Source organism: Rhodococcus sp. CH91, assembly GCF_022554085.1.
Classification (GTDB): Bacteria; Actinomycetota; Actinomycetes; order Mycobacteriales; family Mycobacteriaceae; genus Rhodococcus.
The window spans coordinates 230,687-287,328 of the sequence record NZ_JAKFYR010000003.1 but is presented as its reverse complement, the minus strand read 5'-3'; the positions used below and the strand labels follow the sequence as shown (position 1 = coordinate 287,328).

The window sequence follows — 56,642 nt, the reverse complement described above, 5'->3', positions numbered from 1 at the left end:
CTGACCGACCCGCTTCTCGCGATGCTGCGCGCCTCGCCGCGGTGGAGCGTCGACGTGGTCGCCACGGAGCAGTGCCTGACCATCGACCTCGCCACCGGGCAGGGAGCGGAGTCGCTGCGCGGCAGGCGAACACTCAAGACGCTGTCCCGGCTCGAGCGAGCACTGGAACGGGCGGGAACCCCCGCCACCGTCGAAGTGGTGTGCGAGCCGGACCATCTCGCGCAGCGGTGGCCCGACATCGTCGCGGTCGCCGCGGCGGCCGACGAACACAGCGGACGCGACGACTTCTGCGCTCCGCCCCTGGCGTCCTTCAGCAGACCACTGCTCGACGCCGAAGCGCGCGCCGGCAGATTGCTCGTCGTCGGCCTGCTCGTCGGCGGCCGATGGTCCGCGCACGAGATCATGTTCCGTACCGGCTCGACCGCCGAGATGTGGATGGCCCGATTCCATCCCGACGTGCGCCGCTTCCAGCCGGGGCAGTTGCTGCAACGCCGCCTCGCCGACCGGCACGACCATCTCGGCGTCGAACGGTTCGACTATCTCTTCGGCACATCGGAATTCAAGTCGCAGTGGGCGAACGGCGGATACCGGGTGGGTTCGGTCGTCGCCGTTCCCGCCTCGAGGCCGCACCACCGCTGGACCCTGCGTGCCGCCGACTGCGCCGCCGATCTCGTGCGTCCCCTTCGTACTGCGGCACTCGGCGCACTCACGCCGGGCCGTTCGTGATCAGAGGCAGCCGGGGGTGCTCGCGGCCGTGCGCAGCACGTCCCAGGCGGGTTTCTGCGACCCGTCGTACGTGGCGACCCCGAAGTTCTGCTCGCGATCGGACACGTCGGTTCCCCGGTCGAGGAGGCTGTAGACGAACAGCTTGTCGACGAATCCGAGCGCACGCTGTTCGGTGATGCCGTCGCGCAGGATGTCCGCCTGGTCGGTGAACCCCACCGCGTCTGCGCCCGTCCCGGTCGGTGCCCCGAACTCCGTTGCCCAGATCGGCTTGTCGGAGTCGCCCCCGTCGACCATGACGGTCCGCATCTCACGCATGCGGTAGAAGGAGTTCCAGTCGGAGGTCGACTCGTCGGACGGCAGCGCCGGGTAGCTGTAGGGGTGCATGCCGACGACGTCGAAGGTCGACGAGACCCCCTGTGCGTACAACTCGGTGAGGAAGGTCGTGGGCGCGATGTCCGAGCCGTCGTCGACCGCGGGGGACAGACCGCCGGTCACGATCACGGCTGCCGGGTCCACGTTGCGGATCGCGTCCGACGCCGCGACGAGCAGGTCGGCGTAGGCGCGGACGTCGGGGCGTGGAGTGAAGAAGACGGTCGAATTCGGTTCGTTCCAGATCTCCCAGTGCGCGATGCTTCCGGAATAGCGTTCGGCGACGTCGCCGGCGAAGCGGCCGAATTCGCCCGGGTCCGCCGGCATGCCGTGGGTGTCGTCGATATCGGCGTCCGCCGTCCGTGCCCACCGGGGCGTGTGGGTGAGCAAGCCCAGTATCTGCAGGTCGTGCGAGTCCGCCGCGGAGATCACGCGGTCGGTTCCACTCCAGTCGAAGCGTCCCCGGGCGGGCTCGACGATGGACCAGTCGATGTCGAACCGGACCCAGCCGGCACCGCTCTCGGCGACCGCCGACATGTAGGTGTCGAGCTCGGAGTCGGCGAGGCCGTCCAGACCGGAGCCGGTCGCGATCCCCAGACTGCTGCCGGTCAGATCGGTGCGGCACTCGGGGGGTTCGGCGCTCTGCGTGCACGACAGGGCGAACACACCGACAAGGGCAAGGACGGCACGCAACGGCATGGACCGCGAGACACGGCGCGGCACCGACCGCGAAAAGAACACTGCAACCTCAACGGGACTTGACCAGACCGACGAGGCCGAGCCCGCCGGTGATGGGAAGGATATGGGTTCCGGCCAGAACACAGACGGCTGCGAGGACGGCAGTGACGGGCCAGGGAAGATCGTAGCGGTCGGCGAACAGCGACATCCACACGGCCACCGCAACACCGAGCATCGCGATGGCGACGGTCTGGGCGAAGGGGAACAGGCGGCCGATCCGCACTGTCCGAGCGACCACGATCCAGATCGCGACGAGCAGCACCGCCTCGGTCAGCACGGTCGCCAGCGCCGCGCCCTGGAACGACATGCGCGGGATGAGTACGAGATTCGCCCCGACATTCGCGGCGAGAGCGGCGAGAGCGACCCACGGATACACCCGGTGCCGTCCCGTCGCGATGAGCACCATCAGACCGAGTTCGGTGAGCATCGACAGTGCACTGCCGAGCACCAGCAGACGGGACGCGTCGGCCGCCTCGGCGAATCGCTCACCGTAGAGCAGCGACAGCACTCCGTCCGCGGAGGTCCAGAACGCCGCGGCGGCGGTCGCGCCGAGCACCGCGAGCAGCATGGCCGCCTCGCGGGTGCGACGGCGGAACTCGTCGCTCCGGGCCGGCCAGGTCGCGACCAGCAGGGTGGTCACGGGCCCGACAACGGTCGAGGAGACCATCGACAGCAGGTCGGCGAACTTGTATCCGACGGTGTACAGACCCACCGAGTCGAAGGTGTCCATCCGTCCGAGCATCAGCACGTCGATCTTCGACAACACGGTGAGCAGCGCGAATCCGATACTGAGCGGAATCGCCTCGACGAGCATCTCCCGCCAGCGCCACAACTGGGCGCGCGCGGCGGGCAAAGGGCCGGCCTTGCCTGCGCGGACCCCGCGGATCAGGATGCCCGCCCCGACGATCTCGTTGATCACGGCCGGCACGACGAGGACGAGCAGAACCGGATTCCACAGCACCGCTGCGATGGTGGCGATCAACTGCGCGAGCTGCCCGAACGTTTCCGCTACCGCCACCGACGCCATGCGCAGCCGGCTCTGGTACATCACCGCCAGGGCATTGTTGGGGGTCGCGATCACCACCACGAGTCCGGCGATCATCGTCGCGCGGACGACGTCGGAGGAGTACCCGAGCAGCAGCACGTACCCCACGGCGAGCGCGTAACCGAGCAGGCCGAGGAATCCGCGCAGCGCGATGAACGCGGTGGTGACGTACGAGACCTCCCACGGATTGCATTCGACGAGTTTGGCGAGCACCACGCGTCCCACGCCGAGATCGGTCACGACGGACAGCAATCCGAGCAGACCGAAGACGAAGGAGAACTTCCCGAAGTCGTCGGGAGCCAGTGCCCGGGCGACGATCATCGATCCGGCCCAGCCCATGGACGCGACGGCCAGGCGGCTGCCGAGCATCACCACGGTGTTCCGCCGCGCGGCGCGTCCGTCGAGTTCGGGGGCCCGGGGTTCGTGCAGGGTGCCGCCGGGATCGTGTGCCTTCGCGACGATCCGTTCCATCACGACGGTCTCGGCCATGCGGTCGGCCAGCGAATGCCTACCCATCCGGCGTCCTTGTCACAGGAGTAGGCCCGCGGTGCGGTAGGCGTCCACTGTGAGCTGCGCGGTGCGTGTCCACGTGTACCCGGCCACGACCGCCCGCCCATGTGCGCGCAGCGCTTCGGCGGTATCGGTGTCGTGGACGACCACCCGCAGGGCTGCGCTCCACGAATTCTCGTTGTGGTCGGTGACGAGCAACGCGCCGTCGTCGACCACGTCGGGTAGTGCGCCGACGGCACTCGTCACCACGGCGCCGCCGCAGGCCATCGCCTCGAGCGGCGGCAACCCGAATCCTTCGTAACGCGACGCGTAGGCCACGGCGCTCGCGGCGGCGTACAGCGCCGGCAGATGCGCGGTGGGCACGTAGCCGAGGCCGATCGCACCGGCCGGAGCGTCGGGGCCCGTGGATCCGGCGCCGGCGAGCACGAGCGGTATGTCGAGAGCACGACACGCGTTCGCGACGAGCGCGACGTCCTTGCGGGGTTCGACGGTGCCGACCTGCAGGACGAACCGATCGGGAAGCCGGTAGGCCTCACGGATGTCGCGCACCTCGTCGGCGGTCGGCGGCGTGGCCCAGCTCGCGGGGGCGAGCGGGGTGACCACGGCGTCGCGTCCGCACAGTGCATGGATCCGTTCGGCGGTGAAGTCGGAGACCGCGACGAGTACGTCCGCCCGGCGCATGGCATCCCGCAGCAGCAACCGTTCTCCTGCCGCGCGGCGGCGGTCGAAGGCCCACGGGGTGTCGAACACCGCCAGATCGTGGAATGTCGACACGGTGGGTCCGGAACAGAGGACGGGAAGATCGACGTCGAGACTGTGGAACAGGTCGACTCCGAAGACGGGTGCCTTGGCGTGGAGCATGCGGCGTATCCCGTCGGCAACGGGGCGTACGAGTGGGGTGATGCCGTCGGGGAGCTCGCCGGCGGCGTCGCGCTGGACCGTCGCGCTCAGCGCGGAGTCGTGCAGCAGGGGATCGAGGGCGTTCAGCAGTTCGCGGACATAGGTCTGGACGCCGCTGCCGGACGGTCGGAGTGCGAGGGCGCCGAATCCGATGCGGTGACCGAGCTTCGTCGAGGTGACCAATGTTGCGTCAGTGCGCATCCGACAGTTCCTAACAGTAACCAGAAATAGACGTCGAGCGGGAAGATCTCGAGGTAGGTCGCCACGGTGGACGCGACCGCCGCCGCGACGATCGTGCCGCTCACCCCGAGTGCGAGGGCGGCATCCTGCCCGTTCATGATCCGCGACGCGCGCAGCGTCGAGACCGCGGCGCACACGAGGACCAGGACGAACAACCACAGACCGATCGGCCCGAGTTCCACGGCGAGTTTCATGTAGTAGTTGTCCGGCTGGTACGGCATGAATCCGAACTGGACCGCCGCCTGCAACGACAGCTCCGACAGCATCGGATTGCCGTCGTCGACCGCCTTCGCGGCCGCCGAGCCGGTCGCACCCAGTCCCTGTCCGAAGGGGTGCACCCACAGCGACGACAGTGTCTGCGACCATCCGTCGCCACGCTCGCCGAGGCTCGACGACGAGAACAACGGGGCCAGCACCGAGCTCGGTATCGTCAGCAGGAGGACTGGCGCGAGCGCGAGGGCGGCACCGAATCCGAGGAACAGGGCGCGGTACCGGTGGATGGCGAGCCACAACAGTGCCACGACGAGCCCGATGTAGCTCGCGCGCACGATCGTCACACCCATCCCGAGCAGCATGATCGGTACAGCACACAGGAACAGTGTGTTGCGGAGCCGGCGCGGATCGGCGAACGCGACCGCACAGCCCACGATCAGGCTGATCATGACGAACAGACCGAACGCGAAGGGTGTGGTGAAGGTGCTGAAGCTGCGCAGGATTCCACCGGTGATGCGGAGATGCTCGTCCCAGCGGTAGCCGAGCTCGGCGAGTCGCTCACCGCCGATCGCCTGTTGCGCGAGTCCGATCAGTGCGGTGAGAACCCCCGTGCCCATGAGGATCGTCACCAGGTGGTCGCGGTCGCGCGCGCCGAACGGTGCGCGCCAGAGGATCACCGGTATGACGAGATAGAAGAAGGTGATCTTGACGGCGGTGATCCCTGCGAGTCCCGAGGTGACCGCGGCCGAGCCGACACCGATCGCGGCCCAGGCGACCACGGCCGGCCACCACGGATAGGACGGCGCCGGAAGTCTGTCCCGGTAGGGGCTGACGAAGGTCGCGGCGAGGGTGAGCAGGAGCACGCCCTCCTTCCACGGTGACAGCGCTTCACCCCCGGGGACGATCACCAGCAGTCCGTGCAGCGGTGTGAGCGCGGCGACGAGCAACAACCCGCGCTGGGGGCGACGATGGAGCGCGGCGAACAACGCGAGCGCCGCGGGCACGGCGAGCAGCAGCAAGAACGGGGTCACGAGATGCGCTCGCTCGTCGCCGGATCGGGGGCGCGGATACCGAACTCGGCGAGCACGGTGGACGTGATCGCCGCACGGAGGAATTCGCGCCCGTCGCGCTGGTAGCCGCCGTGGTCGCCGACCGTCCCGGCGAGGATGCGGCCGGTGAAACCGCGACGCCGCAATCGGTCGAGGCTCTCGCTGCCGCGCTGGTAGAGGAACGAGCGATGATCCTGGGCCGACAGCACGACCGTGGTCGACACCTCCGCCCGGCGCAATGCTTCGAGCACCACCTCGGGCACCTGGGTCGCCCCGACTCTGCCGAGCATCAGCCACAGGTTGTACGGAAGGTACTTCTGCGCCCACGGCTTGATGCGGGCACGTAGCGGGAGGTCTTCGGCCGGGGCGTCCCCGGCGTTTCCGGGAGCGCCGGGTACGGGGGGACCGAGCATGGCCCGCAGCGACTTCCGTCGATGGGTGGACCACAGGATCATGTTGACCAGCACCGCGACGCGCGCGTGTCCGCGGATACCGACCCAGGATGCGTACCACGCACCGGAACACAGGCCGATCACGGCGAGATTCCGCGGGTCGATACCGAGCGCGGCGACGGCGTCGGCGGCGTCGCGGTCGGAAGTGTCGGAGTACAGCGGGGTGAGCGGGGTCCCGAGTGCCGTGCCGGTGTCGCCCACCCCGGTCCGGTCGAAACGCACCGAGGAGATGCCGTGCGTGGCGAGGCTGCGCGCGAGTTCGACCCACAGGCGACTCGGCCCGAGCCGATGTTCGTACGCGGTCCCGAAGAACAGCACCGTGGGACCGGAGGTGCCGGCTGCGCGCGTGTGCAGGGAGAACATGTCGTTCGGGCCGAGATACTCGATGTGTTCGTGGATCGGGATCCCGGTGCCGGTCGTCGCGACGACGGCGCGCTCACGGACGGGGAACCGCACTTCGCGGGTGCAGTTCGGCGCGGCGTCGGCGATCCAGTCGGCGATGCGGGCGAGCTGCCCGGCCGGGATGGTGGGGTGGAGCGCACTGGGGGTGGTGAACGCCTCGTGCCCGGCGAGCGGGAGTTCGTCGCCGCGGAGTGCGGCGGCGAGTGCGGACACCGCGGCGGTCTCGCGCGCCGCGGGCCGGGTCGCGAGCAGGGTCCGTACGCCGGCCAGGGACTGGGCGTCGATCCTCAGCGCCCGGAGCGAGTCGGCGGCCTCGGCGGCGAGCACGCCGCCGATGATCGATACCCGCGGATCGGCGGGATCGTCGGTGCCCTGGGTGACGTTGTAGAGAGCACGCTGTTCGCGCAGCAACACCCGGCCGGAGACGATCGGATCCCACAGCACCGCGGCGTCGACCGGTCCGCAGTCCGGCAGTGCCGTCGCTGCGAGCAGGGCTCCGGCCCGTAAGCCCACCACGGTGATGTGCGCTGCTCCGCTCGCACGGACGGCGTCCACCGCGGTGACGATGCTGCGTTGCCAGGCGGCGACGGCGTCGGGTGAGTCCTGCTCGCCTGCGGAATCACCCGTCCCCGTGTAGTCGAACCGCATCGCGGCGAGCCCGCGTTCGGCGAGCTGCTCGGCGAGCACTGCGACCCCGCGGTAGGTGTCGAGATGTTCCTTGCCGAGAGGCGGGCACAGCACCACCGCTCCGCGGATCCTGGCGTCGTCGGGAAGATGGACGTGACCGAGGATCGGCGAGTCGGCGCAACCGAACCACGACGCGTGCCGCACACCCACTCCTTTACCTCCACTTCCGAGGGGGTGAAAAGGGGGGTGATTTCCCGGCCCTCCACTGTGCCCCGAATGTCCTTGTCTTCCGGCCGCATTCGTATCGAGGCATTCCCCTGCCCCGTTACCCCGGGCACCCCGCAGGCTCATAAGGTACATCCCGGTCGGCAGGGGGTCTTCGGAGGGATGGCTGTGCGTGGAGTGTTGGTGCACGAATGGATCGCGCGTGACGGAGGGTCGGAGAAGGTCCTCGACGAGTTCGTCCGCAGCTTTCCCGATGCCGACGTCCTGTGTCTGTGGGACGACGCTGGGCGATATCCCGGGCGCAGGGTGCACGAGAGCGGTCTGGCGCGCACGCCCTTGCGGCGGAACAAGGCGCTGGCGCTGGGCGCCATGCCGTACGTCTGGCGAGGCAGACCGGGCGCGTACGACTTCGCGCTGGTCAGCTCCCACTGCTTCGCCCACCATGTCACCTTCCGGGCTGCGGCCGGCGGTGCCGCACAGGGCGGTGTCGAGAAGTTCGTGTACGTGCACACCCCGGCTCGCTATCTGTGGAACCCCGAACTCGACGCCCGGGGAGCCTCGCTCGCGGTGCGGTTGGCTGCGCCACCGTTGCGGATCCTCGATCGGCGCCGTGCGCGGGAGGGAGCGCGATTCGCAGCGAACAGCGATTTCGTGCGCCGGCGCATCGAACGAGCCTGGGGGGTGGACGCGCGGGTGATCTTCCCGCCCGTGGAGACGGCGCGCATCGCGGCGGTACCGGACTGGCGTGACGAACTGTCCGCGGCCGAATCCGACCTGGTGGAAGGGCTTCCGGAGACCTTCGTACTGGGGGCCTCGCGGTTCGTGCCGTACAAGCGACTGGATTGGGTGATCCACGCTGCCGAGCGCGCCGGTGTGCCCGCGGTGATCGCGGGATCCGGCCCGGAGGAAGGCCGGCTGCGACAGCTCGCCGCGGCCGCAGCGGTGCCGGTCCGTGTGCTGGCGCGGCCGTCGGACGCGCTGCTCTACGCCCTGTACCAGCAGGCCTACGTCTACGTCTTCCCGGCGGTGGAGGACTTCGGGATCATGCCGGTGGAGGCACGTGCCGCAGGGGCGCGGGTGATCGTCAATTCTCTCGGCGGTGCCGGTGAGACCGTCGAGGAAGGGGTGGACGGCCTGCTCTTCCGTGAGGATTCGATCGAGGCCGTCGCCGAGTGCATCGCCGATATCGACACGGTGCCGCGAGGTGGTGCTGCTTCGGCCTCGATGCGGCGAGGCGGTGCTGCTTCCGTCTCGACGCTGTCCGCGGAGAGGTTCCGGCAGCACATCCGCGAGTGGGTCGACGGGGAAATCGGGCGAATGTGAGCCAGGGCACTCCTACTGTGGAGTAGGCGCCCCTTGTCGCCGGTTCGTCCGTGTTGTACCTTTCTCCCGGGTCGGGAGCCTGGTCATGGGGGATGATGGGGGATCGTCATGGCGACATGTCACCGGCCGAATATCGTCCGGCACCGCTCCGCGCGGTCCTGTCTGCCGAATTGATCTGGCGCACAAAATCTTCGAGATGTTCGTCGTGAAGCCTTGCGGGGCTTCCTCCTCGGAACCGTGATCCGTCGTACTGGAACGCGATCGTGACACAGCCGATGGAACGGACAACAGTTGGACAACAACCATCGGGCTGTCGGGGCCACCGCCGTGGTGGAGTAGGCAAGCAGGAGATGTATGGGGATCGGACCCGAGTTGGTGCGGCGCGGTGCGCCGGCACGTGACTCGAACGACGGCCGTGGAAGTGTGCCACGAAGGCAATGGCAACGAACCTATCGACGATCCCTGGCCGCCACCGACACTGCGATCGTCGTCGCGGTCGTCGCACTCGCGCAGAGCGCCAGGGAAGTCTTCGACGGTCTCGCCTACGAACCGGCCTCCCTCGTCCGTGCTGTCGCGTCTGCGATCGCGGTGGCGGGATTGTGGCTTGCGATGCTCGCTCTCAACGGAACTCGCAAGGAGCCGGTCGTGGGCAGCGGTGAGGAGGAATATCGCCTCGTCACCCGGGCCACCCTGCAGGCGTTCGGCCTGCTCGCGATCGCATCGTTCCTCGTCGAATCGTTCGCGACGGACCTCGACGCCGTCCGCGTCTACCTGCTGCTCGCCCTGCCGACGGGACTGATCGCGCTGCCGCTCGGCCGCCGCTGGCGCCGGCGCGCGATCGAACAGCGGCGCGCCCGCGGCGAGTTCCGGACCGCGGTACTCGTCGTGGGTTCCGAACGCGCGGTGGACGCGATGGCCGGCTCCTTCGCCCGCGACACCTCGGCCGGATACCGCATCGTCGGTGTGTGCACGACGGGGCACACCGGAGAATCCGGACGGACCATCACTGTCGCCGGTCAGGAGATCCCGGTGCTCGGTGCGGAGACCGACGTGCTCAACGCCGTCAAACTCTCCGGCGCCGACACCGTGGCCATCGCCGCCGGAACCCACTGGGGGAACGGTGACATCGGCGAGCTCGCATGGGAACTCGAACCCTATCGCGTCGACCTCGTGGTGGCTCCGGGCGTCACCGACATCGCCTTGCCGCGGTTGTCGATGCATCCCGTCGGAGGATTGCCCTTCGTGCACGTCGAGGAACCGCAGTACCGCGGATCGCATCGCCTCGCCAAGACGGTCTTCGACGTGGTGTGCGCTCTCGTCGCACTCTCGATCGCAGCGCCCGTCATGCTCGTGGTCGCGGCGCTCGTCAAGCTGCAGGACGGCGGCCCCGTCTTCTACCGGCAGGAGCGGGTCGGACTCAACGGTGCCGTCTTCCGCATGTGGAAGTTCCGGTCCATGATCGTCGATGCCGATCGTCTGGTCGACGAGGTTCGCGCCGGGGCAGGCCAGGCGGAGACGATCTTCTACAAGTCGGCCCGCGATCCGCGCATCACCCCCGTCGGCCGGTTCATCCGCCGCACGAGCATCGACGAACTGCCCCAGTTGTTCAACGTCCTCGCCCGCGACATGAGTCTCGTGGGACCCCGGCCCCTGGCGGCCGGGGAAGGGGAGATGATCCCGGGCTTCGTCGCGCGACGCATGCTCGTGCGACCCGGCATGACAGGTCTGTGGCAGGTCTCCGGCCGCTCCGATCTCTCCGAGGCCGACCGCATCCGGCTCGACCTCTTCTACGTCGCGAACTGGTCGATGGTGCAGGATCTGCTCATCATGGCGAAGACGGTGCGTGCGGTGCTGGCGAGCGACGGGGCCTACTGAACCTCCCGTGCGGGATGTTTCGCGCGCGAGGAGGCGGGAACCCTTCGATGCAGTCCTGGCTGTCGAAGGGAGGACTCGAAGGTGAGTACGTCCGTCCACAGGTTCCATCCCGACCCCGACGACATGCCACTGATCACCACCCTCGACCAGCTCGCTGAGCTCGCCACGGCTCCGCTGCTGTATCTGAGGTATTCGAAGGGCCCCGCAGCGGATGCCGAGGACGGCCCGAGCCGGGACGACGAGGCGAACGTGACCCTGCCCGGCCTGTCGGCAACCACGCTCTCGCCCGAGCCGTGGTGGCGCCGGCCCGTCAAGGACTGGGTCGCCCGGCGCCTCTGCACGTGCTCCGGACCCACCGAAGACGACGGTAGATTCGCGTGGCTGCTCACCGGCAGGATGGTGGGGCGCGGTCCCGGTCACGAGCCGTTGCTCGTCGACGTCCGGCCCCATGCGCGCGTGAGCCGGAGTGTCCTCGACGAGGCCGAACGGTGGTACGCCGAGCATTTCGACGTGGGTGACGATTCCCGGAGGAGTGCGTAGAACCCGCCGCGGATGTTCCCGCGGCGGGTTCCACCCTGTCCGGGCCGGATCCCGCTGATCAGACCAGATCGCGCGGAATCCGGCGCTGCCAGCTCTGCGAGTGCACCCGTCGATCTCCGTGGTCGTCGTCGAGTTCGAAGGCGTCGAGTTCGGCGTTGACCACGAATTCGTCGGGCGTGGAGGTGAGGACCGTGCGGGTACGCACCTCCGTGCGCCAGTCGTCCCGCTCGTAGCGGCGCAGGGTGCGGGTCTCACCTCGCACCGAATCGGGATCGTTTCCTCCGAAGCTGAACCACTCCTGCGTGCGGCGCCGGATGACCGTGCCGGTCTCGTCGATCCGGAAGGCGCCCTCGTCGTCGAGGATGTCGAGGGTCGACACGCCGGTCGCGAGATCACGGGTGGTCCGCCAGTGGTGCTCGCCGGGTTCGAGATCGGTGATCCCCAGCGGGGGAGCGCCCTCGGGCTCACCGAGATCCCGCAGCTGCGCATCGTCCTCCCGGGGGGACCGGACCGGCAGGACGAGTTCGCCGCCGGTGAAGACCGTCACCTCGGTGGGAGTCGGGGACGGCCATGCCAGCGGGAAGTAGGACGTCGAGATCGACAGCCGGATCCGGTGGCCGGCAGGGAAGACCTGGCCCATACCGTTGAGCTGGATCCGGACGCGGTACCGCTTCCCGGGTTCGAGCGGCTGCGGATTCTCACTGCCGTCGCGGTGCGTGAGGTTGAGCAGGCCGTAGGTCACGCGGGTCGCCTCACCGTTCGGTGCGATATCCGACAGGCGCGCGGCGAGCATCGCCACCGGTGTCGCCGAGGACACCTCGAGTTCCAGCTCCGGCTGCCCCAGGATCTCCATCGGTGCGTCGAGCGACTCCGTCTCGAAGACCAGGGCTCCGCCGTCTTCGTCCCGCTGGTCGGTCGGCAGGTCCGGGGTGGCGGCATAGGAGGCCCACTTTCCGGCGAACATGCCGACACTCAGCGGGGATTGGAGCGTCAACGGTCGCTCCTCGCGGGTGGTGGGATCCCCGTCGGCGTGCAGCGCGTGACGGTCGAAGATGTAGCGGCGGGACTCGATGTCCGGCGACGGCCACGACGGTTCGGCCACCCACCGGCCCGGCCGTTCGGCGTAGGACGGGTTCGGCTTCACGGGGTCCTGCATCCAGGCTCGTACCATCGGTTCGTCCATCACACCGGTGTCGATGCCCTTGAGCCAGTGGTCCCACCACCGCACGACCTCCTGCAGGAATCCGATCGCCGGGCCGGGCACGCCGAGATGGGGGTACTTGTGACCCCACGGTCCGATCAGCCCCTTGCGTGGCACGTCGAGGTGTTCCATCAGACGGAAGATCGCGTTGGTGTAGCCGTCCGCCCAGCCGCCCACCGCGAGGACCGGGCACCGGACGGCCGAGTAGTCCTCGTTGACGGATGCACGCTTCCAGTAGTCGTCCCGGTGCTGGTGTTCGAGCCACTTCTCGATCCACAGTCCGCTGCCTTCGAGACGTTCCTGCCACATCTCGCGCCAGCGATCGCCGACGATCGCCGGGTCGGGTGGCAGGCTGTTGAAGGCGAACATCACCGTGGCCTCGGACAGGTTGTCGGACAGAAGACAACCACCCATGTAGTGCATGTTGTCGACGTACAGGTCCTCCGTGGCCGACGCGCTGACGATGGCCTTGAGAGCGGGTGGCCGGCGTGCTGCGACCTGCAGGCTGTTGAAGCCACCCCACGAAATGCCCATCATGCCGACCGAACCGTCGCACCACGGCTGCGCGGCCAGCCATGCGATGACCTCGCAGGCGTCGTCGTGCTCGTCGGCGAGGTACTCGTCGCGCAGCACGCCGTCGGAGTCACCGCTGCCGCGCATGTCCACCCGCACACAGGCATAGCCGTGGCCGGCCATGTAGGGATGGTTCAGTGCGTCCCGCCCTCGCGTGGAGTCGCGCTTGCGGTAGGGGAGGTACTCGAGCACCGCGGGCACCGGATTCTTCTCGGCGTCGACGGGCAGCCAGATCCTTGCCGCGAGGCGCACTCCGTCGCGCATCGGGATGAAGACGTTCTCGATGACACGGACCTCGTGGGGGAGGTCTGTGATCGTGCGCATGCCGGCCTCCTCTCAGTTCTCCGGTGCCGGATCGAAGGTGAACGGCAGCGCCGCGAGCCCTCGGTGATACCGCTGCTCGAGCTGCTCGACACTGTCGGCGCCGATGTACATCGTGCCCAGTTCGTAGCGGTAGGCATCCTGGTTGGGAAGGTCTGCGAGCCGGTCGCCGGGGGCGACGTCGATGCACACCAGCGCGCCGGGGATCTCCTCGCGCAGGCGGGCGATGTCTGCTTCGGTGGGCACCGAGGTGACGATGCCGTCCTCGTAACGCGGGATGATGCACTTCGCCGCGACGGCGAACTCACCCTCGCGGTGCGGCATCCGCGGCGGCCGGCCGAGGGCGATGTCGATGGCCACCTCGTGGTTGGACCTCCCGTCGACCTTGGCGAACAGCTCGCTGTGCGACTGCGAGATCCGGGTGTTGACCTCGATCAGCCAGAGCTTGTCGTTCTCCTCGTCCCACATGAACTCGGAGTTGAAGCATCCGTTGTCGAAGCCGACGTGCCGCAGATAGCGCTCGGTGATGTCGATCATGCGCGCCTGTACCTCTTCGGGCACGGTGCTCGCCGGATAGTCGAGGCGTTCGAAGCTGCGTCCCGCGGCGTCCTTGCGCATATCGAACACGCCGTGCACATCGAATCGCCCTTGGAACATGGTTCCTTCGGGTGCGACCTGGATGCCGCTCACGATCTGCTCGGCGAGGCAGGTCGTGCCCGATTTCTCACCGATGGCATCGGGAAGATCGACGCGGCGCAGCACCTCGTCAAAGGCGTTGCCGACCAGCCCGATCTTCTCCCGGATCTCCACGAGGGCCTCGGCGAACTCCTGCTCGTTGCGGATCGCGAATCCGAGTTGCGAGGAGTGCGATTTGACGGGCTTGACCCAGAACGGGAAATCGAGCTCGATGTTGTCGAGGGCGTTGTCGTCGAAGGGGTCGAACGAGCTGAACTGCGGCACACATTCGGGTACCGACTCCCGCTGCGCGAGGCGGCTCCAGTACTTGTGCTCGGTGGCCACGATGCTGCGCAGTGACGGCGAGGGGATGTTCCGCTCGGCCGCGAGGATGGGAGCGAGCACGCTGGTAGGGAAGTCCCAGTGGGCGATGATCCCGTCGACGCTGCCGGGGAAGGCATCGAGTTCTCGCCGGCAGGCATCGAGAAGATCGTCGAAGACGTATTCGTCCGGCTCCACCAGCGTCTCATAGTCGAGTAGGCCGTGGAAGCTGAATTGCTCTGCTCCGCTGACAGTTTCGAGTTCCTTGCGTTGAATGTCGGTGAGTCCCGGGACGAAGATGTTGGTGCTCATGAAAGAAGCCTTCCCGCTTGAGTTCGATACGAAACGGGTTGTGTGAAAAGTGATTTCACGAACGATCGCCCCGGTTCCGAAGAACCGGGGCGATCGTAGGTGAGGAGTGGGTCAGGGTGTGTCGGGATCGAGGGCATCCTTCATCTTGCCCACGAGTCCCTTCTCCGTTCCCATTGCGGCAGAACGAGGTTTGCCCTGGGATCCGTCGTAGGTCGCGTACAGCTTCGGGTCCGGCGGCGGAGCGCTCGCCACGTCGCCCAGCGGGACCGGATCGGCGAGGAAGGACATCTGCGTCGTGCCGTCGGGTCCCGTGCCGTGTGCCCAGCGTCCCTGATCGGAGGCCGCACCGTCCGACAGATGCCACAGGCTCGAGGCGTGCTCGGAATGTTCCTCGTCGAACAGGGCATTCGGGGCGATGGGGCTCGGCTCGATACCGTCTGCCTTCAGTTCCTCGATGGCGGCGAGCCACAGGTTCTGATGGTAGGTGTCGCGTGCCAGGTTGAACCGGAGCATGTCCTTGACGCCCGGATCGTCGGTCATGTTGTAGAGCCTCGCGGTCTGCACCCTGCCTTGAGCTTCGGCTGCCACGTTGGCCTGGAAGTCGGCGAGGAGATTACCGCTGGCGACGATGAATCGTCCGTTCCACGGAACGCCGTTGCTGTCCGCGAGGGTCGGGCCGCCACCCGAGACGATGGCCTGCTGTGGATCCATGCCGCCGAGAACTGCTGCGACCACCGGATCGGCGGCGGCGTTCTTGGTGGACTCCGTGGCGGGGGCGCCTTCGAGGAGACGCGCCACCATGGTGGCGATCATCTCCACGTGCCCGATCTCCTCGGTGGCCACGTCCATGATCATGTCCTTGTACTTCCCGGGCATTCGGCAATTCCAGCCCTGGAAGAGGTACTGCATGGTCACGGTCATCTCGCCGTAGGCGCCACCGATCAGTTCCTGCAGCTTGCGTGCGTAGACGGGATCGGGCTTCTCCGGCTTGACGTCGAATTGCAGATGGTCTGTATGACGAAACATATGTTCCCCTCGAATGCCGATGTGTCGTGTGGGAAAGACCGGCGACGCCGTGGTCTCGACGCCGTATCGGTGAGCCCGTGGGGCTACGATCGGCTACCCGCCTCAGGGTGCACTAAACACGGGCGTGTCACCTCCGTGTATGCGTTTCCGTTTTGTGCCAACGTGGGGGATATGGAAGATCGGCCGGATTCGACAGTCGCAGATGTGGGGCGGCTGCCCGCAGTACCGCCGTGGGGCGGTTCCGTGCGTTCGCGGCCGTGGTGCTCACGGCCGTCCTCGTGGCGGGTGGTCTGGGGCTGCTGGGGGTCCGCAGCTCCACGGCGTCGGCTCAGGGAGGCGGTCACGACCTCGAGGTGACCTATCCGCGCGTCGCGTGCTCCGGTCTCGATGTTCCGTGGTCCGTGAAGCTCCGGCGCGAGGGAGGATTCGACGGGGAGATCGTCCTGGCGGTCGACACCTCCTATATCGAGATCCTCGAGATGCGAGGTCGTCTGCCCGAGCCGGCCTCGGAGACGGCCGGGGGCGGATCGGTGTACCTGACCTCCCGGAGAAGAGTTCACGTTCTCGCTGGACGTACGGATCCGTGCCGGCAAGCAGTGGGGCGAATCCGGATCCGTCTCGGTGATGGAAGGCGGAACACCTGCAGTGACAGTTTTTTACGAGACCTGGTTGGTGCCCTGATGGAAATCGTGGTTCGCGCTGTCGTCCTGTTCCTGTTCCTGTTCCTGTGGGGGATCACCCGGCTCGTCGGCCGCTCCAGCGTCGGAGAGCTGAGTACCTTCCAGCTCGTACTCTTCGTGGCCATGGGAGATCTCGTGCAACAAGGGATCACGCAGGACGACGTATCCATGACGAGTGCGGTTCTCACGATCGGGGTCTTCGCCGTCCCGACCTTGGTCCTGGCGACGATCAACGCCCGGTATCCGAGGCTGCGGGGGATCACACACGGAGTCCCGGTCGTCATCGTCAAGGACGGCGAGCCGGATATGCAGAACCTGAAGCGGGAGCGTCTGTCCCTCGACGATCTCCTCGCCGCGGCGAGACAGGAGGGCATCCGCCGATTCTCGGACATCGAACTCGCGGTGCTCGAGACCAACGGCCGCGTCTCGTTCTTCACCCGCACGCGCGCCCGGGACGGCGCACCGGAGGAACCCGACCCGGTGTGAGGCCGGGCGTCAGTCGGTGTGTCGCCCGGTCAGGGCGTCGCGCAGACGGTCGACCATGCCGATTCCCGGACCGACCGTCTTGTGGAAGAGTTCGGAATGGGGTGCGGACGGATGGGGGCGGGTGGGTGCGACCTTCTTCGCCGCCTGCACCTTGGCGCCCACCGCCACGAGATCCTCCTGGGACAGGTGCGTTCTCAGTGCCGGAAACTGATCGGACTCTTCGTCGTTCGCATGGTGACGCAGCAGATCTTCGAGCTTCTTCACGAGGGCCGTGAATTCGGCACTCGTCGCATCGGCGCCCTCGAGTTGCTTCATGACCCGCACGATCGTGTCGTGCTCTTCCTTGTCGTGACCGACGGCTTCCGTGCCCCCGGGGAGATGCTTCTCCATCTCGGGATAGACGAACATCTCCTCGGCGATCGCCAGTCTCATCACCTCGGCAATCGCCGCGTGCCTCCTTCGAAATATCAGGTTTGCCCGGTCTCGTCGGCGTCGTCCTCACCTTCCGCCTGGTCCGGCTGTCGCTGGGCCTTCGAGCGGAGGCTGTCGGGATCGGCGTCGGGGTCCTGGTCGGGGTCGTACGAACCGCTGGAACCTTCTGTGCTGCTCATGTATGAAGGGGTTCACCGATGCCGTAGCGGGCAAACACGCCGCGTGCCGCCGGCCCGTGCGGATCGGCGCCACGACCCTCCGGCAGGGTGGGTCCGGAGCAGGGATCGAGGTTGCCGTGTCCGAACCCGAGTCGATGAGAGCGTGGCGAGTGGTCCGGCCGGGCCCCGTCGCCGAACACCCCCTGATCTTCGAATCCGTCCTCCTACCCGAGATCGGCGCGAACGACCTGTTGGTCCGCGTGTCGGCGTGCGGTGTGTGCCGGACGGATCTGCACGTCGCGGAGGGTGATCTGCCCGTCCATCGCGCGGGCGTCGTTCCGGGACACGAAGTCGTCGGTGTGGTGCACCGGGTGGGTCCGGCCGTGGAGGGCTTCGTGCCCGGCGACCGTGTCGGCGTGCCATGGTTGCGTTCGACGTGCGGGCGGTGCCGCTACTGTCTCCGAGGAGACGAGAACCTCTGTCCGAATTCGAGGTACACCGGCTGGGACGACGACGGCGGCTATGCCGAATTCGTCGGTGTACCGGCGCCGTTCGCACTGCCCTTGCCCGACGGATACGACGACGTCGAACTCGCGCCTCTGCTGTGTGCGGGCATCATCGGATACCGCGCGCTGAAACGCGCGGCCGTCCCGGAGGGCGGGCGGCTCGGTATCTACGGTTTCGGCGGCAGCGCCCACATCGCGGCCCAGGTGGCCATGGCGAGAGGTGTGGAGGTCCATGTCATGACGCGGAGCGAGGAAGCACGCACCCTCGCGCGTGACCTCGGGGCCGCGTCCGTTCAGGGTGCCACCGATGCCCCTCCCGTCCCCCTCGACTCCGCGATCCTCTTCGCTCCCGTGGGTGAGTTGGTGCCCCCGGCACTCGAGGCGCTCGACCGCGGGGGCATCCTGTCGATCGCGGGCATCCATCTCACCGATGTCCCACCACTGAACTACGAACGAAACCTGTTCTACGAGCGCGAGATCCGGTCGGTGACCGCCAATACCCGTGAGGATGCACGGGAGTTCCTCGGTTTCGCCGGCAGGCACCGCATTCGGGTCGCGACGATGCGGTACGGCCTCGCCGAGGCGGACCGGGCCCTGAGCGACCTTGCGAACGACCGCGTTCGAGGCGCTGCCGTCCTCGTTCCCCGGCTGCACGGAAGCTGATGCCGCCGGGGCGGTGCTGCCGGCTGCAGTTCTGAACCGGCAGCACCTGACCGGTGGGCGGCGTCCGGACGCCGTTCTCCGGTTATCGAGGGCAGTACCCCGGCAGGGGAGGGTGCAACCCCGTGGAGATCGACTTCCTCGGAGTGGATCCGGACCACGAGATGTGCGTTCCGCGTGCAGCGTGCTATCGCAAAACGGGGCAAAAAAGTAAAAACGGACTAGAATGTGATCTTTCGTCACGCTTCGAAAAGATCTATGCACGCTGGTGAGCAAATTGTTCTATGCTGAGCGCAGCGCCGCAGAGACCGACATCACAGAGATCGGTGTGTTTCGTTCGGACGTAGGACGAGCGGGACGCTCCGGACCGATGACGATTCGGCTCTGCCCCTGTCGATGGGAGGCCGACAGGGAAGGGCCCCGCCAGCGTTTCGAGGGGAGGAGCCGGCGGGGCCTCGCGCTGTATCTCCTGTGTCGGGGAGGACTTAGGGAGACACGGCCACCTACGCGTGGCCGTCTTGGAGCTTAGGTGAATCTACCGGCGGCCGTCCAGAGTCGATACGCAAACGAGACCTGACAACTGTTCTCGGCCTCCAAAGGCGACCTTCATCCGGCTTTGCGGCGGATCGCATCGGTGCCTCCGTCGCTGCCGGCCGGAAAGACGGTAGTGGGCATCGCGCGGGAATCGTCGGGATGGCGGCGAGGGGATGCGGGTTTCCTGAGCCGCCGGCGCCGGCGCCGGTTGCGGGTGGTCAGGAACCCCCAGGCTGCGATGCAGACGCCCACGCCGGAGAGGAGGTCCGACTCCGTCAGTCCGTTCTCCGGGGTCACCGAGTACAGCACGCGGCCTTCGAGCGGGCCGTTCATCAGCACCCACAGCCCGGACGCCACCAGCGCGGCCAGGCTCGACAACAGGTGGGGCCGCGCCAGGCACCAGGTCGATGCGGCGAACAGCGAACACATGGCGACGAGCGAGTAGAAGACGGCATTCTGCACGGTGGCCTCCTCTCGTCCCTTCGGGTACCGGTCCACTGTACGGGCGGTCAGGGTGGCGCGAGGGTCCCGAGAGGCACATGTGGCGACCGTCGCAACACCGCTGTCAGTGCCCGGGTGGCCGCTGCATCGTCACCGTGGTGAGCGCGAGGACCTGCTCGTCGGCTCCCGCATCGACGAGTCGGACGTCGAGGACGGCGTGGTCGGTGGCTTCCCGGACGACGGAGACGTACGAGCGTGCCGGCCCCCGCTTCACCTGCGACAGGTAGTGGGCTTGGAAGTCGGTGGCCACCAGGTCGGGGCGGACGGTGTGTGCGGCGTGCTCGGCGAGCAGGGCCTGGGCACCACCCTGGATGGTGCCGATCATGTTCGCGACGAAAGGCGTGAGTTCCAGTTCGAGGACGCCGCGTCGAGCGTCGAGGATGCGCATGCCGAGACGGGTGTAGATGTCGTCGTCGATGTGCGCGAGGGTGTACTCGCGCACGGTGCCGATCCAGTCGCCGGGGTTGTAGTCCTCGGAATTCACTGCGGCAGAACGGGGCAGACGCGCGAACGTGACGAGGCTTCGGGCGGCTGCCCGGAGCCCGCCGGCTTCGCCGTCGTCGATTGCGGAGACCAGTCGTTCGAGATCGGTGATGCCTCGACCGTCGTAGACGTCGGCGCGCACGTGCACCGTCTTCTTCCCGATCCGTATCAGGTTCGCGTCGACGACCACGGGCCCTTCGGTCAGCCATCCGGATGCGTGCAGGGTCAGGTCCTGTGTGGCGGTCCAGTCCGGAGCGCAGGTGGCGAGGGCCGGGCTCGACGTGACGATGTCCACCACCGTTGTGAGCATCCCGAGCGAGGCGGCTCCGGAACGGTTGCACAGCTTGTCGTGCAGGTCGGCGCGCATCACCGCTCGTTCCTTGGACACCTGCAGCGATGTGAGGTGGAAGTCGCTGGTGAATGTTCGGGTGCCCTGAGACGCCGTGATCCTATCGGAAATGTCATTCTCGTTCACGAGAATCATACTGCCACGGAGGTGACCGGAGTGTGTGCCCACCCTATTCCGGGCTCGGCATCTCCTCGAACGACTCGCGCTGCTGCACCATCCAGGCCGGCGCGATGAACACGCCCTCGGCTTCCACGCAGACACCTTCGGCGTCGGTGACATGTCCGACGACGAATGCCTTTCGGCCCTCGACTCGGTCGAGCTCCGCCTCGATGCGAAGCGCGCCGAGCGGCGTGCGTTTGCGGTAGCGAATGGTGAGCGTGCCCGTCATGCCCGGATGCCCCGAAATGCGCGCGGCGTCGCCGAGGATCTGGTCGAGCAGCAGCGCGGAGACACCGCCGTGCACATGACCGGCCGGTCCTTCGTAGACCGGGCCGAGGTGGACGTCGGCCCACACGCGACCGTCGTCCTCCTGATGGAGGTCGCCGATGGGTGCGATCGCGTTGCGCAGGCCGATCGCGGCATTACCCCAGTTCCGGTAACGCCCGGAGTCGTTGAACCGGGTTCCGTACGGGCCGTCCTCCCGGTCGCGTTCGAGGATCTCGCGAGCGGCGGCCAGATGCTCCCGCGCCCGGGCGACGTCCTCGGCGCCGACGCGGGTCTGCAGCGCGAGCTGGATCAACTCCCGCACATCCTCGGCGAGGGGGCCGTAGACGGCCCTCTGCTGATCGATCTCCTCGTCGGACAATCCGTCGTTGACGTAGAGCTCGAGGATGGCGTCGGTCATGGTCGGTCTCCGGATCGTGAGCGTGGTGAAGGAAGTAGTCGACCGCGCGGGCGAGGGGCGCGTCAAACACAGGTGCCGCTCGGCGGGACAGCGTGGACGCGGCACGGACTGCCGGGACGTGGGAACGAGAAAAGCGAACCCCGTCGGCGGTACGAGGGGAGGGCCGACGGGGTCCGTCCGTGCCGGTCGTAAGGGGAGGAGACGCGGCACGCTTTGTTGCGAGGAGCAACAACGACTCCACGCTATAGAGCATTCTTTCATCTGCCAAGGCTGTACACGGGTGATCGGGCGGGTGATTCCGCCCGATATGTACTTGTGGCGGACGTCCTTCCGCGAGCGTACCCTTCGCTTCTGCGTGCGCGGAGATGCGCAGGACGGGAGTCGGTGGTCGTGGCCGTTACCTTGCACAAGGGCCGTGACGGAGTCACCAAGCGAGTATTGCTGGGAAGGCCGCTGCGCAGCGACACCCTCGGCCACACCTTGCTGCCCAAACGGATCGCTCTTCCGGTGTTCGCGTCCGATGCGCTGTCCTCCGTCGCCTACGCGCCGGAAGAGATCTTCCTCGTGTTGTCGGTCGCCGGTCTGTCCGCCTACGCGTTCTCCGGCTGGATCGGGCTCGCGGTCGCGGTGGTCCTTCTCGTGGTGGTCGCGAGTTACAGGCAGAACGTGCACGCCTACCCGTCCGGGGGCGGGGACTACGAAGTGGCGACGAAGAATCTCGGTGCCACAGCCGGCCTGACGGTGGGAAGCGCCCTGATCGTCGACTACGTGCTGACGGTCGCCGTGTCGATCTCGTCGGCGGCGCAGAACATCGGGTCGGCGATACCCTTCGTCGACCACCACAAGGTCCTGTTCGCCGTCACCGCGATCGCACTCCTCACCGCCGTCAACCTGCGTGGCCTCCGCGAGGCGGGGACAGCCTTCGCGATCCCGACCTATGCATTCATGTTCTGCATCGGGGTGATGCTCGTCTGGGGGTTCGTGCAGGTCGTCTTCCTCGACGCCGATCTGCAGGCCGAATCGTCGAACTACGAACTCGTCGCCGAAGACTCGCACCTGACAGGACTGGCCTTCGCGTTCCTGCTGGCCCGCGCGTTCTCCTCGGGATGTGCGGCACTGACCGGGGTCGAAGCCATCAGCAACGGGGTCCCCGCCTTCCGGAAACCGAAATCGCACAACGCCGCCACGACGCTGCTCCTGCTCGGTGCCATCGCGATCACGCTGCTGATGGGCATCATCGTCCTCGCCGAACGATTGGGAGTCGTCATCGCCGAGGACCCCGCGACCCAGCTGCGCGGAGCGCCCGAGGGCTACCACCAGAAGACGATGGTCGCGCAGATCGCCGAGACGGTCTTCGCAGGTTTTCCTCTCGGCTTCTATCTCGTCACCGCGGTGACCGCGCTGATCCTGGTCCTGGCCGCGAACACCGCCTTCAACGGTTTCCCGGTTCTGGCGTCGGTGCTCGCCCAGGACAAGCATCTACCGACACAGCTGCGCACCCGGGGCGACCGGCTCGCCTTCAGCAACGGCATCGTCTTCCTCGCTCTCGCGGCGATCGTGTTCGTCTGGGCGTTCGACGCCGAGGTCACGCACCTCATCCAGCTCTACATCGTCGGGGTGTTCGTCTCCTTCACGCTGAGCCAGACGGGCATGGTGCGGCACTGGACCCGGCTGCTGGCCACCGAGACGGACACCCGCCACCGACGCAGAATGCACCGTTCACGCATCATCAACGCCGTCGGCCTCGGGATGACGGGCAGCGTCCTGATCATCGTGCTCATCACGAAGTTCGTGGCCGGTGCATGGATCGCGATCCTCGCCATGGTGGCCGTCTTCGCGACGATGCGGGCCGTCAACCGGCACTACCGCCGCGTCGCGGAAGAGCTCGATCCCGGGCGCTGGGAAGGAGTGCTGCCCAGTCGTACGTACTCGATCGTGCTCGTCGCCAAATTGCATCATCCGACCCGGCGCGCGCTCGCCTACGCAGCAGCGACCCGCCCCGACACGCTCGAAGCGATCACCGTCGACGTCGACGAGGAGGACACCCGCGAGCTCGTGCGCGAGTGGGAGGCGAGCGACATCACCGTGCCCCTGAAGGTGCTGGAATCGCCCTATCGGGAGATCACCCGGCCGGTGCTCGACTACGTCAAGCGGGTACGGGGCACCTCGCCTCGCGACGTGGTCACCGTGTTCATTCCCGAATACGTCGTCGGACACTGGTGGGAGAACCTGCTCCACAACCAGAGCGCCCTGCGGCTCAAGAGCCGGTTGCTGTTCCAGCCCGGCGTGATGGTGACGAGCGTGCCGTGGCGGTTACGGTCGTCGGCAGGAAACGGCTAGGGCGCGTTTCACGAGTAGCTCCACCGAAGCGGATGGGAGCCGGCTGACCGACGGTATCCGGCCACCGTCCGGATCGCTGCGATCAGTCAGTGGTTATCAGGCAACGGTCTTCGAAACACGCCCTGGTCTGTCGTCGACTCATCGTGGCGGAGCAACCGAACGAAGTCACGCGGCGGCCTCCGATCGTACAGAGACCTGCCCACCGGGCATCACCTCGATTCGTTGTAGATCACTCGAACGTGCTGCGTTTTCTTTCCAGCGTCGGTCATGCGTGACGGTGAGCACTGCGCCGTGATAGTCCACCAGTGCGTTCTCCAGTTGCTCCACGAGCTCGGGAGCGAGGTGGTTCGTCGGCTCGTCCAGCAAGAGGACATCGCCCGGAACGGTGACCGCTACAGCGATTTCGAAACGGCGACGTTGCCCCACAGAGAGCTGAGAGAGCATCGGATCCAGGTCACGCGGAGCGAAGAGGCCGAGGGCGAGAAGCAGATCGGCAGCGTCGTCACGATGTGTGCCCGTTGCGCGAGCGAAAGAATCGAGAAGGCTGCCATCGACGCCGGTCTCGAGGTTCTGACGCAGCCACACCACGCGAAGTCCGGGACGCCGCCAGATCGTCCCTTCGTCCGGTGTGTATTCCCCGGCAAGAACTCGCAACAATGTCGTCTTTCCTGCACCACTGGGGCCTGAGATCAGCCATCGATCCTTCGTTCTCACGCTCAGGGCGTCCAGGGTGATTCGAGGCCCTCGTCCACCGCTTCCGGATGCGATGGAACCGGCAGTGAGAATCAGTTGCGATCCGAGAGACTCTTCGTGATTCACCGGCACCGCGTTCCCTGCGAACGGGGGTGCAAAATTCAGCGGCTCCGGCGGCCTGGGTGCCGGCCTCGCTTCGAGGCGCAGGACACGGTCCTTCGCTTGCTTGATTCGACTCGCCGCCCCATGGTCACGGCTACGAGCGCGAAAGGCGCCGTGCCCGAAGGAGGCCCGAACTTGTTTGCGTGGAATCGCATCGAGGCGGAACGAGTTCGCCGCGACAAGCGCTTCGTTCCGGGCCAAGTCTTGGCGCCATGCCTCGTGTTCATCGAGCAAGCGTTGTTTCTCCGCAGCGCGAGCCGAGAGGTATCCGGTGTATCCGTTACCGTAACGGCGCAGACCGCCGTCCTCGACGCACACGATGTCTGTCGCGAATCGTTCGAGGAAGGCACGATCGTGAGTTACCACGACGAGGGCTCCGTGATGATGAGCGAGTCGTTCCTCCAGCCACGCGATGCCGGCGTCGTCCAGATCGTTCGTCGGCTCGTCGAGCAGCAGTAACTCCGCTCGAGAAGACAACGCCGCGGCAAGTGCGAGCCGCGCACACTCTCCGCCGGAGAGCGAGCGCACCGGGCGGTTCCGGTCGAGATGCCCCAGCGACAACTGCTCGAGTGAGGCATCCACTCGTCGGTCGAGGTGGTACCCGTCTCGCGCTTCGAACCGATCCATCAAGCCGCTCAACCGGTCGAGTAGTCGAGGCTGATACTCGACGTCAGCGTCGGCCAGCTCCTCGGCGGCCTTCTGCACTTCGACTTCGAGCCGGCGAACGTCGGCCAGCAACAAGTCGAGAGCTCCCGTAACAGTCGTCCCTGCTGGAAACTCGGGCCGCTGTTCGGCTGACGCGAGTCCTCCGGGGAGTTGCACTATTCGTTCACCCGCGGACAGCGAAAGAGTTCCGGCGAGAACGCGCAGAAGTGTCGATTTCCCGGAACCGTTGTCGCCGATGACCGCGAGACGGTCAGCGGCCCCTACTACGAGGTCGACGTTGTCGAGCACAGTACGGTCGGCAAAACGGACGGTTCCACCGCGAATGATGCATTCACGATGCGGACGCCGTGCGGAGACGGTCGGGGGTTGCAGATTCTTCGGTGAACGGGTCATCACTGGCTTCCTCTCCGCGTCTCGTGGTGGCAACACCAACGGACTGCGGCAAGTACGTTGCCCAAAGGACACGTACAGCGGTACGGGGCCTCACGTCAGCAGCATCTCGTCGCCGAACGTGCCTGGGACCCGCCACGGAGAAGACTCGACGCGGCGTCCCGTACTAGAGGATCAGTGTACCCATGACGGGCAGTCTAGCAGGGCGGCAGCATGTTCGGTCTCTCCCCGGGCGAACAGCAGCTCCCTCTCGCATCTTCGAAGTGCGACGTCACCGTTTCGATCGTGAAGCGGTGCCGCAGGCGGCACGCAGAGTTCTGGTTCGCGAACAGGCCCGGAATGCGGAATGCGTCCTCCCTCGCAACGGTGTGCGTCCACTGCACCGGCACGATCCACTCCCGGTAGTCCTCGTGCGGGTCGGCGTCTACCTTCTCGTGCGCGTACGGCGCATTCAACTCGAGACTGCGGAAGGGGACCGTCCGCTCGCCGACGGTGAGCGTCGCATGGTCGGCCGGTGCCGCCGGGCCGGTCACGATGCCGATCCCGACGTGGCCGCTCTTCGGGATGTAGGCGAAGACGCGACCGCCTACGGGCAGTTCCTGCAAGGAATCCGAATACCACCTGCCACCGCCGGCCGCGACGAAACCGTAGCGGCGGCCGTCGTCCCAATTGCGCGAGCGGTTGCGCTCACCGAAGTTGACGTACCAGTCCCGCCCGTTCCATTCGGACTCGGGACCGTTCGACAGGGGTGACTCGGACACACCTACTCCTTCGTGGACATCGCCGATTCCGACGAAGGTACATCGGCGCCGGTCGCCCACGCCTACCCGGAGTATGCGGATCCGGTGCTCTACACGCGACTCGGCTCGAGCACCTCGCGGAGCGTGACCGCGAAGGCCTCGGGGTCGCCGGGCATACCCATCTCCTCACCCATGAAGCCACCGTGATCGCCCGGGAGGAGGACGAGGTCGGTGCCGAGCCGGGCGGCCAAGGCCGCCGCGGTGCGGCCGCACCACTGGCGGGTGGACTCGCGGCCGCCGGCGACAACGATACGTGTGGGCGCCTTCGCGAGCGCGTCGAAGTCGGGACGGTAGCCCGTGCACGACAACCAGTTCTGGCTCAGCAGTGCGTCGTCGCGGCTTCCGTCGTCCTCGGTGGGCAGGCCGAAGTCGGCCGGGTTCGGGGCGGGACGGTCGAGATAGTCGGCGGTCAACTCACCTTCGTAGCTGATCAGCGCGATGAACTTGGCCATGGCCGGCCCGGCGCCGCTGCGGTGATAGGTGTCGTGGATGTCGTCGCGCACTGCTTCGGCGTGAGCTCGATCGGGCAGCAGTTCGACGAGCGGCGGTTCGTGCGCGACGAGCGTGCGCACCTGCTCCGGGTACCGCGACACGAATTCGAGGGCGTTGACCGCGCCACCGCTGGTGGCGAACAGATCGACGGGCCCCATATCGAGTTCGGTGAGGAGCCGGTACAGATCGTCGGCGTGCAGTGTGGGGGTGGACTGCATCGAGGTGTCGATACGTGTGCCCCGGCCCGTTCCGCGCGGATCGTAGGTGACCACCGTCCGGTCGTCGAAAAGAGACGCCAACGTGGTGAAACCACTTGCGTCCATGGGAGACGCCGCGAGAACGAGGGGGATGGCATCTCCGGCGACCGGACGGACATCGTAGGCGAGTGTCGCTCCGGGGACGTCGAGCATGCTGGTCAGAGGTTCGGTCATGTCGGCTCCTGGGTGATTCGGGTGCTGACCGTATCGACCCGTGCCGACGGCGAAACTCATCGAGAAGCGCGCCGCGCCCGCACGTTCGGGTGCGGGCGCGGCGTCGCGCTGCCTCAGAGGATGATGCCGAGTGCCCCGAGCAGACCGCCGAGAGTGAGTGCGAGAGAACCGAGAAGCATGTGCATTCCTCCTGTGTAGTTCGGAATCGGACATGCGTCCGAGTTGGACGCTGGTCCGGGAGTACCCACTGTGTCGCCGTCGACACCCGCCGGTGCCGGAAAATCGGCGTTCGCTATCGGGTGGGGTCCTCGGCGAGCTTCTGCGCTGTGGGCCCGGGACGCGTCTGGGCCTCGGCCGGACGGAGCGGGCCGTGCCCGTGTGCGCACTGCACGACAGCCTCGACGGGAGCGCCGCACTCGCGGTGTTCGATGACCAGGGAGGGGCCGTCGGGGTCGGCGCAGTACTTGTCTCCCCACTGCAGGAGGGCGACGAGGATGGGGTAGAGATCGCGGCCCTTCTCGGTGAGACGGTATTCGTTGCGTGTGCGGCGGCCCTCTTCGCGATAGGGGACGGTATCGAGGATGCCGGCGTCGACGAGGGTACGGAGGCGGGCCGAGAGCACCGGATCGGAGATGCCGGTGTGACGGCGCATCTGCTCGAATCTGCGAACGCCGTTGAACACCTCGCGCAGGACGATCATCGTCCACTTCTCGCCGATGACGTCCATGGTGCGCTGGACCGAGCAGTTGTCGGTGCTGTAGTCGAGCCACTGCATGAACACATCGTAGCTGGCTTGATCATTGACAGTCAGCGGTCCGGGATGGCTAACTGTGGAAGTAGAAGTCAGACGAGTGAGGAGTTGTCATGACCGAAACTGCCGAGAACCGCATGTCGATCGAGGGTTACGGCCGCAAGGCGCCCAGCCGGTTCGTCGAGGCGAGCGGCTTCGTAGTCGAGGAGGCCACCGGGACGAAGGTGACCGGTTATGTCGATCTGGGGCCCGATCATCACACCCCGTGGGGTGTCGTGCACGGTGGCCTCTACGCGACCATCGTGGAAAGTGCCGGCAGTATCGGCGCGAGCGCGGCGGTGCTCGATCGCGGGCAGTTCGCGGTCGGTGTCAACAATTCGACCGATTTCCTGCGCTCGACGACGGGCTGCCGCGCGTCGGTGACGGCAGAACCGCTGCAGCAGGGCCGGACTCAGCAGTTGTGGCTGGTGATCATCGCCGATGAGGCGACGGGCACGGTGCTCGCGCGCGGTCAGTTGCGGCTGCAGAACGTTCCGTTGCCGCAGTAGCGGAGTGTGCGAACGGTTGTTTGCCCGGGCCCCGGCGGGGAATCCGCAGCCATGGCCGGCATGGAACCGTTTCTCCCTATCAAGAACACCGGCTCGAACGAGATCGACGCGGCAGACCCCGGCCCCGGTGCGCCCGGCACGGATCCCGGACCCATGCCCTCGGGCGAAGACGTCGACCCCGAGATGGCGGAGCGGGAGAAGCAGGAGTTCGAGAAGCGGATGGCGGAGAAGCGCGAGGAGGAACCGCTTTTCCGGACACCCGAGGTGGATCCGGAGTCATCCGAATAGGGGCGAACCCGCGCCCGCACGCAGGGGAGCGCGGGCGCGGGATCGACCTGTGCGGCTGTCAGAGAACGACGCCGAGGCCTGCGAGCAGGCCGAGAACCGGAGTGAGAAGACCGGCGAGGGCGGCACCGACGGTGGCGGCGAGAGAACCGAGCAGCATGGGAATACCTCCTGAATAGATGTGGACGGGCACGCCCGGCGGGCGTGCGGAGGTGAGCGATCCGGGGAGGATAAGTTCACTTCCGCCCCATACGTCGCACGTGTCGCGCGACCCGTTAACCACTTTCCCCAGCTGTGATCGCTTCGTGATCTTGATGTCCGATTGGCCCGGAATTCCGTTACGTATGGGCGTTTTGGGCTTTTCCGCGTTCGATCACCGCGGAACGTCGCTCGGCGACCCGGGAGGGAGAGAACTCCCGCATCCACGCCTCCGAGGTCTCCTGCTCCACGCGCAGAGCGGGTTCGGCGAGGTGCCCTTCGGCCCGTCGATACGACGACAGCAACGCGCGCACGCCCGGCTGGTCGTTGCCGGCGATCGTCCGGGCCACCTCCAGGGCGGTGTCGAGCAGTTCGTCGTGCGCGACGACCTGGGTCACGAGGCCCACATTCAGGGCCTCCTCGGCGCTCACGAAATTGCCGGACAGGCTCATGCGCCGGGCGAAGCCCGGACCCACCGCGGCGGGAAGACGGTAGGTCAGCCCCCAGCCCGGCAGGACGCCGACGCGGGCATGGGTGTCGGCGAAGCGCGCGCGTTCGGATGCGATGAGGAAGTCACAGGCCAGTGCCATCTCCAGGCCCCCGGTGATCGCAGCGCCGTTCACCGCGCCGATCACCGGCTTGGCCAGTGGCGTCCACGGGTGGCCGACGGGGATCTCCGGATCCGAGATCAGCGAGAGATTGCCCCCGTTCGCACCGAGTTCCTGCAGGTCGAGTCCGGCGCAGAAAGCCGGATCTGTGCCGGTGAGGACGACGACACTCGTCTCGTCGTCGGCGTCCGCCGCGGCCAGCTCGGCACGCAACCGATCGATGAGCCGGGAACTCAGAGCATTTCGTGCGTCCGGCCGGTTGAAGGTGAGAATGCGCACGGCGTCGCGCTGCTCGACGAGCAGGATCTCTTCAGAGGTCATGGCCCGACAGTATGCGCTGTTCGATCCACGAGCGCATCGAGTCGACGCTCTGCTGCAGAGCCTCTGCGGTGAGTCCGTCGGAGGTCGGAACGGATGCGGCCACCTCGTCGAGCACGTCGAGCGCCCGTCCACTGCCGTAGATCTGCTCGAACAGGTCGCGGTAGGCGTCCTCGTACAGGGATGCGAAGGCGTCCGAGGCGAGGAATCGGGTCTTCAGGGTGTTGCCTCCCCGGGGGCCGCCGCTTTCGCCGTCCCCACCGCCCGGCATCCCTCCCGGTCCCATCGTGAGAGTGTCGTGTGGGCCGACGGTCGCGTCGCCCTGCATGGCGAGATTCAGATCCCACGAGATCACCGACAGCTTCTCGGTTCCGAGGTCGTACCAGAGGTAGTAGTTCTGGCCCGGGCCGCTCATGTCGTCCGTGTTGACGAGCAGATTCTGGGTGGCGACGTAACGGGCGAACGAGTCGACGTCCACCCGGTCGGCCAGGTGCGCGTCGAACTCGGCGGCGTCGGCCGAGTCCAGCCACTTCAGGAAGTCGATGATCGGCTGCAGGGTGCCCGAATCGGTGGCGTTGATCTGCGTGAACTGGTCGGCGTAGTCCGACTGGTCGTCGCCGATGTACTCGAACCGCGAGGACGCGTCCGCCTTGTAGAGATAACCGTCCGAATCGAACAGCGAGTCGGCGTAGCCGGCATCGGGGTGTTCGAGTACCAGCCGCGTCGTACTCGAGCTGTCGTTGACGGAGTACACCGTGTACGCGTAACGCTGGGTGGGCTGGCCGGTTTCGGCAGTGAGCGACAAGGCCATCGCCTCGTTGAGCACCGGAGAACCGGGACGGACCGACAGTTCGGTCATGCCCTGATAGGCGCGACCCTCGACGTTCTCGTCGAAACTGATGAGCAGCGGAAGAGAGGTCGGGTCGTCGGGTATCACCTGAGTCGTTCCACCCATGCCGGGTGGACCCTGGCCGGGGTCGAACCCGCCGGGAACCTCGAATCCTGCGGGTGGCTGCATGCCCTCGGGTGGTTGCATGCCCTCGGGCGGCTCCATGCCCGGGGGTGGTTGCATGCCCCCGGGAGGTTCCATGCCGTCGGGAGGTGCGAACCCTTCGGACGGCGACTCTCCGCGCAGACCCATGAGCGTCGAGTTGCCTTTCAGCCGTACCGCGGCATCGTCGATCCGCGTGCCGTCGATGACGACGGAAGCGTTGATCCACTTCTTGTCACCGTTCTTCCGGAACGCGGAGATCATGTCGTCGTACTCGGCGTCGCCGATCTCGATCGACAACTCGTGGGTGACGGAGGCATCGAACAGATCGACTGTGCCCGTGACGTTCCGGGTGATCTCGGAGGCGATGATCGTTGCATCACCGGTGATGTAGGGACGCACCCTCGTCGAACCGAACACCGTCGCGACGACCGCGACGAACGCGATGAACGCCACGGGCAGCTTCCAGTGCTGCCGCAGGGATGTGGGTATCCGGTGCCGTAACCGGCGCCGGGGTGGGACAGGCGTGCTCATCACAGATCCGTCTGGTCGTATCCGGTCAGCACGGTCACCCGCTGTCCGGTGTTCACCGCGCTCAGAGCGGAGACGAGTCGGCCGGAGGTGATCCCCTTCTTCAGCCGGGCCGTGTAGTACAACTCGGTCAGGGCGCCGCCCCGGACGGATTCGGTGGACACGAGTTCGTATTCGCTGCAGTGCTCGATGAGCACGTCCTCGACCATCGAGCTGTACTCCGGCTCCGGAGGTACCTGCACCTTGACCACCTGACGGCGGATATCGAGCTTGAACCAGTCGAACTTGTTCATGATCAGCAGCACCAGGCAGATGGCGATGGTCGCCGCGACGGCGAGGACGTAGAAGCGGGTACCGGTGGTCATGCCGACGGCCATCACCAGGAAGATGAACCCGACGTCGCGGGTTTCCTTGATGGCGTTGCGGAAACGGATCACCGACAGGGCGCCGACGAGGGCGAAGGCGCGGGCGATGTTGGAGCCGACCACCAGCATGATGAGACTGATGATCATGCCGCACAGCACCAGCGTCTGCACGTAGGACTGGCTGTAGGAGACGTTCTTGTGGGTGTAGCGGTATACCCAGGCGATCACGCTCGAGAGCACGAAGGCCAACGTCAGCGAAACGACGATGTCGAAGGTCGTGAACGTGCCGCTGAGATCCTGGAAATCGAAATTCATCACTGTCCTCGGAGAGAGAGCTCGGGAGAGCCGAAACGTGAACGCGGAGCGAGGCCGAACGCCTCGACCGATTGGCAGTACTTCGACACCCGCACCACCGACATGTCGAGCCGGGCCGTGAGATCGGTGGCCCAGTAGGGCACGCGTTCGTTGGCCTTGAGTTCGACGATCGCCAGCTTCGGCGGGATGATGAAACGGTTCTCCGCGCCCGACGCGAAGTGGAAGTCGCGGTCGCGGCCGTGCACCTTGTGGTCGATCGTCACGCGCAGGCCGAGGTCGGCGTCGCGTCCGACGAATGCCTCCCGAAGGTAACCCGTGGTGACGATCGGCCGCAGGTCCAGATTGCCCACCAGAGTGCTCACCTCGTGGACGAAGGGCCGCTGCAGGTCGTCGCAGTCGATCTCCTCGCGTCCGTCGAGCCAGCGCCGAGCGTCGCGGTAGGGCAGAGCGATGCGCCGTTTCTGCGTGACACGGTTGACGCGCTGCTTGATTTCGACCTGCACGGGCGTGCCGTCCGTGCATTCGGCCGGGTCCCCGTACAGGCGCATCCGGACCTTGCGCCGGAACTTCAGACCCTCGATCTTCTCCCAGTAGAAGCGCAGATCGGCGGTGTCGTAATAGAGCGACGTCACGGGGTAGCCCCCGTGCGGCGAGTGTGGATCGGAATCCATGCGCGCGGCGAGTTCGCGTCGCAGTTCCGGCACCCTCATCTCGTCGACGAAGTACTTGATCTCGTACCTGTTGAACGCGTGCAGCCTGCTCGCGGTCTGCTGATAGCCGTGGTTCACGCGTCCAGCACACACTCGCCGTCTCGAGGTTCCGTGGAGGTTTGCTGGCAGTTTCCTGTCAACCGGCGACGGCCGGCGAGCGGGGGCCACTCACAGGAACTTGCCAGGAAACCTCGAGCGGTACACCAGTTCGACCCGTGACAATCGAGGTATGGCCGACCGAACTCCCGAGGCGCGCGTGCTCGTCGTCGACGACGAACCGAGCATCGTCGAGCTGCTGTCCGTGAGCCTGAAATTCCAGGGATTCGAGGTCGAGACCGCGAGCGACGGAGCCCAAGGACTCGACAAGGCCCGCCGTTTCCGGCCCGACGCGGTGATCCTCGACGTGATGATGCCCGGCATGGACGGTATGGGGATGTTGCGCCGCCTGCGGGCGGACGGTTCGGATGCGCCCGTGCTGTTCCTGACCGCGAAGGACGCCGTCGAGGACAAGGTCGCGGGACTGACCCTCGGTGCCGACGACTACGTCACCAAACCGTTCAGCCTCGAGGAGGTCGTCGCCCGGTTGCGCACGATCCTGCGCCGGGCGGGAAAGGGGAGTGAGACCGAACGCAGCTCCCGCATCACCTTCGCCGATCTGGTGCTCGACGAGGACACCCACGAGGTGTTCAAGGCGGGCAAGGCGGTGTCGTTGTCGCCCACCGAGTTCACGTTGCTGCGCTATCTCATGGTCAATGCCGGCACGGTGCTGAGCAAACCCCGCATCCTCGAGCACGTGTGGAACTACGACTTCGGAGGTGAGGTCGGCGTGGTCGAGTCGTATGTGTCGTATCTGCGCCGCAAGGTGGACACCGGCGAGGTGCCTCTCATCCACACCGTCCGCGGCGTCGGTTACGTGATGCGGGAACCACGCACGTGACCCGGCTGCGGGCGCTTCCACTGCGGTGGACGCTGGTGGCGGCGCTGGTGGTGCTGTCGGCCGTCGGACTGCTCGCATCGGGTGTGGCCGTCACGTCCGCGCTGCAGAACTCGCTGCTGTCGCGCGTCGACCGGGATCTCGAGGAGGCGGCCCGCACGTGGGCGCGTCCCGAGGGCCCGCCCCCGCCGCCGGTGTCCACACCGGGCACCCCGAGTTCGCAGCGTCCGCCGAGCCCGTTCTACGTCCGGGTCACCGCTGCGGACGGACAGGTGCTCGCGGTGGTCAACGACCAGTCCACGGCACCCGACGTTCCGGAGGGCGCGACCGCGGGTCCGGTCACGGTCGGCTCCGCCGATGGTGGTGACCACGACTGGCGTGTGCTGAACACGGAGGGTGCCGGTGGGGTCGTGACCACCGTGGGGATGAGTCTCGCGGAGACCGAGGACACCGTGAACCGTCTCGTGGTGCTGCAGGCCGGCATCGGCGCCGGGGTGCTCGTCGCGCTCGCCCTGGCCGGTGGCTTCGTCGTGCGCCGAAGTCTTCGTCCGCTCGACGAGGTGGAACGCACCGCCGCGGCCATCGCGGACGGCGACTTGAGCGAGCGTGTCCCCGAACGGGATCCGCGCACCGAGATCGGCCGGTTGTCGGTGACCCTCAACGCGATGCTCGGCAAGATCGAAACGGCATTCGCGGCGACCGCGGCCTCGGAGGAGTCGGCGCGCCGCTCCGAGGAGAAGATGCGCCGCTTCGTCGCCGATGCCGGACACGAACTGCGCACCCCGCTCACCACCATCCGAGGTTTCGCGGAGCTGTACCGGCAGGGTGCGAGCACCGACACCGGCATGCTGCTCGACCGCATCGAACGCGAGGCCCGGCGCATGAGCCTGCTCGTCGAAGACCTGCTCCTGCTCGCGCGGCTCGACGAACAGCGGCCGCTCGAGCGCGCCCCGGTGGATCTGCTCGCGGTGGCCGCCGACGCGGTGCACGGCGCGCGGGCCGTCGCACCGGATCGCCGGATCGAACTCGAGGTCACCGACGGTCCGGGAACCCCCGAGGTGCTCGGCGACGACGCGCGTCTGCGTCAGGTGCTCGGCAACCTCGTCACCAACGCGCTCACCCACACCCCGCCCGATGCGGACGTCACGGTGCGGGTCGGGACGACCGAATCGGATGTGATCCTCGAGGTGGCGGACACCGGGCCGGGCCTCGCACCGGAGGACCGGGAGCGCGTGTTCGAACGCTTCTACCGGGCCGACTCCTCGCGGACCCGGGCGTCGGGCGGCAGCGGCCTGGGGTTGTCGATCGTCGCTGCACTGGTCGCCGCGCACGACGGAAAGGTGGAGGTGGAATCGGACCCGGGAGCCGGCTCGACCTTCCGGGTCCGGCTGCCGCGCCACGAGCCGGATCCGCGCGTTGTTCCGCTGGGCTGAAAAACTGTGTTGCCGGACACATCACGGACCTAGTCTCGGGCCATCCGAGGAAGGGAACCGGCAACAATGCAGTCGCTCGCCTGTCACACCTGTGACGCTCGCGTGCTCGTCGCGAAGTACAGCCCCGCTCACACCAGCATCCAGTGGTCCGAGGAGGCCCGGCAGTCGTGCCGCGAGATCGCGGCCGCCGCTGCCGTCGACAACGGCTCCTACGTGATGCGCTGCGAGGCTCTCGACCGCACCGTGGACGAGGCTGTCTCCGACGGGCTGATCCGACCCAGCCATCGAGTCGATCCGGCAATCGCGCCTCTCGCTTCCACGGAGGCTGTCACCTCAGCCCGGTGACTGCCGTTCGCGTTCACCCCTCTTCAGCCCCAGCCTCTATGGAGAAACCATGACCGTCCCCCAGGAGCGGATCGAGATCCGCAACATCGACGCCGGCACGAACCCCACCCGTTTCGCGCGTGGATGGCACTGCATCGGCCTTGCCAAGGATTTCCGTGACGGAAAGCCGCACCAGGTCAAGGTGTTCGGCACCGACCTGGTGGTCTTCGCCGATACGGCCGGAAAGCTGCACGTGCTCGACGCCTTCTGCCGGCACATGGGCGGCAACCTCGCGCGCGGCGAGATCAAGGGCGACACCATCGCCTGCCCGTTCCACGACTGGCGCTGGAACGGCCAGGGTCGTTGCGAGGCCGTTCCCTACGCCCGCCGTACCCCGAAGCTCGGCCGCACCAAGGCATGGACGACGATGGAGCGCAACGGCGTTCTGTTCGTCTGGCACTGCCCGCAGGGCAGCGAGCCCACCCCGGAACTCGCGATCCCCGAGATCGAAGGTTACGAGGACGGTCAGTGGAGCGACTGGACGTGGACGACCATCCACGTCGAGGGTTCGCACTGCCGCGAGATCGTCGACAACGTCGTCGACATGGCGCACTTCTTCTACGTGCACTTCCAGATGCCCGAGTACTTCAAGAACGTCTTCGACGGGCACATCGCCGGACAGCACATGCGCTCCTACGGGCGTGACGACATCAAGACCGGTGTGCAGATGGATCTGCCCGAGGCGCAGACGATCTCGGATGCCTTCTACTACGGTCCGTCCTTCATGCTGGACACGATCTACACGGTCTCCGAGGGCACGACCATCGAGTCGAAGCTGATCAACTGCCACTACCCGGTCACGAACAACTCGTTCGTGCTGCAGTTCGGCACGATCGTCAAGAAGATCGAAGGCATGTCCGAAGAGCAGGCCGCCGAGATGGCGAAGATGTTCACCGACGGCCTCGAGGAGCAGTTCGCGCAGGACATCGAGATCTGGAAGCACAAGTCCCGCATCGAGAATCCGCTCCTCACCGAGGAGGACGGCCCGGTCTACCAGCTGCGTCGCTGGTACAGCCAGTTCTACGTCGACCTCGAGGACGTCACGCCCGAGATGACGCAGCGGTTCGAGTTCGAGGTGGACACCTCCCGCGCACTCGAGTCGTGGCACAAGGAGGTCGAGGAGAACCTCGCCGGTTCGGCGGAGTGATCCGATGATCCGTCCCGCTGCACGCGGCGGGACGGATCACACGTCGCGGCGGCGGAACCCGTCGACGAACACCGACACGATGGTGCGCGCGAGACCGGCGAGGGTGCGGTTCGGTCCGGGCCGGTACCAGCGCGAGGCGTGCCAGACCGCGTCGTAGATCAGTTCCCGGAAGGCCTCGGGGTCGATGTCCGTGCGGAACACGCCTTCGGCGATACCGTCCCGGATGGCTTCGCGCCACGCGACTTCCATGGCATCGGCCGAGGAGACCATGTCCGCCTCGACGACGCGCTCGCGCATGTACTCGCCTTCGCGTCGCCAGATGGAGGTCGCTCCGTGATAGTCCTCGGAGGTCTCCAGGGCAATTTCGGTGAGCGCTACGAGCCGCTCGACAGGCGGCAGTGATCGCGCCAGCACCTCGCGGCATCGCTCGTTGAGATCGGTGATGTACTCGCGGATGAGTTCGGTGACGATCGCTTCCTTGGACGGGAAGTAGTGGTAGAGCGCCCCGGAGTAGACGCCCACCGCGTCCGCGATCTCACGGATGGTGGTGGCGGTCACGCCCTTGCGGGCGAAGATCTCCGCCGACCGGTCGAGTATCTGCCGTTTTCGCTCGTGCGGGTCCACCGTCGTCCTCTCGTAAGGCCAGGGCAGGCCTGTTCTCGGACCGTATTGTGCCACACCCATTGATCAACCGATCAATGGAGTTCACGTCTTTCACGTCTTCAGGAGTATGCATGGCCGTGTCCCGGATGGACCCGATCGTTCCCGCAACACCGCTGGCGGGCAGGACCGCCCTCGTGACCGGAGCGGGCCAGGGCATCGGCCGGGGGATCGCCCTCGCGCTCGCGGCCGCGGGCGCATCGGTGGCCGTCGTGGGACGCACCGCGGAGACGATCGGAGCCACCGCGGTGGAGATCGTCGATCGCGGGGGCCGCGCCGTACCGTACGTGTGCGACGTGACCGATGCGGCGGCGGTGGACGCGACCATTTCCGATGTGGTGCAGGAGTTCGGTGGGCTGTCCATCCTGGTGAACAATGCGCAGTCGCCGGCGCCGGGAACGCTGCTCGAACTCGACGAAGCCGTCTACCGCGGCGGTATGGAATCCGGGCCCACCGCGACCTGGCGGATGATGCGCGCGTGTCATCCCCATCTTCGTGACGGCGGCTCGATCGTCAATCTCGGATCGGCGGCCGGTATCCGCTGGAACCCCTCGGGGACGGGCGGATATGCGGCCGCGAAGGAAGCGATCCGGGTGCTCACCCGCACCGCCGCATGCGAATGGGCAGGCGACGGCATTCGCGTCAATTGCATTCTCCCGCTGGCCGACTCGATTGCCATGCAGGAGTGGGCCGTGCGCGAACCGGACGAAGCCGAAGCCTATGCGCGTTCGATTCCGCTCGGCCGGCTGGGTGATCCGGAGACCGACATCGGCCCCGCCGTGGTCTTCCTCTGCAGCGACGCCGCCCGGTACATCACCGGGCATTCGCTGCCGGTGGACGGGGGTCAGGCCCTGGTGCGCTGACCCCTCGACCGGTCAGCCGACGTGCCGCTGCGGTTCGTTCTGGGACAGCGTGCGCCACACGGCGCGCGCCGCGAGACGGACCGGAGTGGCCAGGCCGACGGTGTCGACGTTGTCGATCGGACCCGTGACGGACAGTGCTCCCACACAGGTCCGGCCGTTGCCGATCGGTGCCGCGACGCATGCGACGCCCGGCACGGACTCCTCGCGCTCGTGCGCGATGTGCCGCTCGCGAATGCGGGCGATCTCCGTGCGGGGCAGCAGGTTCTCGATGCGTGCGCCGCCGCCGGGCGTGCATCCGGTCAGGCTGCGCGCGGTGTCGAGCCGGGTGTGGGCGAGAAGAGCCTTGCCGAGTGCGGTGCGGTGGGCCGCCATCCGTCCGCCGATACGCGAGGGCAACGGAAGCGGGCTGCGTCCGACCTTGTCGACGTAGCGGATGTCGCCGCCGTCGAGCACGGCCAGGTGGACGACGAGGCCCGTCGCCGAATACAGGTCGTGCAGGACGGGATTGGCCGCCCGGTGCAGACGGTCGTGATTGCGTGCCAGCGCTCCCCATTCGAGAGGAGTGCGCCCGAGGGCGTAGGCCTTGCCACGCTTGCTCACCCAACCGTGCTCGGCGAGCTGGGTGAGCAGGCGGTGGGTGGACGAGCGCGGCAGGCCCGTGCGCGTCGACAGTTCGGACAGGGTGAGGCGATCGCCGGTGTGGAACTCGTCCAGAAGTCCGGCCACGCGGGCGATGACGGCGTCCGGAAAGTCGTCGGTACGTGTCACGAAATCCTCCATCGACGGGGCGGGCAGGGGCGCATCGATCTATTGATCGATCGATCAATCAATGATGCGACTGTAACAGGAGCGGGGCTTACGTGGCCAGCGTCACTGCGAGATGGTCGGCCGCGCGCCGCACCCTGCGGCCGGCGTCCTCGGGGATCGCCTCGGCCGGTCCGGCCAGCGACAGTGCGGCGATTTCTCCGTCTCCGGCCGAGAACGTCGCCACCACGTGGCGGAAGCACGTGCCTCCCTGCACGGCACCGTCGACGACCGAGCACCCGCTCCCGGCCTCGAGTGCGGCGTGCGTTCCGTCGCGGTGGGCCAGCAGTGCCAGTCCGGCGACGGTCTCCTCGGCCGGCCTGCGCTGACCCGCCCACGAGCTGTCGGCCACCCTGATGCCGCTGACTTTTTCCAGGTAGACCAGCTGATCGCCGTCGAGAACCGTCAGGTGGACGACCAATCCGGTATCGCGGTGCAGGTCGTACATCGCGGGCAGGGCCGCGCTGTGGATCCGGTCGTGGGCCTGCGCGAGGGCTCCGAGCTCGACGATCTTCGGGCCCAGGTGGTAGGTGGTGCCGCTGCGCCGCATCCACCCGACCCGCACCAGCTGCAGGAGCATCCGGTGAGCGGACGACCGGGGGAAGCCGGTGCGTCGGCACAGTTCCGTCAAGGTCAGGCCGTCGGTGTCGCGGAACGGTTCGAGCAGCAGGCTGACGCGCCCCATGACGGACGAGGGGCTGTCGAGTACTTCGGACATGTTCTTCTCCGAGGTGTGTCGTGCGGTGATTGATCGACCGATCAATAATGCCTAAGACTGTAGCGCCGGAAGCGCTCGACGAAAAGAACGAATTTCAGGAAGAACGAAAAATGCACCGCGACCAGGGTCGCGGTGCATCTTCCGAACGGGCCGAGAGGCCGGGGAAATCAGGCAGTCGGCGGGATGAACGCCTTCAGCGGCTCGGAGCCCGACTGATCGTGGCCCCAGTACGCGTCGGCGGTGATCTCCTCGGACGTGTAGTGCCGCTCGTCGACGAGCATGCCCTCGGTACCGAACTCGAGATCCCAGCCTCCGGGCGCCCGGACGTAAAACGAGATCATCTTGTCGTTGGTGTGACGGCCGAGCGTCGACGAGATCGAGAAATCGAGCTTGTTCACCCGATCCAGCGCCTGGCCGACCGCATCGAGGGTGTCGACCTCGGTCATCAGGTGCACCAGGCCGGGCTCCTCCGTCGGCGGGGCCGGGCACAGCGCGAGGCTGTGGTGGCGCTCGTTGATGCCGAGGAAGCGCACGCGTACGAGGCCCTCCTCGTCGAGCCGGATCGAACCGCGCGGCAGGAAGCCCAGCACCTGCGTGTAGAAGTCGTACGTCTCGCCGAAGTTCGCGGTGGGCAGCACCACGTGGCCGAGGCCGAGGCCACCGGTCACCCAGCGCCCGCCGAAACGGGTCACCACGGGGCTGTGGTCGAGCACGGGCCCGTAGAAGACCTCCAGGCGGGTGCCGGCCGGATCCTGGAACGCGATGGCGCCCTCTGCGTCGAGATAGGTCGCTTCCTTGCGCGAGAGCACCTCGACGGCGCGTCCCGACTTCTCGACGGCCTCGCGCACCCGCTCGAGCGCGAACTCGTCACGCACCTCCCAGCCCACGGCCAGAGCCTTGTCGGACTCGCCGGGCAGCACCTGGATGCGGGAGCGACGTTCGTCGATACGGGCGTAGAAACCCTCCGGCTCAGGGCCGGATCCCTCGGCCATGCCGAGCCCGTCGAGGAGCAGGGCGCGCCAGCGCGGCACGTCCTGCGTCTGGATGCGGAGGTAGCCGAGACCTCTCAGTTCAGTCATGTCATCGTCCTCGAAAGTGGAAGGGGATCAGATCATTGCGCGGTAGGGACCCTGCGGGTCGCCACCGAGCTGCGTCAGGGCCGCGGAGTGGTAGATCATGCCGGGCACGTGGATGGCGTGCGTCAGGCCGACGTGCGCGTCACGCCAGAAACGCTGCATCGGAGTCTTCAGGTGCACCGCTGCACCGCCGGCACGCGCGAAGATCTCGTCCATCGCCCGCACAGCGCGCCACGCGGCCGAGATCTGGGTGCGACGCCCGATGGCGCGCTCCTCGAAGCTGATCTCCTCACCGCGGTCCGTCTTGTCCCAGAAGCGGTCGACGGTCTCGAGCAGCGCGAGTCGCGATGCGGAGATCTCGGAGGCGGCCTCGCTGATCGCGAACAGAACGTAGGGGTCCTCCTTGATGGGGACACCGGAGACCTGGACGCGCTCCTTCTGCGCTGCGATGTAGCAGGCCAGCGCACCCTCGGTCATGCCGATCAGCGACGAGGTGATGCCGAGCGGGAAGATGTACGAGAACGGGAACTTGTACAGCGTCTCGTCGCGACCCGCGTGCCGCCAGCCGTTCCCGCTGAGGACGATATCGGCGTCGATCGTGCGGTGCTCCGGAAGGAAGGCGTCCTTGACGATGAGGTCCTTCGAGCCCGTACCGCGCAGGCCGATGACGTTCCAGCTGTCCTGGTCGATCTCGTAATCGGAGCGGGGGAGCACGACGTGCAGCACCTTGCCGGTGCGGTTGCCGTCCTTGTCACCGACGGCGGCGCCGATCATGACCCAGCCGCAGTGGTCGGTGCCCGACGAGAACGACCAGCGGCCGTTGAGGATGTAGCCTCCGTCGACCGGCACGGCGACACCCATGGGTGCGTACGGCGACGCCATCCACATGTCGTTGTCGTCGCCCCAGATCTCCTCCTGAGCCTTGGGATCGAAGAAGGCGAGCTCCCAGGGGTGGACACCGACGATGCCGGCGACCCAGCCCGTGGCGCCGTCGAGCGCACCGAGAGCCATGATGGTCTCGGCCGCCTCGCGCGGGTGGCCTTCGAAACCGCCGTACTCTTTCGGCTGGAAGGTGCGGATGATGCCGGAGTCACGCAGGCGCTTCGCGGTGGTGTCGGTGAGGCGCATGATCTTGTCGCCTTCGATACCCTCGGCGCGGATCTCGTCCGCGTGCTGCATGATCCTGTCCAATACCTGACCCATGACGGTGACTCTTCCTGGAATCGGCTGCTGACCAGCCGGGTCTGCGTGGAGGGGGTGTGCTCCGCCGAACGGAGCGACCTGCGCGGTGTGCAGGTGTGGTACGTCGAACAGTCCCAGCTGTGATGTGAGCGCGCACCGATATTTCCGTTCAACGGGACGGCCGGGGCAGGGGGCACCGGCCCTCGGTACAAAGAGACGGACAGCACAGTGATGCCCTCACCGTGACCGCTCGTCCCGGAAGGATCGACATGACCGACACCGCAGACCTGGTGGCCTCGCTCCTCGAGCGGGTGCAGCTCCTCGAGGACAAGGCTGCCATCCACGAGGTGCTCACGGCCTACGGTCCGGCCGTCGACGCCGGCGACGCCGACGCGGTCGGGGAGCTGTGGGCCGAAGATGCCGTCTACGACATCGACATCCGGGTGATGGAAGGCCGTGACGCGATCACCGAGATGGTGCGCACCCGGCCCCACCAGGACTACATCAACGAAGGATGCGGCCATCTGCTCGACCCGGTCCACATCCGGGTCGACGGCGACACCGCCGTCGCGACCTGCCACTCGCTGTTGCTGCGCCGCAACCTCGACGATTCCGACTCCTACCGGGTATGGCGGGTGACGGCCAACCGCTTCGAGCTCGCGCGTCTCGACGGACGCTGGAAGATCAAGCGCCGCACCGCGCGACTGCTCGACGGCAGCGCAGCGGCTCGTGAGCTGCTCGCGAAGGCGTCCCGATGATCACTTTGTCTGCGGCCGAACAACTCCTGGCCATCCACCAGATCCAGCAGGTCTTCTCGGCACGTCTGCGCGTGATGGACACCAAGCAGTGGGAGCTGTATCCGACCCTGCACACCGAGGACGTGGTGAGCGAGACCTGGGGTGGGCTCCCCAGCGACAAGCAACCGCGCACCGGTGAGGAAGCCGGCCGCGTGGTCGGCCGCGAGCCGCTCACCCGCGCCATCAGCAACTTCCTCGACGGCCCGGTGCCGGTCACCTCGGCACATCACGGTCACTGCCCGGAGATCGTCCTCGAATCCGACACCACCGCCCGGGGGATCTGGGCGATGGAGGATCAGTTGTGGTGGGACAACGACGGTGTCGAGGAGTCGCTCCACGGGTGGGGTCACTACCACGAGGAGTACCGCAAGGTCGACGGTGTCTGGCTGATCTCCTACCGCAAGCTCACCCGCCTGCGCGAGGTGCACACCCCGGGCTTCTTCAGTTTCCTGAAGCGCCTCTGACGTTTTCCGAAGCGCTTCCGGCGGGGTATGTCCGGTGTCAGACCGCCACGGGCTCGGCTGCCTGCTGCCGGACGGGCGGATCGGGATCGGGGACCGCTGCGAGCAACGCCTTCGTGTACGCTTCGCGGGGTGTGGAGAACACCGACCCCACAGGCCCGACCTCGACCACCGATCCGGAGTGCAGCACCGCCACGCGATCGGCGACCCGGTGCACGACGGCCAGGTCGTGACTGATGAACAGGCAGGCGAATCCGAGTTCGCGCTGAATCTCGGTGAACAGGTCGAGCATCTCGGCCTGCAGTGACACGTCGAGCGCGCTGGTGGGTTCGTCGGCGACGAGCAAGCGGGGCCCCAGCGCGAGGGCCCGCGCCAGCACGACCCGCTGCTTCTGCCCACCGGAGAGCTGGTGCGGGAAGCGACCGGCGAGCGATGCGGGCAGGCGGACGGCGTCGAGCAGGTCGAGCACTCGCCGGCGCCTGTCCGCGGCGGTGCCCACCCGGTGCACGTCCAGGGGCTCGCGGATGCTCGCCGCGACGGTGAGTTTCGGGTCCAGCGAGGCGGCCGGATCCTGCTGGACGACCGCGACAGTGCGTCTGATCTCCCGGATCTCGCGCGCGGACAGGGTGCCGAGATCGTGACCGTCGAACACCACCCGCCCGGCACTCGCCGGAACGAGTCCGAGAGCGGCCCGCCCGAGCGTGGTCTTACCCGAACCCGATTCGCCGACCAGCCCGAGCACCTCCCCACGTCGGACGGTGAGACGGACCCCGTCCACGGCCGAGAAGGCCGGAGTGCCGTGCCGTGCCGGATAGGTGACGGTGACGTCCTCGAACGCGAGGACGGTCTCGTCGAACCCGCCGGATTCGACTGCAGCAGTGGTTCCCGGTTCGGGCAGTCGCGGCACCGACGCCAGCAGCGTCCGGGTGTAGGGGTGTTCGGGTGCGGCGAACAGTGAATGGACGCTGCCGGTTTCGACGACCGATCCGTGCCGCATCACCAGCACGCGATCGGCGTAGCGGGCGGCCACACCCATGTTGTGGGTGATGAGCAGGACGCCCATCCCGGTCCGGTGCCGGATCCGGTCGAGCAAAGCCAGGATCTCGGCCTGCACCGTGACATCGAGAGCGGTGGTCGGCTCGTCGGCGACCAGCAGGCCGGGCTCGCCGGCCAGTGCCAGCGCGATCGCGACCCGTTGCTTCTGCCCGCCGGACAACTGGTGGGGGAAGTAGTCCACCCGCCGATGCGGATCGGGGATCTCGACCTGCTCGAGCAGATCGATCGCGGCGCGGCGCGCATCGGCCTTCGACAGCGACCGGTGCGCGCGGAACGCCTCGCGCAGTTGCCATCCGATACGGCGCACCGGATTCAGAGCACTCTGCGGTTCCTGGAAGATCAACGCGACCTTCGTGCCGCGCAACCGATTCAGCTCGCTCTCCTCGGCGCCGAGGATCTCGGTGCCGTCGAGAACGATCGATCCGGTGGTGCCGGCGCTTTCGGGGAGCAGTCCGAGGATCGCGCGGGCCGTCATGGATTTTCCGGAGCCCGACTCGCCGACCATGGCCACCATCTCGCCGGGATGGATCTCGAAGGAGGCACCGGCGACGGCGGGTGTGCCGGTACCGAAGTCGATGTGCAGGTCGCGGACGGTGAGAAGTGCAGGGGACACGGGAGATTCCTTGCGGTCGGAGAACCGGCTCATCGCCGACGTGAGCGGGCAGCGAGGGATTGCGAGATCAACAGCAGTCCGAGAACCAGGACGACGACCACGGCGAGCGGTCCGGCGACGAACAACGGTGAGTGGTAGGCATTCTGGGTGCCCTCCTTGATGAGGGAGCCGAGCGACGGAGTGGGTGGGGTGATACCGAGGCCGAGGAAGCTCATCGCGCCTTCGATGAACACTCCCACCGACATCGCGAGTGCGAGCTGCACGGTGAGCGGTTCGAGGCTGTTGGGCAGCACGTGACGGCGCAGGATCCACCCCTCGCTCGCGCCCACCGTGCGTGCGGCCTCGACGTAGGGCGCCTGCCGGACGGTGAGGACCGAGGTTCGGGTCAGCCGGCCGAAGACGGGGATCTCGGCGAGCACGATCACCGCTCCGATCGTCCACATCCCGGGTCCGACGACCATGGTCAGCGCGATCGCCAGGATGATCGTGGGGAAGGCCAGGATCAGATCGAAGGCGCGCTGGAGGGCGGTGTCGAGCAGGGCGAAGCGGGTCGATGCCAAGCCGAGCACCGAACCGATCACCGCGCCGGCGGGGACGGCGAGGAAGATGACGAGCAGGTCGACCCGGATGCCGTACAGGGTGCGCGACAGGATGTCGCGGCCCACGGAATCGGTGCCGAGGAGGTGATCACCGTTCGGCGGGAGCAGGGTGGCGCCGGCGAGTTGCGCGTCGGGTGCGTACGGTGCGATCCACGGGGCGAGCAGACCGGCCGCGGCGACCAGCCCCACCAGCACCACACCGACGAGCCCGCGGCCACCGGCCAGCGCGGCCCATCTGCTGTCCCGGTCGTCGACCGAATCCTCGGGCCGTGCGGAGATGGCGGTGCTCATGTGGTGTCTCCCAATCGGATCCGCGGGTCGAGCGTGGCGTTGACGAGATCGGTGACGAGCTGGATCACGACGAACAGTGCCACGGAGAACAACAGCATCACCTGCACCACCGGGTAGTCGCGACTGGCGATCGCCCGCTCGATGAGGTGCCCGAGCCCGGGCCAGGCGAAGATCGCCTCGACGAGTACGGCCCCGCCGATCAGATGGCCGATCTGGATGCCGAGCACGGTGATCGTCGCGGGCAGGGCATTGGGGAGCACCTGGGTGAGGACGATGCGTCGACGCGAAATGCCCAGCGCCCGTGCAGTGGTCACATAGGGTTCGGCCATCTGGCTGCGCAGTGACTCGGTGAGGAAGCGGGTCAGGGCCGCGGCGATGGGCAGAGCGAGGCACACCGCGGGCAGCAGCAGGTACTGCACCGAGATCCCGGGATCGTCGAGCAGTCCCCTGCGCGGAATGCCGCCGGCGGGCAGCACGGCCCAGACGACACCGAACAGTACGACGAGTACCGCCCCGGTCACGAAGTTGGGGATGGCCACGGCGACGGTCCCGAACGCGGTGACGAGACTGTTCAACCATTTTCGGTCGACGATCACCGACACGGTGGCGAGGGTGAACGCGATCAGCAGTGCCACCAGCAGGGCGGCGCCGGCCAGCGCCAGGGTGTTGCCCAGGGCACCGAGCAGGAGAGCGCCGATGTCACCGCCGAGGACGAGGGAACGCCCGAGATCGAAGGTGACGATGCCGGCGAGCCACGTGAAGTACTGGGCGATCTGCGATCCGTCGAGACCGAGTTCGGCTCGCAGGGCCGCCAGTGCTTCCGGGGAAGCATCCGGTCCGGCGAGAACCAGGGCGGGATCTCCCGGCACCAGCCGCAGCAGCGTGAAGATCACCACGGATCCCACGGCGAGGACGACCAGCGCGGAGGGCAGACGGCGGAGGCTGTAGCGCACCATGTTCGCGTCACCCGCCCAGATAGGCGTCGCTCAGATCGAGCTCCGCTTTCTTGGACCAGCCGAAGTCGTGGAGATCGGAGGTGGTCGCCAGCAAACCGGTGGCGTTGTGCAGTCCGATGACGAAGACGTTGTCGAGCAGTTCGGCGTTGAGGGCGCGATAGGCGTCCTCGGCCTCGGCGCTGCGGGGATCGGGTATCCGCCATGCCGTGTCGACGGCCCGCTGGTAGTCCGGGTCGACGAAGTTGGAGGTGTTCTTGTAGGCGTTGAACGGGAACGCGCTGGTCGGCAGGGTGGCCGGGGTGTACTGCGCGTAGGTGTGGCCGTAGACCCACAGTCCTCCGAAGGTGCCGCCGATCAGATTCTTCAGGCTCGTGGCACCGTCGAGCGGCACCAGGGTGGTGTCGATGCCGACGGCGGCGAGGTCGGCCTGGATGATCTGGGCCGTCGATTCCGCTTCGATCGATCCGGTGGCGTAGGAGAGGGGGATGACCGGGATCTCCCCGACCTCCGCGACCAGCGCCCGCGCCCGATCCTGGTCGAGGGTGTAGGTCGAATTCAGTTCGGCGTCGTATGCCGGGGAGTATTCGGGCCACGGCAGGTTGCCGACGTCGCCGTGTCCGCGATAGACGTCGTCGAGGATCCGGTTGCGGTCGACGGCGTAGGCGATGGCCTGGCGCACACGCACGTCGCTCAGGCCGGACGATCCGACGTCGGCGCCGAGATACCAGGTGCGTTCGACCCCCGCCTGGTCGACGATCCGGAAGTTGGGGTCGGCCCCGAGCTGGTCGGCGTCGCGTGGGGAGACGGTGAGGAGCAGGTCGAGCTGGCCGGACCGCAGCTGCGAGATGCGCGTCTGCGCGTCGGGCACGATCACGATCTCCACGCCGTCGAGGTTCGGTGCCCCGTCCCAGTATTCGTCGTTCGCGTCGAAGGTGATCGACGTGCCGGGTTTCCACTCGGTGAACCGGAAAGCACCGGTGCCGTTGTAGGAGGTGCCGGTCTCGAAGTCCGCGATGGAGTGGCGGTCGATGATCGGGACGATGTCGAGCAGGTCGAGCAGGTTCGCTGCCGGCTGCGCGAGGGTGAGCACGAGTGCGTGCGGGTCGCTCGTGTCGTAACCGGTGATGAGGGCCGCGGTGCGCGCGAGTTGGCCGGCGCGCTGGGGATCCGCGTAGGTGCGGATGCTGAACTCGACGTCCTCGGAGGTCATCGGGCGTCCGTCGTGGAAGGTCACGTCGTCGCGCAGAGTGATGCGGGCGGACAGCCCGTCGGGTGCGATCTCCCAGGCCGTCGCCAGATGCGGTTCCGCGTCGAGGCCGTCTGCCGGATAGTCGATCAGCGTGTCGTACACCAGCCCGGTGACCGCGGCCTGGACGGGAGCGCCGGCGTAGATGCTTGCCGGGACGAGATCGAGGGCCTCGCCGATCCGGAGGACGCCACCCTCGGTGGCTCCCGCGTCGGCCTGGCCGACCGCCGAACTACATCCTGCGACGGCCAGGCTGCCGACGAGGGACAGGGCGACGGCTCCCCAGAGGGGGCGGCGCCGGCGGAGGGAGGGGCGGCTGAACACGCGAAAGTCCTTTCGAGGTGTCGGCGCCGGTCGTCCGGGTGGACGACCGGCGCCGCAGTGCGGGATGCCGGATCAGGAATCGAAGCCGGGGAAGCGGTCGGGGGTGTCGACGACGGAGAAGTGCGAGGCGTCGCCGGTGCGGATACGGCTGGTGGCGCCGTCGACGGAGACGGGCAGGTCGCCGGCGAGCGTCACGCGGTGGACGCTGCGCTTGTGGTCACCGAAGTCGGCGATGCCGTAGTGCTGGGTGGCGCGGTTGTCCCAGATGACCAGATCGCCCGGGGTCCAGGCCCAGCGCAGGGTGTTCTCCAGACGGATGATGCGGTCCTGCAGCAACTGGTAGAGCGCGGCCGACTCCGAGGACTTCAGGCCGACGAAGTTCTTCACGAAATGTCCGAGGAGCAGCGACTTCTCGCCGGTCTCGGGATGCACCCGCACCACGGGATGCTCGGTCTCGAAGCTCAGGCGGGTGAAGTTCTGCATGGTCTCGCCGGCCTTGGCGGCGAGACCCCGGTTGTCGGCGTGCACGCCGGCGTAGTCGTACTCGTTGCTGTGCACCGCCCAGAGATTGTCGACGAGTGCCTTCAGCGGGGCGGGCAACTGCGCGTACGCGGCGGTGGTGGATGCCCACGTGGTGGCGCCGCCGTACGGCGGGATCTCCACGGCACGCAGGATCGACGCCTTGGGGATGCGGTCGATGAAGGTGACGTCGGTGTGCCAGCTGTTCGCGGCGCCTTCGATGACGAGGGTGCGGTTGTCCTCGGAGGTCAGCGTGGGGTGCGTCGTCGTGGGCGTGCCGAGCGTGGAGGCGAAGTGGTACTGGATGTTGTCGTCGAGGTGGTGCTGGCCGCGGAAGACGATCACCTTGTTGGCGGCGAGCGCGTAGCGGATGGCGTAGGCCGTCTCGGCCGAGATGTCTCCGGAGACATGGACGCCGTCGACGAGCGCGCCGATGTTCTCACCCAGTTTGGTGACGGTGATGCCGCCGGCGGCATAGATCTCGGATGCGGTGCCGGGCCGAACGTCTGTGATGGTCACGAAGTCTCCTTGCTCGTGGATGTGGTGGTCGAGTCAGCGGGCGGGAACGGGTGCTTCGGGCCCGACCTCGATGCGGTGGATGCGTCGCGCGTCGTCGCCGTAGTCGTAGATGGCGTTGTGCTGGACGAAGTGGTTGTCCCAGACGGCGATGTCGCCCACCTGCCAGCGACGGCGGACGGTGAATTCGGGCCGGATCGACACCGCCTTCAGCAGGCCGAGCAGGGCAGCGCTCTCCTCGGCGGTCAGGCCGTCGATGTGGTGGGTGAACAGGTCGTTGACGAACAGAGCCTCGGCGCCGGTGACGGGATGCCGGATCACCAGCGGATGGCGTGCCTGTACGTGTTCGGCGGTGGGGTGGATGCGGTGCGTGGCCGTGAGGCCGTAGAGGAACTCGCGCAGCGGTGCCGACACGGCGTCGAGCGCGGCGTACTGATTCGACCACATCGTGTCGCCGCCGACCTCGGGCAGGATCTGCATGTGCAGGACGCTGAACCGCGACGGGGTATCGCGCCACGAGACATCGCAATGCCAGCGATTCGCCTGGTAGGCACTGCCGTTCTCGGTGCCGATGACGCTGATCTCGCGGTATCCCGCGTCTCCGAGGTTCGCCAGGTGCTCGTGCGGATACACGACCTCGCCGAAGCGCTGTGCGAACACCCGGTGGGTGGCCGGATCGAGCCCCTGACCGGGAAAGAACAGCACGCCGTAGCGGTAGAGCGCGTCCCGGACGGCGTCGAACTCGGCGTCCGTCAGAGCGGACACATCCAGGCCGTGCACTTCGGCGCCGATCTTCCCGGCGACGGGCAGGATCGTGAGGGTGGGCTGTTCGAGTGTCGTCACGGGGGTCGTCCTCGGGTTCGGGCTGTCGCGGTCGAGGCGGAACGCTAATAGCCCGCTATTAATCGATGTACCCATCGGATCAACCTGCGTGCAGGGGTTTACAGCCCCCACCTATCGCTGTATATGGGGCGCATCCCTGCCCTTCAGGGGCTGGTGCCGACATCTCCACCATCGCTAGGCTCTCCGGCCATGACCGCCCGACGGAACCGTTCCGATGCCGGCCAGGAAACCCGCACCCTCCTGATCGAGGTGGCCGAGCGGTTGTTCGCAGAGCGCGGGTACGAGGCAGTCACAGTCGCCGACATCCGTACCGCGGCGGGTCAGCGCAATGCGTCGGTGGTGGGCTACTACTTCGGGTCGAAGGAGAACCTGCTCCGCGCGATCCTCGAGCATCGACTCCCGGCCGTCAATGCGAGGCGGGAGGCGATGATGCGCGAGAATCTGGGTGAAGGCGACGCGAATGCTCGAGATGCGTTGTGGTGTCTCGTGCAACCGCTCGCCGACACCCTGCACGGCAACAATCACTATGTGGCACTGCTGGATCGGCTGGTCGAAACAGACCTGCTCGGCAATGCGTTCCACGCGGCGGATCCGGCAGGCAGTGCGAGCGCATTCGCCATCGACGACGTGCTGTACGCCGCGATCGGTCATGTGCCGGACAGTGTTCGGCGTCAGCGCATCATGATGGTCTACGACAGCATGCTGCGGACCCTGGCGCGCTACGACCGGGCGGGTACGAAGCCCGGCCGTGCCGAGTTGACCGGTCTGGTCGACGCGTGGGAAGGGTTGCTGCGCGCACCGATCCGCGATCGGAACACGACGTACCCTTCGAACGCGTCACGCCCTACCCGGGGCCTGTGACGGCCTCGGGTAGGGCGTGATTCACGGTGCTGTCAGTAGAGCTTCTCGAGCTTGTCGAGATCCACACCCTTGGTTTCGCGGCTGGTGGCCACGGCGATCACGGTGACGGCCATAGTGATCACGAGGTAGAGGATGACCGCGGTGGCGCTGAAACGGTCGACCAGCCACACCGCGATGAACGGGGCCGGAGCGCCGGCGATGATCGAGGAGCCCTGGAAGACCAGCGACGAACCGGCAAAGCGGTGCTTGGTGGGGAACAGCTCCGTGATCCACGCAGCCTCGGGACCCGCAAGCATGCCGTGCAGCAGTGCGCCGACGCAGACGCCCACGCCGAGCGCGATCATGTTCTCGGTGTGTACCAGGCCGAAGAAGATCGGGGCCCAGACGACGAGCGAGACAGCGGGGACGAGCATGGCGATCTTGCGTCCCACCCGGTCGGACCACCAACCGCCACCGATCATTCCGAGGAACTGGCAGACCGACGCGAAGGCGACGGTGGTGACGATCGCACCGCGCGTGTAGTCGAAATAGGTCGTGGCGTACGCGATGACGAAGATGGTGTAGACGTAGAACGCGATGTTCTCGCCCAGGCGCATGCCGAGGCCGTGGAGCAGCGGGCGCGGCGTGCGCAGCGCTGCGATGATGCTGGACGACTCCTTGGCAGCCGAGGCCTGTCCGGCGGCGGCTTCGGCCTTCACCTGCGCGGCTTGATAGACCGGGGATTCCTCGACACCTCGGCGGATCAGGAAGCCGATGACGAGCAGCGGCACTGCGAGGAGGAAAGCTATGCGCCAACCCCATTCGTCGAATGCGTCCCCGGGGAAGACGACCGCGAGAATGCCGACCGTGGCGGTGGCCAGGACGGTACCGGCCGGTGCGCCGGCCTGCGGCCACGCCGCCCAGAAGCCGCGACGCTTGGGTTCACCGTATTCGCTGACCAGGATCACTGCGGCGCCGAACTCGCCACCGAGAGCGAAGCCCTGGATCATGCGCAGCACCACCAGTGCGACGGTCGCCCAGATGCCGATCTGCCCGTAGGTCGGCAGCAGGCCGATCGCGGCGGTTGCGCCTCCGAGCATCAGGAACGTCGCCACCAGGATGGGTTTGCGCCCGAACTTGTCGCCGAGATGACCGAAGACGATGCCGCCGAGGGGGCGGGCGACGAACCCGAGTCCCTGTGTGGCGAGCGCCATCAGCAAGGAGGCGACGGCGTTACCGCTGGGGAAGAACAGTGGGCCGAGGACGGTCGCGGCGAGGATGCCATAGATCGCGAAGTCGTACCACTCGAGGACTGCGCCGGCCATGCTCCCGGCCAGAACCCGCTTGAACGGGGTCCGCGTGGTCGGGACGCCGGCGGCCGGTGGAACCGACGGCGTGCCCGACTGCTCGATGGTGGTCATGTCGTGCCTTTCGGATCAGGGTCGAGTACAGCCGTGAATCACAGCTGGAGGGTCAATGCGCTGCCACAGGCTCGGGAGCAGCAGGTCATCATGGTTTTTCCGGCGGCGCGCTCGGCCTTGGTGAGGACCAGGTCGCGATGGTCGACCTCGCCGTCGAGGACGGTCACCTCGCAGGCGCCGCAGATGCCTTCCTCGCAGTCGCTCTGCGCGTCGATGTTGGCGGCTCGCAGCGCCTGGAGCACCGTCTGGTCGGCGGCGACCGGGACGGTGATGCCGGAATCCTTCAGCACCACGTCGAAGCCGTGCTCCTTGGAAGGATCCAGTTCTTCGAGCGTGGAGGAGAAGTGCTCGACGTGCAGGGTGTCGTCGGGCCAGTGGGCTGTGGCGTCACCCAGTGCGGAGAGCAGACGCTCGGGACCGCACGAGTACACCTGCGTTCCCTCTTCCGGGACGGCGAACAGGGAAGGAAGGTCCATCCGGATGCCTTCGTCGCCGGGATAGATCCGGACGTGGTCGCCGTGGTCCTGGGCGAGACGGTCGAGGAAGGCCATGGAGCTGCGCGAGCGTCCGGCGTAGTGGATCTCGTAGTCGCCTCCCGCAGCCTTCACCTGATCGGCCATCGCGATCACCGGGGTGATCCCGATGCCGCCGGCGACGAAGACGTACCGCGTCGCGTCGGGATCGAGTTTGAAGTGATTGCGTGGGCCCCGCACGCGGAGGGTGTCTCCTACGGCGAGTTCCGTGTGGAGCCAACGGGATCCACCCCGGCTGTCCCGGTCGTGGAGGACTGCGATCCGGAAGGTGGTGCGATCCTCCGGGTCACCGCACAGCGAGTACTGCCGCGAGACGGCACCGCAGTCGACGTCGATGTGCGAACCTGCCGACCATTTCGGCAGTGGTCGCCCGGAGGTGTCGCGCAGAGCGATCAGCAGGATGTCGTCGGCGATGTGGTCGAGTTCGGAGACTTCCATCGTGCGCGCGATCGTGTTCCGGGACGGTTCGCCGATCTTGACCGGCTGCTGCCGGGACAGCACCGCCGGATCGGTCCGTTCGGGGTTGCGCGACGGATCCCAGCGAACCCAGACGTGGTCGGGTCCGCGGAACGAGGTGTTGGGAAGATAGGTGAATTCCTGGTCGGGCACCAGTTCCATGTGGGGCAGCCGCCGCGTCAGTTCTTCGAGGAAGATCTGGATCTCCATGCGCGCGAGATTCTTTCCCATGCACTGGTGACTGCCGTAGCCGAAGGTGAGGTGATCGCTGGCGTTGTCGCGCCGGATGTCGAAGTCGTCGGCCTCGTCGAAGTGGCGTTCGTCGTGATTGGCGGAGGAGTTGACGATCAGAAGTTTCGCCCCGGCGGGGATCTCGACTCCGTTGATGGTGGTGTCCGCGGTGACGAGGCGGCGCCACGCGGCGACGGATCCGGAATGCCGTAGGCACTCTTCGACGGCGTTGGGAATCAGGCTCGGGTCGGCGCAGATCTCCTCCCAGACGTCGCGGTGCTCGAGGAGCAACCGCACGGCGTTCGCGGAGGCGTTGGCGGTGGTCTCGTGCGCGGCGACGATGCCGGCCATCATCATCGAGTGCAGATAGGAGTCGGTGACGACATCCGGCTGTTCCTGCTGCACGCGGATGCCGAAGCGCATCCAGCCGTGCCCGCTGGGATCCTTGCGCATCTTGTCCAGGACGGTGCCGGCGAACTGCCAGAACTTGCCGACGGCCTCGGCGACGGCGACCTGCTGCTCGGGAGCGGGACGTCCCCACGTGTTGACGGTGTGTGCGATCGAGTACTCGCGCAGGGTGTCCATGTCTTCCTCGGGGACACCGAGGAAGTGCAGGGCAACGGTCAGCGGGACCTCCCAGAGCATCTCGTCGACGAGGTCGACGTGCCCGGAGTCGATGAAGCGGTCGACGTACTCGCGGGTCAACCGGCGCACCATCGGCTCGTGGTGGGCGAGTGCGGCGGGAGTGAAGGGCTCCATCAGTGCGCGGCGCCGCGGCATGTGTGCCGGTTCGTCCTCGTTGACGAGAGTGCGGTTCATGGCATAGCCGTAGCGGGCCAGAACGGCGTTCGCCTCGTCCGAGGTGGGGGTGATCTTCTCGAGCGCGATGGCGGGGGAGAACAACTGGTTGTCGCGGAAGACGGCTTTGACGTCCTCGTAGCGCGTGACCACCCAGTAGTCGAGTTCGGGACTGTAGAAGACGGGCTCTTCGTCTCGCGACCAGCGCAGGGATGCGGCCGGGTCCACCTGGTACGGGCCGGTGAACGGATCGAACGCCGCGGCGCGCGGGGAGACGGGGCAGCCGGTAGGGGAGGTGAGCGCGGTGTGGTCGACAGGGCATCGACTCGGGGTCGATCGCGGGGTTTCGAGGACGGTGCCGCCCGACTGACTCGTCATGGTCTCTCCAAGCTACGAACTGCATGTTTACTAATAACGAACATATGTGTTCGTTGAACGCACATCCGTACAGTAATGACGATCACACATCGAGTCAATCCCCGGTCGGAACTCGGCTCCGGAAGCGCAAAAAAGGACGCTCTCGGCGAGCGTCCTCGGGGTCGGCGGTGAGCCTGAGGGTCAGGTCTCGAGCAAGGCGTTGATCCGGGCGGCAGTTGCCACGACCGCAGCGGCCGCGACCTCGGTATCGAGTCCTTCGATCGCCACGACACCCACGCTCGACTCGAACCCCACGCCCTCCTGGTCGATCGGTGTACGCACGCTCGCCGCGACCCCCACGGCACCGTGTTCGAGTTCGCCGGCGGTGATGCTGAAGCCGTCCTCTCGCGCCCGGCGGATCGCCTCGGTATCGGTGTCGGATGCCGGGCGGCCGGCAAGGATGGCGATTCCCGCGGCTCCGCGTGACACGGGGTGACGGGTGCCCAATCGATAGCTCACCCGAAGGATCCCCGAATCCGGTTCGGCCACTGCGATCACCACGCACTCGTCGCCTTCGAGTGTCGACAGGAAGGCGGTGGCCGACGTCTGCTGGGCCAGATCGCGCAGTAGCGGCTGGGCCACTTCGCGCAGCCGGGGCCGGAATCGGGAACCGAGCAGCGCCGCTCCTGCGGCCAGCCTTATCCGGCCGTCGTCGGTTCGTGCCACGAGTGAATGCGCCTCGAGCGTTGCCACGATCCGGTAGCCGATGGCGCGAGCAATCTCCAGTTCCGCCGCGAGCTCTGCGATCGAGATTCCCCCCGGCCGCTGGGACACGATGTCCAGTGCGCGGAGGCCGCGATCCAGGGTCTGCAGGGTGCTCAACTGTTCTCCTCGAGGCTCACGCTTACGAATATCGAAGCCTATCTTTCCCTGGCGGGGGAAGGGTCGGACGCTCTGCGTCGATGGGTGGGGCAAGGGTTCGGGACGGGAATACCGGTGGGGCGGTGTGTGCGTATACGGAAGGGTGGAGGGATATCCCGGCAGGAGTTGGTGTTTCGTCCAGTTCGGGTAAAGAGCCATTGAAGGCAGGTCTGTTGCACACATTCTTCGATGTGATGCTCGACACATGCACCGTTCGGATGTGATCAACCGGGTTGTCGGGAGAAGTGGGCGAAACCTGTATCTGTTCAATGTAATACGAGATCGCAGCCGGGGTGACGGACCTCTCTTCGGCAATCGTGTCCGCCTATTGATCCGTAAAGAAACGTCGATTCACACGTAACGCTCGGTTATTCATCAGGGATAACTTCGGTGATGCTTCGTCGAGCAGGGTTCCAGCGCTGGCCCCTGCTCGACGGAGGACGATTTCTGTCTCGGGGAGGAGACACACATATGGGGAGGACTGTGGGATGACGACGGTCGACGATCGTGGGGTCGACCCGTCCGGCGCACCGCGGCGCGCGCATGTGCGCGCGTCCGCGGCTGCGTCGTCCGGCACCGGGCTCAACCGCTGGACATGGCAGAACGCGTATGTGAAGAGGCTGCATGTCACGGACGTGCTCGTCGTCGTGCTGTCTGTGCTGCTGGCCCAATGGGTGCGGTTCGGCTACGAGGATCTCCTGCTCGCCGGGGAGGGCGCAGATCTGGAGTACTCGTTGGCGTCCGCGACACTCATCGTTGCGTGGCTGATCGCC

52 protein-coding genes and 1 pseudogene (2 of these 53 running past the window's edge) are annotated in these 56,642 nt (G+C 67.0%); 18 read left to right on the top strand and 35 right to left on the bottom strand.

All coding sequences use genetic code 11. The features are described 5' to 3' along the window. Positions 1-726, top strand: partial view of a GNAT family N-acetyltransferase gene (locus MOM01_RS08000; RefSeq protein ID WP_241384873.1) — the 3' portion only. It extends 348 nt beyond the left edge of the window; the window shows 726 of its 1,074 coding nt (coding positions 349-1,074); its start codon lies beyond the left edge, outside the window; its stop codon occupies positions 724-726. Here MOM01_RS08000 and MOM01_RS07995 read toward each other — a convergent pair whose 3' ends face one another. Genes MOM01_RS07995 through MOM01_RS07975 form a run of 5 tightly spaced genes read right to left on the bottom strand, consistent with a single transcriptional unit; the run spans position 727 to position 7,475 of the window. After that, the gene (locus tag MOM01_RS07995) at positions 727-1,836 is read right to left on the bottom strand and encodes a cellulase family glycosylhydrolase (RefSeq protein ID WP_241384872.1); all 1,110 of its coding nucleotides are present in this window, start codon (positions 1,834-1,836) and stop codon (positions 727-729) included. A gap of 7 nt (positions 1,837-1,843) precedes the next feature. After that, positions 1,844-3,394, bottom strand: coding sequence for an oligosaccharide flippase family protein (locus MOM01_RS07990; protein WP_241384871.1), 1,551 nt, complete (start codon positions 3,392-3,394; stop codon positions 1,844-1,846). Between the two features lie 12 nt (positions 3,395-3,406). Further along, the gene (locus MOM01_RS07985; protein ID WP_241384870.1) at positions 3,407-4,489 is read right to left on the bottom strand and encodes a glycosyltransferase family 4 protein; all 1,083 of its coding nucleotides are present in this window, start codon (positions 4,487-4,489) and stop codon (positions 3,407-3,409) included. Then, positions 4,372-5,772 carry an O-antigen ligase family protein gene (locus MOM01_RS07980; protein WP_241384869.1) on the bottom strand — a complete coding sequence of 467 codons (1,401 nt, stop codon included), beginning with the start codon at positions 5,770-5,772 and terminating at the stop codon, positions 4,372-4,374. The genes MOM01_RS07985 and MOM01_RS07980 overlap by 118 nt, the downstream gene beginning before the upstream one ends. Then, the gene (locus tag MOM01_RS07975) at positions 5,769-7,475 is read right to left on the bottom strand and encodes an alpha/beta hydrolase (RefSeq protein WP_241384868.1); all 1,707 of its coding nucleotides are present in this window, start codon (positions 7,473-7,475) and stop codon (positions 5,769-5,771) included. Before MOM01_RS07975 ends, MOM01_RS07980 begins: the two co-directional genes overlap by 4 nt. 183 nt (positions 7,476-7,658) lie before the next feature. Between MOM01_RS07975 and MOM01_RS07970 the strand changes: the two genes are divergently transcribed. The 3 genes from MOM01_RS07970 to MOM01_RS07960 all read left to right on the top strand — a co-directional run bounded on the left by MOM01_RS07970 (position 7,659) and on the right by MOM01_RS07960 (position 11,234). Continuing rightward, positions 7,659-8,819, top strand: coding sequence for a glycosyltransferase (locus MOM01_RS07970; RefSeq protein WP_241384867.1), 1,161 nt, complete (start codon positions 7,659-7,661; stop codon positions 8,817-8,819). 354 nt (positions 8,820-9,173) lie between these two features. After that, a complete protein-coding gene (locus tag MOM01_RS07965; RefSeq protein ID WP_241384866.1) occupies positions 9,174-10,694 on the top strand; it encodes a sugar transferase in 1,521 nt (506 codons plus the stop codon). An 81-nt stretch (positions 10,695-10,775) separates the two neighbouring features. Beyond that, positions 10,776-11,234, top strand: coding sequence for a DUF6098 family protein (locus tag MOM01_RS07960; RefSeq protein WP_241384865.1), 459 nt, complete (start codon positions 10,776-10,778; stop codon positions 11,232-11,234). A gap of 58 nt (positions 11,235-11,292) precedes the next feature. Here MOM01_RS07960 and MOM01_RS07955 read toward each other — a convergent pair whose 3' ends face one another. The 3 genes from MOM01_RS07955 to MOM01_RS07945 form a co-directional block, all read right to left on the bottom strand. Continuing rightward, positions 11,293-13,332, bottom strand: a complete 2,040-nt coding sequence (locus MOM01_RS07955; RefSeq protein WP_241384864.1) for a CocE/NonD family hydrolase — start codon at positions 13,330-13,332, stop codon at positions 11,293-11,295. A 12-nt stretch (positions 13,333-13,344) separates the two neighbouring features. Continuing rightward, positions 13,345-14,637 carry an ATP-grasp domain-containing protein gene (locus tag MOM01_RS07950; protein ID WP_241384863.1) on the bottom strand — a complete coding sequence of 431 codons (1,293 nt, stop codon included), beginning with the start codon at positions 14,635-14,637 and terminating at the stop codon, positions 13,345-13,347. 111 nt (positions 14,638-14,748) lie between these two features. Further along, positions 14,749-15,663 (bottom strand): manganese catalase family protein, encoded by a 915-nt coding sequence (locus MOM01_RS07945; RefSeq protein ID WP_241384862.1) that lies wholly within the window; start codon positions 15,661-15,663, stop codon positions 14,749-14,751. A 680-nt stretch (positions 15,664-16,343) separates the two neighbouring features. Here MOM01_RS07945 and MOM01_RS23505 point away from each other — a divergent pair. Further along, complete coding sequence (locus tag MOM01_RS23505; protein ID WP_441347287.1) at positions 16,344-16,829, top strand: DUF421 domain-containing protein; 486 nt, start codon at positions 16,344-16,346, stop codon at positions 16,827-16,829. Between the two features lie 9 nt (positions 16,830-16,838). Here the strand turns inward: MOM01_RS23505 and MOM01_RS07935 are convergent, their stop codons facing one another. Together MOM01_RS07935 and MOM01_RS07930 are read right to left on the bottom strand one after the other, a co-directional pair. Continuing rightward, a complete protein-coding gene (locus tag MOM01_RS07935; protein ID WP_241384860.1) occupies positions 16,839-17,261 on the bottom strand; it encodes a hemerythrin domain-containing protein in 423 nt (140 codons plus the stop codon). A gap of 35 nt (positions 17,262-17,296) precedes the next feature. Beyond that, a complete protein-coding gene (locus tag MOM01_RS07930) occupies positions 17,297-17,440 on the bottom strand; it encodes a hypothetical protein (RefSeq protein ID WP_241384859.1) in 144 nt (47 codons plus the stop codon). 134 nt (positions 17,441-17,574) lie between these two features. Between MOM01_RS07930 and MOM01_RS07925 the strand changes: the two genes are divergently transcribed. Further along, entirely contained in the window at positions 17,575-18,588 is a 1,014-nt protein-coding gene (locus MOM01_RS07925) for a zinc-binding alcohol dehydrogenase family protein (protein WP_241385117.1), read from the top strand. A gap of 603 nt (positions 18,589-19,191) precedes the next feature. Here the strand turns inward: MOM01_RS07925 and MOM01_RS07920 are convergent. The 3 genes from MOM01_RS07920 to MOM01_RS07910 form a co-directional block, all read right to left on the bottom strand. After that, positions 19,192-19,581 (bottom strand): hypothetical protein, encoded by a 390-nt coding sequence (locus MOM01_RS07920; protein WP_241384858.1) that lies wholly within the window; start codon positions 19,579-19,581, stop codon positions 19,192-19,194. 103 nt (positions 19,582-19,684) lie between these two features. Next, a complete protein-coding gene (locus tag MOM01_RS07915; RefSeq protein ID WP_374112281.1) occupies positions 19,685-20,587 on the bottom strand; it encodes an acyl-CoA thioesterase domain-containing protein in 903 nt (300 codons plus the stop codon). A gap of 34 nt (positions 20,588-20,621) precedes the next feature. Beyond that, positions 20,622-21,296: a PaaI family thioesterase gene (locus MOM01_RS07910; RefSeq protein ID WP_241384856.1), complete on the bottom strand. Its 675-nt coding sequence runs from the start codon at positions 21,294-21,296 to the stop codon at positions 20,622-20,624. A gap of 390 nt (positions 21,297-21,686) precedes the next feature. Here MOM01_RS07910 and MOM01_RS07905 point away from each other — a divergent pair, with 390 nt between their 5' ends. Then, positions 21,687-23,636, top strand: a complete 1,950-nt coding sequence (locus MOM01_RS07905; RefSeq protein WP_241384855.1) for an APC family permease — start codon at positions 21,687-21,689, stop codon at positions 23,634-23,636. Between the two features lie 165 nt (positions 23,637-23,801). Here the strand turns inward: MOM01_RS07905 and MOM01_RS07900 are convergent, their stop codons facing one another. The 4 genes from MOM01_RS07900 to MOM01_RS07885 all read right to left on the bottom strand — a co-directional run bounded on the left by MOM01_RS07900 (position 23,802) and on the right by MOM01_RS07885 (position 28,045). After that, positions 23,802-25,550, bottom strand: coding sequence for an ABC-F family ATP-binding cassette domain-containing protein (locus MOM01_RS07900; RefSeq protein ID WP_241384854.1), 1,749 nt, complete (start codon positions 25,548-25,550; stop codon positions 23,802-23,804). A 194-nt stretch (positions 25,551-25,744) separates the two neighbouring features. Next, the gene (locus tag MOM01_RS07895; protein ID WP_241384853.1) at positions 25,745-26,308 is read right to left on the bottom strand and encodes a hypothetical protein; all 564 of its coding nucleotides are present in this window, start codon (positions 26,306-26,308) and stop codon (positions 25,745-25,747) included. 89 nt (positions 26,309-26,397) lie between these two features. Beyond that, complete coding sequence (locus MOM01_RS07890; protein ID WP_241384852.1) at positions 26,398-27,270, bottom strand: alpha/beta fold hydrolase; 873 nt, start codon at positions 27,268-27,270, stop codon at positions 26,398-26,400. Between the two features lie 292 nt (positions 27,271-27,562). Next, positions 27,563-28,045: a winged helix-turn-helix transcriptional regulator gene (locus MOM01_RS07885; protein WP_241384851.1), complete on the bottom strand. Its 483-nt coding sequence runs from the start codon at positions 28,043-28,045 to the stop codon at positions 27,563-27,565. An 89-nt stretch (positions 28,046-28,134) separates the two neighbouring features. Here MOM01_RS07885 and MOM01_RS07880 point away from each other — a divergent pair, with 89 nt between their 5' ends. Then, complete coding sequence (locus MOM01_RS07880) at positions 28,135-28,569, top strand: PaaI family thioesterase (protein ID WP_241384850.1); 435 nt, start codon at positions 28,135-28,137, stop codon at positions 28,567-28,569. Positions 28,570-28,620: 51 nt separating this feature from the next. After that, positions 28,621-28,857: a hypothetical protein gene (locus MOM01_RS07875; protein ID WP_241384849.1), complete on the top strand. Its 237-nt coding sequence runs from the start codon at positions 28,621-28,623 to the stop codon at positions 28,855-28,857. A gap of 335 nt (positions 28,858-29,192) precedes the next feature. Here MOM01_RS07875 and MOM01_RS07870 read toward each other — a convergent pair whose 3' ends face one another. Genes MOM01_RS07870 through MOM01_RS07855 form a run of 4 tightly spaced genes read right to left on the bottom strand, consistent with a single transcriptional unit; the run spans position 29,193 to position 32,968 of the window. Next, on the bottom strand, positions 29,193-29,981 hold the full coding sequence (locus MOM01_RS07870) for an enoyl-CoA hydratase (RefSeq protein WP_241384848.1): 789 nt from the start codon (positions 29,979-29,981) through the stop codon (positions 29,193-29,195). Further along, on the bottom strand, positions 29,971-31,503 hold the full coding sequence (locus MOM01_RS07865; RefSeq protein WP_241384847.1) for a CotH kinase family protein: 1,533 nt from the start codon (positions 31,501-31,503) through the stop codon (positions 29,971-29,973). Before MOM01_RS07865 ends, MOM01_RS07870 begins: the two co-directional genes overlap by 11 nt. Next, complete coding sequence (locus MOM01_RS07860; protein ID WP_241384846.1) at positions 31,503-32,180, bottom strand: DUF4956 domain-containing protein; 678 nt, start codon at positions 32,178-32,180, stop codon at positions 31,503-31,505. The genes MOM01_RS07865 and MOM01_RS07860 overlap by 1 nt, the downstream gene beginning before the upstream one ends. Beyond that, the gene (locus MOM01_RS07855; protein ID WP_241384845.1) at positions 32,180-32,968 is read right to left on the bottom strand and encodes a polyphosphate polymerase domain-containing protein; all 789 of its coding nucleotides are present in this window, start codon (positions 32,966-32,968) and stop codon (positions 32,180-32,182) included. Before MOM01_RS07855 ends, MOM01_RS07860 begins: the two co-directional genes overlap by 1 nt. A gap of 151 nt (positions 32,969-33,119) precedes the next feature. On the opposite strand from MOM01_RS07855, the gene MOM01_RS07850 reads away from it, so the two are divergent. From MOM01_RS07850 to MOM01_RS07835, 4 genes are all read left to right on the top strand, one after another. Next, positions 33,120-33,827, top strand: a complete 708-nt coding sequence (locus MOM01_RS07850) for a response regulator transcription factor (protein WP_241384844.1) — start codon at positions 33,120-33,122, stop codon at positions 33,825-33,827. Continuing rightward, a complete protein-coding gene (locus MOM01_RS07845) occupies positions 33,824-35,257 on the top strand; it encodes a sensor histidine kinase (RefSeq protein WP_241384843.1) in 1,434 nt (477 codons plus the stop codon). The genes MOM01_RS07850 and MOM01_RS07845 overlap by 4 nt, the downstream gene beginning before the upstream one ends. Positions 35,258-35,323: 66 nt before the next feature. Further along, positions 35,324-35,602 carry a hypothetical protein gene (locus MOM01_RS07840; protein ID WP_241384842.1) on the top strand — a complete coding sequence of 93 codons (279 nt, stop codon included), beginning with the start codon at positions 35,324-35,326 and terminating at the stop codon, positions 35,600-35,602. Positions 35,603-35,651: 49 nt separating this feature from the next. Beyond that, on the top strand, positions 35,652-36,788 hold the full coding sequence (locus MOM01_RS07835; protein ID WP_241384841.1) for a Rieske 2Fe-2S domain-containing protein: 1,137 nt from the start codon (positions 35,652-35,654) through the stop codon (positions 36,786-36,788). 36 nt (positions 36,789-36,824) lie between these two features. On the opposite strand, the gene MOM01_RS07830 is transcribed toward MOM01_RS07835, so the two are convergent. Further along, positions 36,825-37,412, bottom strand: a complete 588-nt coding sequence (locus MOM01_RS07830; protein ID WP_241384840.1) for a TetR/AcrR family transcriptional regulator — start codon at positions 37,410-37,412, stop codon at positions 36,825-36,827. Positions 37,413-37,522: 110 nt separating this feature from the next. Here MOM01_RS07830 and MOM01_RS07825 point away from each other — a divergent pair, with 110 nt between their 5' ends. Next, positions 37,523-38,311, top strand: a complete 789-nt coding sequence (locus tag MOM01_RS07825; protein ID WP_241384839.1) for an SDR family NAD(P)-dependent oxidoreductase — start codon at positions 37,523-37,525, stop codon at positions 38,309-38,311. Between the two features lie 12 nt (positions 38,312-38,323). Here the strand turns inward: MOM01_RS07825 and MOM01_RS07820 are convergent, their stop codons facing one another. From MOM01_RS07820 to MOM01_RS07805, 4 genes are all read right to left on the bottom strand, one after another. Then, positions 38,324-39,079, bottom strand: a complete 756-nt coding sequence (locus MOM01_RS07820; protein WP_374112280.1) for an IclR family transcriptional regulator — start codon at positions 39,077-39,079, stop codon at positions 38,324-38,326. Between the two features lie 88 nt (positions 39,080-39,167). After that, positions 39,168-39,833, bottom strand: a complete 666-nt coding sequence (locus MOM01_RS07815) for an IclR family transcriptional regulator (RefSeq protein ID WP_241384838.1) — start codon at positions 39,831-39,833, stop codon at positions 39,168-39,170. Positions 39,834-40,000: 167 nt separating this feature from the next. Further along, positions 40,001-40,912 carry a biphenyl-2,3-diol 1,2-dioxygenase gene (gene bphC, locus MOM01_RS07810; RefSeq protein ID WP_241384837.1) on the bottom strand — a complete coding sequence of 304 codons (912 nt, stop codon included), beginning with the start codon at positions 40,910-40,912 and terminating at the stop codon, positions 40,001-40,003. 27 nt (positions 40,913-40,939) lie between these two features. After that, positions 40,940-42,112, bottom strand: a complete 1,173-nt coding sequence (locus MOM01_RS07805) for an acyl-CoA dehydrogenase family protein (protein ID WP_241384836.1) — start codon at positions 42,110-42,112, stop codon at positions 40,940-40,942. Positions 42,113-42,360: 248 nt separating this feature from the next. Here MOM01_RS07805 and MOM01_RS07800 point away from each other — a divergent pair, with 248 nt between their 5' ends. Continuing rightward, complete coding sequence (locus MOM01_RS07800) at positions 42,361-42,849, top strand: nuclear transport factor 2 family protein (protein WP_241384835.1); 489 nt, start codon at positions 42,361-42,363, stop codon at positions 42,847-42,849. Beyond that, complete coding sequence (locus tag MOM01_RS07795; protein ID WP_241384834.1) at positions 42,846-43,352, top strand: nuclear transport factor 2 family protein; 507 nt, start codon at positions 42,846-42,848, stop codon at positions 43,350-43,352. The genes MOM01_RS07800 and MOM01_RS07795 overlap by 4 nt, the downstream gene beginning before the upstream one ends. Before the next feature lie 37 nt (positions 43,353-43,389). Here MOM01_RS07795 and MOM01_RS07790 read toward each other — a convergent pair whose 3' ends face one another. The 6 genes from MOM01_RS07790 to MOM01_RS07765 all read right to left on the bottom strand — a co-directional run bounded on the left by MOM01_RS07790 (position 43,390) and on the right by MOM01_RS07765 (position 50,312). Continuing rightward, positions 43,390-45,051 carry an ABC transporter ATP-binding protein gene (locus tag MOM01_RS07790; RefSeq protein ID WP_277609376.1) on the bottom strand — a complete coding sequence of 554 codons (1,662 nt, stop codon included), beginning with the start codon at positions 45,049-45,051 and terminating at the stop codon, positions 43,390-43,392. Next, a complete protein-coding gene (locus MOM01_RS07785) occupies positions 45,048-45,908 on the bottom strand; it encodes an ABC transporter permease (RefSeq protein ID WP_241384832.1) in 861 nt (286 codons plus the stop codon). Before MOM01_RS07785 ends, MOM01_RS07790 begins: the two co-directional genes overlap by 4 nt. Beyond that, positions 45,905-46,864 carry an ABC transporter permease gene (locus tag MOM01_RS07780; RefSeq protein WP_241384831.1) on the bottom strand — a complete coding sequence of 320 codons (960 nt, stop codon included), beginning with the start codon at positions 46,862-46,864 and terminating at the stop codon, positions 45,905-45,907. Before MOM01_RS07780 ends, MOM01_RS07785 begins: the two co-directional genes overlap by 4 nt. 7 nt (positions 46,865-46,871) lie before the next feature. Then, a complete protein-coding gene (locus MOM01_RS07775; protein WP_241384830.1) occupies positions 46,872-48,434 on the bottom strand; it encodes an ABC transporter substrate-binding protein in 1,563 nt (520 codons plus the stop codon). Positions 48,435-48,506: 72 nt separating this feature from the next. After that, complete coding sequence (locus MOM01_RS07770) at positions 48,507-49,472, bottom strand: TauD/TfdA dioxygenase family protein (protein ID WP_241384829.1); 966 nt, start codon at positions 49,470-49,472, stop codon at positions 48,507-48,509. A 33-nt stretch (positions 49,473-49,505) separates the two neighbouring features. Then, positions 49,506-50,312, bottom strand: coding sequence for a TauD/TfdA dioxygenase family protein (locus MOM01_RS07765; protein WP_241384828.1), 807 nt, complete (start codon positions 50,310-50,312; stop codon positions 49,506-49,508). 189 nt (positions 50,313-50,501) lie between these two features. Between MOM01_RS07765 and MOM01_RS07760 the strand changes: the two genes are divergently transcribed. Then, positions 50,502-51,173: a TetR/AcrR family transcriptional regulator gene (locus MOM01_RS07760; protein ID WP_241384827.1), complete on the top strand. Its 672-nt coding sequence runs from the start codon at positions 50,502-50,504 to the stop codon at positions 51,171-51,173. 32 nt (positions 51,174-51,205) lie between these two features. Here MOM01_RS07760 and MOM01_RS07755 read toward each other — a convergent pair whose 3' ends face one another. The 3 genes from MOM01_RS07755 to MOM01_RS07745 form a co-directional block, all read right to left on the bottom strand. Beyond that, the gene (locus MOM01_RS07755; RefSeq protein ID WP_241384826.1) at positions 51,206-52,573 is read right to left on the bottom strand and encodes an MFS transporter; all 1,368 of its coding nucleotides are present in this window, start codon (positions 52,571-52,573) and stop codon (positions 51,206-51,208) included. Positions 52,574-52,611: 38 nt separating this feature from the next. Continuing rightward, positions 52,612-54,969 carry a cytochrome P450/oxidoreductase gene (locus MOM01_RS07750; RefSeq protein ID WP_241384825.1) on the bottom strand — a complete coding sequence of 786 codons (2,358 nt, stop codon included), beginning with the start codon at positions 54,967-54,969 and terminating at the stop codon, positions 52,612-52,614. Between the two features lie 180 nt (positions 54,970-55,149). Then, the gene (locus tag MOM01_RS07745; protein ID WP_241384824.1) at positions 55,150-55,830 is read right to left on the bottom strand and encodes an IclR family transcriptional regulator; all 681 of its coding nucleotides are present in this window, start codon (positions 55,828-55,830) and stop codon (positions 55,150-55,152) included. A 527-nt stretch (positions 55,831-56,357) separates the two neighbouring features. Between MOM01_RS07745 and MOM01_RS23415 the strand changes: the two are divergent. Continuing rightward, positions 56,358-56,642 (top strand): annotated as a pseudogene (locus tag MOM01_RS23415) (sugar transferase); it runs 1,346 nt beyond the window's last position.

What these genes read in the sequence shown, in the direction of transcription:
- MOM01_RS07850 (WP_241384844.1), top strand. Translation starts at nt 33,120, where the DNA reads ATGGCCGACCGAACTCCCGAGGCGCGCGTGCTCGTCGTCGACGACGAA.
- MOM01_RS07870 (WP_241384848.1), bottom strand. Translation starts at nt 29,981, where the DNA reads ATGACCTCTGAAGAGATCCTGCTCGTCGAGCAGCGCGACGCCGTGCGC.
- MOM01_RS07950 (WP_241384863.1), bottom strand. Translation starts at nt 14,637, where the DNA reads ATGAGCACCAACATCTTCGTCCCGGGACTCACCGACATTCAACGCAAG.
- MOM01_RS07860 (WP_241384846.1), bottom strand. Translation starts at nt 32,180, where the DNA reads ATGAATTTCGATTTCCAGGATCTCAGCGGCACGTTCACGACCTTCGAC.
- MOM01_RS07805 (WP_241384836.1), bottom strand. Translation starts at nt 42,112, where the DNA reads ATGGGTCAGGTATTGGACAGGATCATGCAGCACGCGGACGAGATCCGC.
- MOM01_RS07865 (WP_241384847.1), bottom strand. Translation starts at nt 31,503, where the DNA reads ATGAGCACGCCTGTCCCACCCCGGCGCCGGTTACGGCACCGGATACCC.
- MOM01_RS07795 (WP_241384834.1), top strand. Translation starts at nt 42,846, where the DNA reads ATGATCACTTTGTCTGCGGCCGAACAACTCCTGGCCATCCACCAGATC.
- MOM01_RS07985 (WP_241384870.1), bottom strand. Translation starts at nt 4,489, where the DNA reads ATGCGCACTGACGCAACATTGGTCACCTCGACGAAGCTCGGTCACCGC.
- MOM01_RS07990 (WP_241384871.1), bottom strand. Translation starts at nt 3,394, where the DNA reads ATGGGTAGGCATTCGCTGGCCGACCGCATGGCCGAGACCGTCGTGATG.
- MOM01_RS07755 (WP_241384826.1), bottom strand. Translation starts at nt 52,573, where the DNA reads ATGACCACCATCGAGCAGTCGGGCACGCCGTCGGTTCCACCGGCCGCC.
- MOM01_RS07970 (WP_241384867.1), top strand. Translation starts at nt 7,659, where the DNA reads ATGGCTGTGCGTGGAGTGTTGGTGCACGAATGGATCGCGCGTGACGGA.
- MOM01_RS07835 (WP_241384841.1), top strand. Translation starts at nt 35,652, where the DNA reads ATGACCGTCCCCCAGGAGCGGATCGAGATCCGCAACATCGACGCCGGC.
- MOM01_RS07935 (WP_241384860.1), bottom strand. Translation starts at nt 17,261, where the DNA reads ATGAGACTGGCGATCGCCGAGGAGATGTTCGTCTATCCCGAGATGGAG.
- MOM01_RS07790 (WP_277609376.1), bottom strand. Translation starts at nt 45,051, where the DNA reads ATGAGCCGGTTCTCCGACCGCAAGGAATCTCCCGTGTCCCCTGCACTT.
- MOM01_RS07780 (WP_241384831.1), bottom strand. Translation starts at nt 46,864, where the DNA reads ATGGTGCGCTACAGCCTCCGCCGTCTGCCCTCCGCGCTGGTCGTCCTC.
- MOM01_RS07785 (WP_241384832.1), bottom strand. Translation starts at nt 45,908, where the DNA reads ATGAGCACCGCCATCTCCGCACGGCCCGAGGATTCGGTCGACGACCGG.
- MOM01_RS07930 (WP_241384859.1), bottom strand. Translation starts at nt 17,440, where the DNA reads ATGAGCAGCACAGAAGGTTCCAGCGGTTCGTACGACCCCGACCAGGAC.
- bphC (WP_241384837.1), bottom strand. Translation starts at nt 40,912, where the DNA reads ATGACTGAACTGAGAGGTCTCGGCTACCTCCGCATCCAGACGCAGGAC.
- MOM01_RS07840 (WP_241384842.1), top strand. Translation starts at nt 35,324, where the DNA reads ATGCAGTCGCTCGCCTGTCACACCTGTGACGCTCGCGTGCTCGTCGCG.
- MOM01_RS07750 (WP_241384825.1), bottom strand. Translation starts at nt 54,969, where the DNA reads ATGACGAGTCAGTCGGGCGGCACCGTCCTCGAAACCCCGCGATCGACC.
- MOM01_RS07910 (WP_241384856.1), bottom strand. Translation starts at nt 21,296, where the DNA reads ATGACCGACGCCATCCTCGAGCTCTACGTCAACGACGGATTGTCCGAC.
- MOM01_RS07955 (WP_241384864.1), bottom strand. Translation starts at nt 13,332, where the DNA reads ATGCGCACGATCACAGACCTCCCCCACGAGGTCCGTGTCATCGAGAAC.
- MOM01_RS07825 (WP_241384839.1), top strand. Translation starts at nt 37,523, where the DNA reads ATGGCCGTGTCCCGGATGGACCCGATCGTTCCCGCAACACCGCTGGCG.
- MOM01_RS07815 (WP_241384838.1), bottom strand. Translation starts at nt 39,833, where the DNA reads ATGTCCGAAGTACTCGACAGCCCCTCGTCCGTCATGGGGCGCGTCAGC.
- MOM01_RS07945 (WP_241384862.1), bottom strand. Translation starts at nt 15,663, where the DNA reads ATGTTTCGTCATACAGACCATCTGCAATTCGACGTCAAGCCGGAGAAG.
- MOM01_RS07760 (WP_241384827.1), top strand. Translation starts at nt 50,502, where the DNA reads ATGACCGCCCGACGGAACCGTTCCGATGCCGGCCAGGAAACCCGCACC.
- MOM01_RS23505 (WP_441347287.1), top strand. Translation starts at nt 16,344, where the DNA reads ATGGAAATCGTGGTTCGCGCTGTCGTCCTGTTCCTGTTCCTGTTCCTG.
- MOM01_RS07965 (WP_241384866.1), top strand. Translation starts at nt 9,174, where the DNA reads ATGGGGATCGGACCCGAGTTGGTGCGGCGCGGTGCGCCGGCACGTGAC.
- MOM01_RS07800 (WP_241384835.1), top strand. Translation starts at nt 42,361, where the DNA reads ATGACCGACACCGCAGACCTGGTGGCCTCGCTCCTCGAGCGGGTGCAG.
- MOM01_RS07890 (WP_241384852.1), bottom strand. Translation starts at nt 27,270, where the DNA reads ATGACCGAACCTCTGACCAGCATGCTCGACGTCCCCGGAGCGACACTC.
- MOM01_RS07915 (WP_374112281.1), bottom strand. Translation starts at nt 20,587, where the DNA reads ATGATTCTCGTGAACGAGAATGACATTTCCGATAGGATCACGGCGTCT.
- MOM01_RS07875 (WP_241384849.1), top strand. Translation starts at nt 28,621, where the DNA reads ATGGCCGGCATGGAACCGTTTCTCCCTATCAAGAACACCGGCTCGAAC.
- MOM01_RS07900 (WP_241384854.1), bottom strand. Translation starts at nt 25,550, where the DNA reads ATGACCCGTTCACCGAAGAATCTGCAACCCCCGACCGTCTCCGCACGG.
- MOM01_RS07885 (WP_241384851.1), bottom strand. Translation starts at nt 28,045, where the DNA reads ATGCAGTGGCTCGACTACAGCACCGACAACTGCTCGGTCCAGCGCACC.
- MOM01_RS07925 (WP_241385117.1), top strand. Translation starts at nt 17,575, where the DNA reads ATGAGAGCGTGGCGAGTGGTCCGGCCGGGCCCCGTCGCCGAACACCCC.
- MOM01_RS07880 (WP_241384850.1), top strand. Translation starts at nt 28,135, where the DNA reads ATGACCGAAACTGCCGAGAACCGCATGTCGATCGAGGGTTACGGCCGC.